The organism is Rickettsia australis str. Phillips (assembly GCF_000273745.1).
In the GTDB taxonomy this organism is placed as follows: domain Bacteria; phylum Pseudomonadota; class Alphaproteobacteria; order Rickettsiales; family Rickettsiaceae; genus Rickettsia; species Rickettsia australis.
Map to the genome: position 1 here is coordinate 1 of NZ_AKVZ01000035.1, position 42,658 is coordinate 42,658.

Here is a 42,658-nt window from a genome sequence, read left to right on the forward strand (position 1 = left end):
CATTAAAAAGGCTTATTTGACAAATTTAACTATTACAAATATACTTGCTAAAATCTATATTATTGAAAATAGTATACTAAAATTACTAAATCTATACAATATAATTATGAATACAAAATTTCCTATCACCGCTAAAGGTTTTGAAAAATTAGAACACGAGCTTAAACATTTAAAACATGTAGAGCGTAAAAAAATTAGTGAAGATATAGCCGAAGCACGAGAACACGGCGATTTATCCGAGAATGCAGAATATGAAGCGGCACGTGAGAAACAAGCATTTATAGAAGGGCGTATTAAAGAGCTTGAAGATATGACAGCAAGAGCGGAAATTATTGATATTGGTAAATTATCAGGAGATAACATAAAATTCGGAGCTACAGTTACTTTGATTGACGACGATACTGAAGAAAAAGTAACATATATTATTGTAGGAGAATATGAAGCCGATATAACTAGAAAAAAAGTTTCAATCGCTTCTCCTATAGCAAAAGCTTTGATTGGAAAATCGGTAGGTGATTTTGTAGAAGTTACAACACCGAAAGGATCTAAATCATACGAAGTAGTTACCGTTGAATATAAAGAGCTGGAGTTGTAGTTTGACTTGTTTGTCATTGCAAGGAAAATTACAAAGTAATTGACGAAGCAATCTAGTTAAAAATTCTGATTTACAGAATTCTTTTAATTATTTTTCTGGATTGCCACGTTGCTTCGCTCCTCGCAATAACGGTTCTGATATCCACGCCACAACGCAACTATGACATTATAATTACTTCTTTTTAAACATCTCGAGCATTCTTTTTGTTACTATAAATCCGCCGAAGATATTTATAGAAGCAAGCAGCGTTGCACAATACCCAAGTAAACCGGAAAACCCAAAAGCAGAGCTACTTGCGGCCATCATAGAACTAAGAACTATAATACCTGAAATAGCGTTAGTAATAGACATAAGCGGAGTATGGAGTGCAGGCGTTACTTTCCACACAACATAATAGCCTACAAAAGAAGCTAATACAAAAATAGTTATAGCAAATACTAGCGGATCTATAGTACTTGTGTTTGTTTGCCAACTAGTATCTATTACCAAATCTTTTAATTTATTTGATAATTCTTGGGTATTATGGGCAATTTCAGCAGCCTGTTTAGCCATTATCGGTAATTGATTCATACTTTTCTCTTGGTTATTTTTTCATTGTCATTGCGAGGAGATGCACAGCATCGACGCGGCAATCCAGTTAAATAATTAAAAAAATTCTGTAAATCAGAATTTTTGACTGGATTGCTTCGTCGAATTACTACATAATTCTTCCCACAATGACGATAGACACATAATTACTTAACCTTCTCACTCACAATTTTGCCGTCTTTAGTAATCAGCATACCACGTACTAACCCATCATTCATATTAAATTTACCGTCTTGCAACGCATAGGTTAGAAAATTATACAAATTCTTAGCATATAATTTTGAGCTATCTGTAGCAATTTTAGTAGCAAGGTTTGATAAACCTATTATTGTAACTCCGTGCTTAGTAACGATCTTATCCAGTTCTGAACCTTCTACGTTCCCGCCTGTACTAGTCGATATATCAACAATCACTGAGCCATACTTCATAGACTCTAACATTTTTTTTGTAACAAGCAGAGGTGCTTTTTTTCCTGGAATTTGTGCAGTAGTAATAACTATATCATATCCTTTAATAATTTTTGCTAAAAACTCTTCTTGTTTAGCCTTATAATCTTCCGAACTCTCATTAGCATAACCTGATTTATCTTGTAAATCTTCTTGTAGTTCCGGTGAAATAAACTTAGCTCCTAAGCTTTCTACCTGCTCTTTGGTAGCAGCCCTCACATCATATCCTGCAACAATACTACCGAGTCTTTTTGCCGTTGCAATAGCTTGGAGTCCTGCAACACCGATACCAAGCACCAAAGTTTTGCACGGTGAAATCGTACCTGCTGCCGTCATCATCATAGGAAAAGCCCTTGTATAATGATAGCTTGCTTCAATTACGGCTCTATAACCAACTAAGTTACTTTGAGAAGATAAAGCATCCATATTTTGAGCTTTAGTAATTCTCGGCACAAATTCCATAGCAAAAGTCGTAAGATTTTTTTTAGCTGCCGCTTTTATATATTCATGATTTAAATAAGGCGATAATAATCCTACAATAATTGCTCCTTTTTTTGCGAATCCAAGCTCACTATATTTATCCGTAACGGATGAAGGTTGTACCTTTAATATAATATCGGCATCAGAAATAATTTCGAGTGGTACCGAAGATATTTTAGCACCTAGAGCAATATACTCTTCATCAAGAAAACCGGCATGAAGCCCTATATCTTTTTCTACCGTAACTGCATAACCTTTTTTGACTAGTAACCCCGCTACTTCAGGCGTTATAGCGGCACGCGACTCATGCTTGGCTTTTTCTTTTAAAGCAACGATTTTCATAAATATCATTTGTTTTAACAAAATAACTAAGGTATTTTAAACATAATTTAAAATATAAAACAATAAAAATGAAAAAAATATTCTTAGTTATTATTTGTGTTTTTATAAATTCAGTCGTAGCGTTTGGAGCAGATGATAAAACAACTATTTCGGAGCTAAAAACTTATTTACGTACTATAAAATCAATTGCGATAGATTTTACTCAAGAAGATTCGTACGGTAAAATAGTTAAAGGAAAATTGTTAATCCACAAACCTTATAATTTTAGATGTAATTATTATCCTCCTTTCCCTTTAGTTATAATAGGTACTAAAAATTTCGTATCGATGTATGATTATGATATGGAGCAGGTAAGCCGTATTAATAGAAGCGAAAATACATTTAATTTTTTATTAGAAGATAATGAGCATTTTGACAAGGATTTTGTTTTTGAATCAGTAATTAACGAAAGAAATATTTCTAAAATTACTATCTATCATACTCTAACGGAAAAACGTAGCGAAATTACTTTTAATAAAGCTACTAAACAAATTGAAGCATTAAAAATATTTGCAGATAATAATATAATCACTATTACTTTTGATAAAATAGCTAAAGTACAAAAATTTTCCGATGATTTGTTTAAATTAAAAAACCCTGGAATATTTGGTCCTCCTGAAAGATTAACAAAATCGGAAATAGAAAAAAAATATATTGTTTCTTGAAAATAAACAGGTTATGTTAATTATGCTAGTAGTGGGCATTGTGCCTGCTTAGTCGGTCAGGTCTGAAAGGAAGCAGCCAGAGTAGGATTCGGTGGGTCATTACTAGCATTATTCTAATTTCGATGTTCATTCCCGCGTGGTTCAGTAAAACCCACTGTGTTACCCCGTGGCTTGACCATGGGGTCCATAAAAACAATTCAAAATACTAATGCTTTTAGTATTTTTAACTAGATCCCGTGGTCAAGCCACGGGGATGACAGAGGTGTAATTGATTCTACGCCACAACGCCCGAAAGCGGGAATGACATAGAGAGCTACACAATAACACCGGTTTTTAGCTAGAATGCCATAAAAAGTCTTATAACAATCGTGCTAGATATAAATTCATCAAATCAATATATTCCTTTTGCAAGGAAATATCGTCCTAGTAACTTTGCCGAGCTTCAGGGGCAAGAGGTATTAGTCAAAGTTTTAAGCTATACTATTTTAAACGATAGGCTCGCCGGAGGCTATCTTTTAACAGGTATTAGAGGAGTCGGTAAAACTACTTCCGCCCGAATTATTGCTAAAGCCGTAAACTGTTCTGCTTTAATTACCGAAAATACGACTATTAAAACATGCGAAGAATGTACAAATTGTATCAGCTTTAATAATCATAATCACCCTGATATAATCGAAATTGACGCAGCAAGTAAAACTAGCGTAGATGATATACGTAGAATTATAGAATCCGCTGAATATAAACCTCTACAAGGTAAACATAAAATCTTCATCATTGATGAGGTGCATATGCTCTCTAAGGGAGCGTTTAATGCACTTCTTAAGACTTTAGAAGAACCGCCGCCTCATATAATATTTATCTTTGCAACGACGGAAGTACAAAAGATACCTGCAACTATTATCTCAAGATGTCAACGTTATGATTTAAGGCGGTTGAATTTTGAAGAGATTTTTAAGCTACTTGAATATATAACTAAGCAAGAAAACTTAAAAACCGATATAGAATCTTTAAGAATTATAGCTTATAAGTCTGAAGGATCTGCACGTGATGCAGTATCTATTTTAGATCAAGCAGCTAGTATGTCAGCGAAATCCGATAATATAATTAGCCCTCAAATAATTAATCAAATACTTGGGCTTGTTGATGCTTCCGTTATAATAGAATTTGTAGAATATATAATTCATAGAGAGACGGAAAAAGCTATAAATTTAATAAATAAACTTTACGGTTTTTCTGTTAATCTTGAGATTTTTATAGAATCGGTAGCAGATTTTATTGCTTATCTTAACAAAGTAAAAATGTTACCTAATTATAGTTTACCGATATATGAATCATTTAACGATAGGACTAAAAGCATATTAGATAAAATCAGCTTGCCGCATCTATCAATCTTATGGCAAATATATAATAAGGGAGTAGGGGAAATAAAAATTTCCTATAATCAACTAACAGAAACGGAAATGTTAGTTATAAAATCTATATATTCGACGTCGCTGCCGCTGCTTGACGATTCTGATGATAATAATCAAAATTTAAATCAGTCAATTAATCAGGAAATAAAAAAAATTTTGAAATTGTAGATTTTCTTGAATATCTATATAAAAATAATGAGATAGATATATATTATTTCTTGCTCAATCATACGGAACTTAAACATCTCAGTGATAATAGATTAGAGTTCTGCAGTCTTGAAGTTAAAAGTAAAGTAAAGAAACAAATAGAAGATTTGTTAGCTGCTTTTACTAAAGAAAAGTGTGAATTTATAGTAATAAAAGAACAGAACAAGCAAACCTTAAAGAGTCAGTTAATAGATAAGATTAAAGCAAGTAACGATTTTGGTTTAATTAAAAAACATTTCCCGAATGTGGAAATTTCAGATATATTACTTAAAAATTAAAGGATAGAATTATGGTAAATTTTAATCAGTTTTTAAAGCAAGCCCAATCAATGCAAAAGAAAATGCAAGAAGCACAAGAGCAAATGGCAAATGCGAGGTATACCGGTAAAGCAGGCGGCTGGCTTGTTGAAATTATTATCACCGGTAAAGGGGAAGTTGAAAAGATTTCAATTGATGAATCTTTATTAAAATCAGAAGAAAAAGAAATGCTTGAGGATTTAATTAAAGTTGCCTTTAACGATGCTAAACAAAAATGTGATGAAGATTCTCAAAATTCTTTATCAGGAGCTTTAAACGGTATGAGCTTACCGCCCGGTTTCAAAATGCCGTTTTAATACGACGTTTAAGCCATTCCAGTAAAAGCATTGTTGCATGGATTGGTAAAATGCACTGTGTTACCCCCGTAGCTTGACCACGGGATGACATCTCTCTTAAGTTGATATAAATGCGGCATGACAGGGATGAAATCAAGCCACGCAACAACACTTTTTAAGTTCTATAAACTTCTTTGGAAAGAAGTCTAATAATTCAGAATTAATAAATCCTTATCAATCCTGAAACCTTTAAAACGCTCGAGTAGCGACATACCAAGCAGTGAGATATCAAGTTCACCAAGACCTACATGTCCTTTGATATTCTTAAATTCCGTACCGATTACTACACTATTCAAGGTTATAGGTGCTGCTTTATTTTCACCCTTAGCTGTCAGATAAGTTCTGGTATATTTTAATTTAGTTAAGTCAAAGCCTAATTTTTGTGCATCTTCTTTAGTCAAAGCGATATCACTTGCGCCGGTATCTATCATAAATTTTATTTTAACGTTATTTACAAAAGCATTGATATAAAAATGCCCGTCTCCGCTGCGGGCTATAATCATTTCTCCAACTTCAGTAGACCATTTATATGATGGAATCAAAGCAGACATTACCCTATGATAAGCATAGTTCAGCTCAAACCTAAAAGCATAACCGGTTATTATAACTAAAAAAATTGCTGCCCACATTGCTAATTGCAAACAAAATCTGCGTATTTCATTTTGGCTAATAGTACTGTAAATTATACTAAATAATATTAATAACGACGCACAAAAACTCCCTATATTTTGTGGTTCTTTAAAAAATTTTGGATAATACTGATTGATATATTTGTATAACAAACCGGTTACAATTACGGTGCTACAAATTATAAAAATAAGTTTTATAAGTTTTTTATTCATATAATATAATTTTTTTAACCTATATAATCAAACCAAAGTCCCAGCCCATTTTTAAGTGGGAAACTACCTTTTTGGTTCACTAGAATAATAATTCCAAGTTCTTCTGAGGGTATAAAACCAATAAAAGAATTAATACCGTTAATATATCCTAAGTGAAAAATTAAATCCTTATTTGGGCATCCTCTTACTTTAAGAATACGCCATCCAAGAGCGTAATATGACTCAATCATTAGACAAAATCGGTTGCCATTTAAATCCAAAAACATCTTTGTTGGATTTTACTATTTTATACATACGATCTAAAGTACTTTTAGAAATAAGATTCGGTTTATAACCAAAACTAAGTTTGAATATTTCAATCATTCCACCTATCGATGCAAAAATACCGGCAGACGCGGGTACCGTCTTTGGATAGTATGGCGGGAACCACAGCAATGTTATTCCTCTTGTCCGTCTATTATTGCTTTAGAATGCGGATAAGCAAGTTGTATATTCGGCTCTAGCGGTAATATTTGTATATCTTGCGTTTTTAAGCGTTGTATGCAAATTATCTATTGCAGCATTTAAACTTGATTTTTACAATTTAAAGCTTCTTCAAGTATACTAAAACGATATTACTATATTTATAACATTACCCTGGTTTACAACTAGCTTGTTGTGTTTTTAACAATGTTAAAAGCTTTGAGCAACTCATCCCTTGCTCAATTTCAATATTTCATGAGAATTGATAACCTGCTGTATGGTTTAAAATATTATTAAGACTAATAGTATTTTTTCAGTATGGTAATTTGAATTTTTCATCAAAATCTAAACTTCCTTGATCTACCATTAATGCAGTTGCCGTTACTGAAACAACTTTTGAAACCGATGCTAAAGGCAATAAAGTTTTATCCGTAATAACTCCACTCTTACCTCTCTGATTTCCAAACGTTGTTTTATAAATAATCTCACCTTTGTATAAAATTGCAATTGCTCCTCCTTGTAATGCGTCTTTTTGCAATTCGAGCTTTTTAATAAAACTTTTTAGTTTTTGCGATAATTCTACTCGTATCTGTGCAAAGACTGTAGAACATAACAATAATGATATTATACTAAAAAAATAAGCTAAGCTTTTTATTCATATAGCGATATTATTTTCATTTACAGATATGACACTAAGAAATTAAATACGAGAAAATAATTTGTTATACACTTCATTCCGATTTCTTTTCCCAATAGCAAGTACAAGTACTATTATACGCTTATCATCTACTTCATACACTAGTCGGTAACCGACTGACCTCAACTTTATTTTATATAAGTTATTTCCACCGTTTACTGCATCTTTGGGTACGTTGGGTGATTTAAGTCTCTCTGATAACTTCTTTTTAAACTGTTCTTTTATTACTTATCCCATTCTTTTTTGGCAATAGGAATAAATTCTAGACTATAAGTCATTTATATCAACCTTGATCGCTGCCTTTTTATCTTTTAATCTAATTTTAGAAAGCTCTAATAAATAATTATCATCTAAAGCTTCAATGATTCTTGCGTATAATTTAGCTGAAATTAAATAAGCAGTCGGTTTATTATGATTTAATAGGGCTATAGGCTCACCGCTTGCCTTATCTAATAATGCAGTAGGGCTTTTTTTAAATTCTGAGATACTAACTGTTAGATTTGCATAAATATGTTCCATTATTAGACCTATAATTAATACTAAATGAAATATTCATTATAGGCTATAATTTTATCTTTATCAAGAAAATCACATCAAATCACCGATATTCTCTAAAAATAACCTAGCTCGATGTGATGCCGGTTTCTTAAAAAACTCCTCCGCAGGCTGATTTGCTAAAATCTGTCCTTGATCCATAAAAATAATACGATCTGCTATTAATTTTGCAAATTTCAAATGGTGCGTAACCACTACCATGCTCATTTGATCTTTTAATAAATTTATATTCTCTATAACATCTTTAATATTTTCAGGATCGAGTGCCGAAGTCGGTTCATCGAATAACAAAATTTCCGGCTTCATCATTAAAGACCTTGCTATCGCTATTCGTTGCTTTTGTCCTCCTGATAGGCTTGCCGGATATGAGTCAAATTTTTGTGTTAGTTTAAATTTTGCAAGTAATTCCTTTGCCATAGAAATTGCTTGTTCTTTCGGCAATTTTAAAACATTTACCGGTGTATAAATTAGGTTTTCTCCTACAGTTAAATGAGGAAAGAGATTAAAATTTTGAAAAACCATACCGACTTTTAAACGAAGCTTTCTTCTATCTTTTGGCAATAACTTCTTCTCGTCTACCAAAAAAGTACCGCTACTTGGTTCTGCTAAATTATTTAAAATTCTAAGCAGAGTAGTTTTACCGCTTCCTGAAGGGCCAATTATTACAGTAGTCTCCTTGGTAGTAAAACTTAAATTAATATTCTTAATTGCATAATTCTTGCCGTAACGCTTACAAACTTTTTCTAAAATAATCATAAACTAAACCGTAAATCTATAACCGTCATAAAGCGGTTTAACGTTATTTGGAAGCATTTTCGTAATATCATGATAATCTATCGTATGTCTCATATTAGTTAATAATATCTGCTCAGGTTTATATTTTTCACGCCATTCTAAAACTTTATCAAGCCCTGCATGATTCGGATTTGATTTATAATCCATACAATCTAATATCCATATTTTTATATCTTTTAAAAATTTTTCCGATTCAGGCGGAAAATCGATTACATCAGGCGAATAAACAAAATCACCTATACGCAAGCCCAAACTATCTATAGGACCGTGATGTTGTCTAAAAAATTGTATTTCGATAGTATTAATCTTAATTTTATCAAAAAAACTAACAGATTGCGTTGTGAACAGTCGTCCAAGCTTAAATAACTTATTATTAAATAGATAATCAAACTTTGTATAGAGATTTGCCGTACTATCGTGATCTGTATATATTTCAAATGGCTTACCTTGCATAAAAGTAAATACCCGTAAGTCATCTATACCGTTAACGTGATCGGAATGATAATGTGTTAATATAGCACAATCAAGCTTATTTATCTTTTCTCGTAATAGTTGATTTCTAATATCAAAACCGAAATCAACTAATATTTGACTATTTTCATCGTTAATATATATTGCTGATCTAGTCCTTTTATTGTACTTTGAAGGAGAGGTGCAAATACTGCAATCGCACCCGATCACCGGTACGCCTATAGATGCTCCACACCCAAGTATTATTACTTGTAACATAAATATTTAAAATGATGTTTGAAGTTTTTTATAATTTTTGTGGCTTAAATCAAGAAATATTCTTATTTTTGAATAAAATTACTAATATCGGCTCTATACCTTATTTTTTAAAAATAATTTCGTTTTGTTTTAATATCGCTAATTTCGCCTTAATATATATTTTATACTGTATATATTTTTATATTCAATTAAAGAAAATTAAACATGATAATGAACGACAAAATAAATTTTGGCACGGTTATAATAAATTAGTTGAAATCGGTATAATATACGGGGTATTCGGTTTAATTTTTACCGCTCTTAAATTTTTAGTTAATTTCCCTCGCCCTTATTGCAGTCTTCCTGCGGATAATTTCATGACCATAATAAATACTGCAAATGAAAGATGCTTTTCAAGCTTTCCAAGCAGCCACGCAGCTCTTAGCGTTTTAGTAATATATTTTATTTGGGATTATATTAAATTACCATTAAAAATCTTAATGATCTGTGTTATTATGCTCGTATCTTTATCTCGCATAAGCCTTGCCATGCATTACCCAAGTGATATAATTTACGGCATTGCTATTGCATTTATAACAATACTAATAGGTAAATTAATTTATCGCATCTTTGCAAATAATATAATAAGAAAGGTTGGTGTAATGCTTACTATTATCATTCCACGACTTGATCGCGGAATCCGGTAAAAAATATTAGTATTTTTTATTATTTTTATGGATACCGTGGTCAAACTACGGTATGACAAATTTGGAACAAATCTATGCTGCTATATCGAAAACACTTTATAAAAAATATCTTACCGCTGCTTATAGTCGTTACTTTTTCAGTGACTAGTATAGTATGGATAACGCAAATATTAAAACTTTTATACTTATTTGATAAAGGTATAAAAGTTATGGACTTCTTCAGTTTAATAGTTCTAGTACTTCCTACTTTATTATTTATTCTGTTACCGGTAATAACGGTTATTGCCATCATCTATATCTATAATAATTTAAAAGTCGAGCGACAATTAATTATATTACAAGCTTCGGGAGTTAATAATGTACAGCTAGCATTGCCTGCTTTATATGTCGCATTAATAGTTATGCTACTTGCTTATTATATATCTTCTACCATCCTGCCGTTATCTCATATAAACTTAAAATCACATTTAAACTTTATAAAGAATAATTATATCTCAAGTATGATTGAAGAGAAAACTTTTAATAAAGTAACGAAAGATATAACTGTTTTTATAGATAAAAAATCAGCAGGAAATATTATGAACGGCGTAATAATATTTGATAATCGCAACGCTGATAATCCATCAGTAGTATTTGCTGGTTCAGGTACTCTTAATATATATGATAATAACCCGATTTTTGAACTTAATAAAGGTCTAAGACAAGAATATGACGTAAACGGTAATTTAACTCAACTAACTTTTGATTCTTTAATGATAAAGCTACAAAATGATAATCCTTTAGCATCACAAAGAACTCAACATAATAAAGAAGCAAATGAATATTATATAAGCGAATTACTTGCCCCTACTCATGATTTAGTTATTACTAAAAAAATTAAATTAATTGCTGAAGCACATCAAAGAATAATTTGGCCTTTATATAATTTTGTATTACCTTTTTTAGCACTTGCAGTTTTTCTAAGATATCCTTATAGCAAAAAAACAACTTTTATGCCAGTATTATTTTCTGCCTTAACAGTATTGCTAGTTACTTCAATTCATTTTATATTGCAAAATTTTGCTTCAAAAAATCTAGATTTTATTTTTTGCTTGTTACTCCAATTTGGTTATTGCTTTAACGATCGGATTATATTTATTTGTACGTAAAAGAATATAAATCTATTCTACCTTATTCCATGTTCCACGAAGATTTTGAGTAAAATAATCGATTTTATTTTCCTGCTCGGTAAATTTATTTATTTTAACTGTTAATTCTTTTAAATCTTCTGGTAAATCGGTTATTATAATTATTCTTTTAAAAACTTCTACATAGTCCTTAATTTGTAAAATTTTTTCTATAGCTGTAGGTGAAATAATGATAAGCACACTAGCATTATTAGGATTTTGTAACTCATCGGTAATATAAATCGGCTGTTTTTCAGGATGCGGATCAAGTTTACTACCGTGAGGTATAAATTGCTTACGTGAATAAGTCCAAAGATTTTTATTGAGCATTTCTTGTTGATCTGCATCTGCAGTTAATATCACGCTTTTAAGATCAGAGTGATAGCATTTTTCTATCAGAAGCAATATCGATTTTAGAAGCAATTCACCGCTTGTTTGATAAATACTAAATTGCTGCATGGAATTTTATAATTAATTGTTTATTCAGTTCTATTAATATATAACAGTATTGTCTGCTCCTTAGACTAACACTTCATAATTTGCTATACTTGTTTTATTGACTATAAATCTCCCAAGATTTTCATTTAAATAATTTAGCGTTTCCCTAGTTATATTATTATGTATAATATTTTTAATATCCTCAATCACTTTTTCAGAAGCGAAATTTTGTATTTCACATAGTATGCTCTTTATTTTAACTTTATCTTCGTAACTAACAGCACTAGTAGGTTCGTTTTTAACTTAATAAACATTTTTTCCAGTAACTCATTAGTTCCTATATTTTCTTGTTTTAAACTTGAAACTTGTAGTCCATCTTTCTTTTTTACGTTTTTATCCAAAGGTTTTCTAATAGGCTTTAAAAAATTTTCACGTCGACTATCAGTGAAACTATTCGAAAAATTTGTAAATTTTTCTTCTTCCGTACTACTTTTTAAATCTGTTACTTTACTTTGGTCCAAAGGTTGCCTAACAAAAGGTTCTGAATATTTTTTGATTCGAGTTTTAGTAAAACCTTCCAAAAATTTTGCATATTCTTCTTTTTCCTTATCATCTTCCTTATTTGCCGATTGGTTTACTTTTACAGATAAGGTTGATGTAAAGATAGTTGCGGTAGCTATCGGTTCTTGGGAAGCAGTGGTTTGAGAAGAAACTTCTATTACTTCACTTTCTTCAGTATTGTTACTGAAAGGTGAACGCATAGCTGTACTCTTATTAAATTAAAAAATTATCTAAAATATTAAGAAGCTTATTTAATATACAAGTAACTTCAAGGTAATTAATAGACTATGAAATTAAATAATTACAAAATTAGAGAAATGGTACGGATGAAGGGACTTGAACCCCCACGCCTCGCGGCACAAGAACCTAAATCTTGCATGTCTACCAGTTTCATCACATCCGCATATGGTAATGCCGTTACCGTAAGTCATTGTTGCGTGGATCGGTTTTTGTGTCTGAGCTACGGAAATTGCATAGCAATTGTACGTCCGCAATCTCAGGAATTTGTTATTATTTTATGAGATTGCTGCACAGCCTACGGCTGCTCACAATGACGTTTTCTGATCCACACAACAATGACATCAAAGTATTTCCATCAAAAAATTATAATACACATCATATAATTTTTGTAAATCACTAATTTTTGTGTATTCGTTTATTTTATGTGCCGTTTCGGATAATAAACCGAATTCTACTAACGTACAATAATTTTTGACGAATCTTGCATCTGATGTACCGCCGCTTGTAGAGAATTTAGGTTTTATTTTAAGAGTATGCTCTACTACTTTAGCAAATTCTTTTATTTTAGCACTAGGGTTCTGAATAAAACTTCCAGCAGAACTACTATATTCTAACTTATAATCTACCTTATATTCTTTGCAATATCGTTTAATAATTTCTTCTACCTGTTTTGCTAAAGTTTCTGCACTATGTAAATTATTAAAACGTATATTGAAAGATGCTTCCGTACTTACCGGAATTACATTTGAGGTCTCATTACCAACATCAATATTCGTTACTTCAAGATTTGAATTTTGAAAAAATTCAGTACCTTCATCAAGTCTTATATTTGTTAACTCATTCAATATTTTTATTAAGCAAGGCAACGGATTATTTGCTTTATGAGGATAAGCTACATGCCCTGCTAAACCGTCTATATTTAATTTAAAGTTAACACTTCCTCTTCTGCCGATCTTAATTGTATCACCTATTTCTTTTTCACAAGTAGGTTCACCGACAATAGCAAAATCTACCTTATGTCCTTGGTCATAAATATATTGCAGCATTTCTTTAGTGCCATGCTTTGCTTTCCCCTCTTCATCACTAGTAAGTAAGAAACTAATAGAACCTTTAAAACCGGCATTATTTTTTATAAAATCTAAGCTAGCTGCTAGAAAGCACGCTATAGCTCCTTTCATATCCACCGCACCTCTGCCATATATCTTACCATCTTGCTGGCTAGCCTTAAATGGACTCGCATTATGCCAAAGCGCACGATTATCTACCGGCACTACATCTACATGACCAACAAAGCAAATATTAGGCTTATTTCTACCGAAAACAGCATAAAGGTTAGTAACTTGCTCGCTTTTAAAATCGCCGAATATTTTTATTTCGGTCTTAAAGCCGTGCTGTTTAAGCAAATCATCAATATACTCAATAGCCCCATCGCTTTCAGGAGTTACAGACTTAAAACCAATCAAATCTTTTAAGTAGTTAATGTACATCAATTATTGCCAAAGTAAATTTAATTTAGCTTCATTATTAGTATCAAATAAAAATAGCTCATCTACTCTTAGTTTTTCCATTTTTCTATTATCTAATATGTTATGCATATCTTCAAATTTAGAAAACCAATAATATTTCTGTTTATTTGGTTTATATGCATCGGTAAAATACAGTATCGACGTTTTTACTCTCACATAAGATAAGAAAGTACGTTGTGGCAGAAAAATAACAGCCTGTAATTTTGCTTTTGATAGTAAAAATTGACGGACGCTAGATGTGTCTTTCCTAAACAAAAATCCCTCAGGTACTACCAAGGCCATTCTACCGCCTTCTTTTAAATTTTGTAGACAATGCAAAACACAAGCAGCATCATCGTTATTTTTCGCAATGCCATTATAATAAAGAGGAGCTATATGATTTTCTGTTACAGTTTTGCCGTTTTTTATAGTTTTTTTAGTGATAGTTTGAGAAAATGGCATATTAGTAGCTACTATGTCAAACTTTAATTGTTGGCTTGTCTTGGAGCTAATATAATAAGGATTTCTTAGGGAATCTATTTGCTGGATTTCACTATGTCCATCATAACCTTGTAAAACAGTGTTCATCTTTGCGATTCTAGAAGTTTTAGTTAACTCTTGTCCATATAATGTATTAAACCTTAACCTTTCTAAATTTTCTTCAGTGTTAATTATATTATTTTCTTTTATATAATTAACAACTTCAGTTAAAATACCACCTGCACCACAAAAAGGATCATAAATAGTTTCTCCAAACTTGGGATCAATTAGGTTAATAATTGTTTTGATTATATTTCTCGGTGTAGGATATTCACCAAAATTATTTTCAATCAAAATGCTTTTTTCTAGGAAACACTCAAATGCATCACATTTTATATCCGTATCAATTGTAGATAAAATGAGAGGATCAATTGCATCAATAATATGACGAAGAGTATTATTACTTAGAGAAATAGGCGTAAAAACATCACCACCGTATTTATTCTTAATTTGTTCTATAACATAGCTATTAATGTAACCGATAATATTATCGTTTGATTGTGCTTTGATATTATTCCACCAAGATTTTTTGTTGTTTTCACTTAATAACTTTAAGAATAATATATTTGCAAATTCGCTAAATCTTTCTATTCCTGCTCGGAGTCCTTCACTTCTTAAAAGATTATTCAAGTTTTTAAATATCGATATTAATTCTTCATGTGATACTTTAACTTCTTTCGATATAGTCCAAGCTTCATTACTGTTTGCTTCTAAAAAAACTAATAATTCTTTTTGACACAGTAATTCCCTTACTTCATCACCGTTTAATATAAGCTCTTTATTATTAGCAACAAAATGAGCTTCACAGTAAACTCCGTTCATTGCAAACACTATAGGTACATCAAGCAATGTTGCATATTCCGTTGCTTGATCCAAAGCTCGCCTTAAATCTGCTCCTGTTTTTTTTGCTTCTATTATTGCAATAGGTTTATCATTATTACTTTCATATAAGATATAATCAGGTCTTTTTCCGTTTAATCTTGTCTGTTCTGTTTTTGATTTTGGTTTTTGGAAATAAACATTCTTTTTAGTATCATTATCTATATGCCATCTCTTATTTACAAGGTTATTACTGATAATCCATTCGGTTTGCTGTTCTACTAACATAAGAATTGCTTAGATATTTTTATTTTGTAATTAATAATTATATCTTCTTACGCTTATTATATAAGCTTATAAAAGTACAAAAACAACTTTTTATCTCACTAAAAAAATAAATTATCACTATGAATTTATATAGATTTTTGACTTTCTTAATGAATTTAAATAACTTATTATTATGAGCTTGTTATAACTAATATTAAAATCATGGGCATAAATAATCAATTAAGAGAATTAATTAAATCTGGTACTTTTGCCGGTATATTATTAATTATTGCTTTTACTTTAGCAATAATTGTCAGCAATAATATTTTCCTAGCAAAATATTATTCTTCTTTTATTTACAGTAAATTTTCTTTAACAATAGGGAATGTAAGTTTACAAACAACTTTTATAGAGTTGGTTAATGACGGTCTCATGACCTTCTTCTTTTTATTAATAGGTTTAGAAATGAAATTTCACCTAGTAGAAGGTGAATATAAAAATAAAAAAAACTAATATTACCTGCGACGGCAGCCCTTGGAGGTGTGGTAGTTCCTGCCTTAATATACATGTTTTTTAATTATGATAAACCGGGATTAATAAAAGGATGGGCTGTTCCTATAGCAACCGATACTGCTTTTGTCCTTGGTATTTTATCTTTTTTCAGTCGACATATATCTTTAGAATTACGAGCTTTTATTATAGGTTGCTCATTAATTGACGATGCTTTTGCGTTAATTATACTAGCCTGGTTTTATACTAAAACCATCAATACTCCGGCATTATTAATTTCCTCTGTAATTATATTCATCTTGTTTATATTGAATTATAGACAAGTTAAACAATTATTGTATTATATAATTGTAGGTTTATTATTATGGATTAGTATGGTGGAGTCAGGTATTCATGGTACTTTATGCGGAGCTATTATAGCACTTTTTATACCTGTTAATATAAAAGGAGAATTTAACACTTCTTTTAAAAAACTTAAAAACTTAACTAGTCCTTTTGTAAATTACTTTATTTTACCGCTTTTTGTATTTATGAATTCCGGTATCCTTTTAGAATATTTTGTATTTAAAGGCACATGTTCCAACTCAATACTTGCTTTAATTTATGGGATAATATTTGGTTTATTTGTAGGTAAGCAATTAGGTATTATGCTATTTTCATATCCATTTGTAAAATTTAAACTCTGTAATTTACCAAGTGATACCTCATGGTTAAAATTTTATTCTATATCTATACTCGGAGGAATTGGATTTACCCTAAGTTTATTTATAGGTAGTATTACGTTTGAGAGTAGTTGTCCTTCAAACTCTATGAGAGCTGCAGTAATAATAGGCTCTTTAATTTCTGCATTATTTGGCGTAGCCGTTCTAAAATATTGTACTAGCAAAGAGTAAAGAACCTAAGAAGCTCTACCTTGAGTAACAGACCCATTTTCTGACAGGCGTGCGGAGCGAAGTATATAACTAATAGGCAAGCCGACGAACAACAAAGACATTGTTGCGTGGACCGATAAAACCCACGGGGTCCATAAAAACAATAAAAATACTAATAATTTTAGTATTTTTAACTGGATCCCGTGGTCAAACCACTGGGATGACAGAGGTGAAACTGATCCTCACAACAATGATAACAACGAAGCACAAAGTGGGGATCAGTTTACTATACTCATTAAATAACGATGATAGGATTTTAATAACACATCATATTTTTGTTTGAAAAAAACAGGATATGGTGCTATATAGATAGTATTAGAAGAAGGAATTTCTTTTTCAAGCTTATTTAGCATAAAAGGCATATTATAATTATATTCTACTAAAACTACTGAAGTAAGATTGTAAGTTACAATAAAATCAACCGCTTTCTTAATATTATCTTCTTCAGGCGTTATTTTATTCGGAGCAAGTATTACCTGCTGTTCTATAACATTAAATTCCTTTAACAAATTTTTTAATTGCTCTGTAGATTCTATACCGATAATAAATAATATAGGTGCATAGCCTGCTTTAAGCAAAGCAATACCGGTTTCAATTTTATGTCCTCCTCCTGCAAATACTATTATTGCATTAGTGGTATTACTATTGAACTTATAAGAATTTATTAAATATAAAAAATAACCAAGACCACCAACCCAAAGAGCAAAAATTGCTAAAATTGTGAGTAAAAATTTTCTGATCATTTAAATATTTTATTAAATTCAGTTTGAATAATTTTATCAAATTCAGACATTTCAATATGAATTCCTAACTGATTTAAAGATGTTACTAAAGAATTTTCAAGTCCACAAGGAATAATCCCTCTAAACTTACTTAAATCTGTTGAAATATTTATAGATACACCGTGATATGTAATCCATTTTCTTACTCTAACACCTATTGCAGCAATTTTAGCAAATTCATCTTTTCTTACTTTTACCCAAATTCCTACTTTATCTTTAATAATATATGCTTTAATTCCAAAATAATTTAAGCTATTTACAATCCATGCTTCAAGCATTCTTATATATAGCTTTAAATCTTTGTGTCGATTTGGTGAAGCTAAATTAAGAATTGGATAAATAACACGCTGACCAGGTCCATGAAAAGTAAATTTACCGCCACGTCCTGTGTAAATTACCGGAATATCACCGTAATTTAATAATTCTTCTTGTTTATAATTAGTACCGGCTGTATATACTTCTGAATGTTCAACTAAATAAACAATTTCCGGCTCATTATCACTAATTACTTTATTAACGTAATCTTCCATTAATTTCAAAGTAACCCGATAATCCATAAGATTCGGTATAGTTATAAATTGTAGCATATTATAAATGTGTCATATTAATTACTTAACTCAGATTTATATTTCAATATTAATGCATCTAAAATTGCTATGGTTTCAGCATCCAAATCGCCGGAAAAATTACTAGGACGAAAATGCATTTGAAACGAAATTATAACATCTTTCATTTTAGAATCTAAAATTCCAGTAGCTTCAAGCTTATAGCCGTATGTAATAAATTTTTGCTGAGTTGCTGCAATATCGGTTATGTCGATTTGCGGCAATAGATCGTTAAACACTTGTTCATCATACCATGCTCCAATATCGTTATCATATAATAGTTTCCAAGGAAATAGTGGACCAGGGTCCTGTTTTCTACCTGGAGCAATATCAGAATGCCCAACCACTCTAGTAGGTTTAATATCATATTTAGCGATAATTTGTTTACACAAACTTATGACACTATTAATTTGCCTTTCTGCATAAGGTAGCCAAACTATATTATTGTTTTTTGTATTTATTTCAAATGCAGGATTTACGATTTCAATACCGATTGATGTATCATTAATACGCTCATGACCTTGCCAGTAACTTACTCCAGCATGCCATGCTCTATCATGCTCTTCTACTAATTGAAATATATGTTCAGGGTTTTCATTGTTTATTAAATAATGGCTACTTAACTTTTCACCGGTTAGAAAATCTAAAGACTGCTTAAAACCACACTGTGTATAATGTAGCACTAGGAATTTAATACGTTTATCAAACCCCACAGCTCTATAAGATGTTTTATCGATTACTATCATAGTTTAAAGGATGTTAAGCTTAGTTAAAACTGCTTTATTGCATGGCTCTTATGTCATTCCTAGCTAGAAGCAGGAATCCAGCATAAAGCAAGATAACCTAAGCTTTTAATTTCAAAAATTTGCTGTATTTATATTTTTTTCTAGATTCCTGCTTCTAGCTAGGAATGACATAAACCGATCCCTGGTATAACAAGAAAAATTTTGATGGTGCCGGATATCGGATTTGAACTGATGACCTACCGCTTACAAGGCGGTTGCTCTACCACTGAGCTAATCCGGCATATTAATATGATTATAGAGAAAAGATATGTGTAAAAATGCTCTGATGTCATTCCCGTGAAAGCAGGAATCCAAAAAAGCTATAAATATAGCAAATTTTGAAATTAAAAGCTTGATTTATCTCGCTTTACCCTAGATTCCTGCTTTCACGGGAATGACATCAAGCAGGTTTTCAATCCGCATAACATACAAGGCATCATGTAGCAATAAACTAAGCTTCTTTAACCTCCTTTTTACTTGGTCTAGCTTTGCGGTTTTTTGCTTTAACTTCCATTTCTTTTTTAACTTTCTCAGGAAGAGTAACACCAGCTTGCTCAATAAATTTTGCGACTCGTTCAGTTGGTTTAGCACCGGTGCCAAGCCAATATTCTATACGATCTTTTTTTAAAACCACACGCTCACTATTATCTGAAGCAAGCATTGGATTATAAGTTCCGACTTTTTCTAAAAAATCACCGTCACGAGGTGCTGTTGCGTTAGCTACTACTACACGGTAAAAAGGACGCTTTTTAGCACCGCCTCTAGCTAAACGAATTTTTACTGCCATATATTACTTACAATTACTTTATTTTTTCTTCTTTAAAAAAAACATGTTTTCTAACTACTTTATCATACTTACGAAAAGAAAGCTTCTCGGTTTGGGTTTTCGGATTACGTTTTTTTACCCAAAAAACACCTGTGCCGGCAGTACTTACTAGCCTTACCAAAACATTTTTATTTTTCTTTGCCATTAGCTGACACCTTAAATCAAGATATTATTTTATTATTACTTAAGGAAAGTAGAATAAAACAAAATTGAAAAATAGTCAAGTAAAATGAAATAATTTAACCTGCATTACCTAAAATTATGTCATTCCCGCTTTCGCGGGAATGACATAAAAACGTTACGCTCCCCCTAGCAATACCTATTCACTACCGTCCAAACAAGCGTTCGATATCCTTAAGCTTTAACTCAATATAAGTAGGTCTGCCGTGATTACATTGACCTGAAAACGGCGTATTTTCCATTTGACGCAGTAAAGCATTCATTTCATCTGTCGATAATTTTCGTCCTGCTCTAATAGAGTAATGACAGGCATAAGTTTCCGTCACATGCTCTATTAACTCCGTCAAAGCTATATTCTCACCGAAATCCGATAAATGATCAGCGAGATCCTGAATTAGCTTTTGTACGTTTACATCTCCAAGGATATTTGGAATTTCAGTCACTATAATAGATTTCTCCCCGAATTTTTCTAGAGTTAAACCAAGTTTATATAGTTTTTCTCTATTTTCATATAAACAATCTGCTTTTCTTTCATTTGGCAGTTCTACTATCTCAGGAATAAGCAAACGCTGTTTTATTAACTCTTCCGTTTTAAGGTAATCTTTTATTTTTTCATATCCTAAACGTTCATGTGCTGCGTGCTGGTCGGTAATTACTATACTATCTTCGGTTTGTGAAATAATGTAAGTAGTATGAAGTTGTGCTTTAGCTGCACCAAGTTTATATTGTTTATGGGCTTGCTGCTCATGTTCTATACGTCTTTCTACTTCTTGTTCTATTTTAGCGTGCGGTAATGTATCGATTAGTTTTTGACAAGCAGTATTTGGCGTAGATTTAAAACTAGGCGACATAGCATGTCTATAATCTGTCGGTTTACTATTCACGCTTACAGCTTTACTTACTGAAGGTTGTTTGTTAACTAAATGATTTTTAAATAACTGAAGAGCATCAGAGGCGATAGTAGTAGAAGTAACATGGCTTGTATTTGTTAAAGCATTTTTAATCGCTTCTATTAATAAGTTTCGTACATAATTCGGATCATGAAATCTAACCTCTGCTTTTGCCGGATGTACGTTAACGTCAACAAGATGCGGATCGATTTGTAAGAATATAGCACATAGCGGATAACGATCACGAGCTAAATAATCCTGATATGCTACCCTTAAAGCTACTTGTAGTAACTTATCTTTTACCGGTCTATTATTGATAAATAAAAACTGATCTTCACTTGAAGCTCTATTATATGTCGGGATACTAGTATAACCGCAAATAGAGAAATCAGGAGTTTTGAAATCTATATAAGCAGCATTTTTTATAAAATCATCACCTATTACATCAATTATACGCTGTTTTAGGTTAGTTTCTGCATCTTTATTTTGTCCTTTAAACTTTAACAGATTTCTGTCATCATGCGTTAAGCTAAAAAAAATTTCAGGATGTGCTAGAGCGATTTTTTTAACCACGTCTACTGTTGCTACAAGCTCAGTTTTGTCAGCCCTAAGAAATTTTAAACGTGCAGGTGTTGCGAAAAATAAATCACGTATCTCTATTTTAGTACCTTCATTATGAACAGAAATAGTAACTTGTTTTTCATTGCCACCGATTAACTTAATCTGAAATGCTTTGTCAGCCCCTTGTTTCTTAGAAGTAATTAGCATTTTGCTAATGGCAGCAATAGACGGCAGTGCTTCACCTCTAAAACCGAAAGTATGAATATTTAGGAAATCGCTTTCATCAAGCTTAGAAGTTGTGTGACGTTCAACGGCAATTTCTAATTCCTTATCAGTCATACCAATACCGTCATCGGAAATAATGATTAGATTTTTACCGGCACGTTCTAAAATAATATCTATTTTGGTACTACCAGCATCAACAGCATTTTCAACTAATTCCTTTACTACCGATGCGGGTCTTTCTATAACCTCACCGGCAGCAATTCGGTTGATAGTATTTTCTGAAAGAAATTTGATAGTCATTTTGTTACTAATTTAAATTTTTTACTACAATATGGGCAGATAACTTCCTTTTTTTTATTATCTATCTCTAAATAAACTTTTGGATGATCATATGGAGGTTCTTTGCCCTGGCAAGATACAGATACATCAACGCTATTAACAATTTCCATAGATTTATACATTATTTCTTTAAGTAAAATCTAATATAAGTTACTTTTAAATAAAAGACAAATATTACTTGATTAACTATGTCATACCGTGGTTTGTACCGGCTAAATCGTCATTGCGAGCAGCCGTAGGTTGCGTGGCAATCTTATGAAATAAATAACAAAACTCCTGAGATTGCTTCGTCAATTGCTACGCAATTTCCTCGCAATGATGGTTTAGCTTACAAGTCACAGAATGACACACGACAGGAGGTAAAATGAAAGACAAAGTAGCAGTTATTACCGGTTCTACTAGCGGTATCGGGCTTGAGATAGCAAAACATTTTGCAACACTTGAGTCTAAAATAGTTATTAATGGTTTTGCAAAAAAAGATGAAGTAGCCACAATTTTAGCGGAATTGAAAGAACTTGGTACAAGTAGGGTATTTTATCAAGGAATAAATTTGGTAAAACCTGAAGAAATACGTTCTATGTTTAAGAAAATAATAAAAGAATTCGGTAAAATAGACATATTAGTAAATAATGCAGGTATTCAGCATGTTGCTCCTATCGATGAATTTCCTGAAGATAAATGAGAGCAAATTTTGCGTATAGATTTAATAGCATCTTTCTATACTACAAAATATGCAATACCGATTATGAAAAAAAACGGCTTCGGACGAATTGTTAACATTGCTTCCGCTCATGCATATGTCGCATCACCTTTTAAGTCGGCATATGTAGCAGCAAAGCATGGTATCCTTGGGCTTACCAAAACCGTTGCTTTAGAAGTAGCTGAGAATAATATTATAGTTAATAATATCTATCCCGGTTATGTCAACACACCGCTCGTGCAGAATCAAATAGCAGATACTGCTAAAGCTAGACATATCAGTGAAGAATCAGCGTTAAGGGATGTAATCCTTAAATCTCAAGCTACGAAAAAATTTGTAGAAGCTGATGAAATAGCAAACTTAGTAATATTCTTATGTGATGAAAAAGCATCATCAATAACAGGTAGTGGACGACTGGACGGCACAGTAGTTTTTAATTCTTAATATTTGTTAGTTATTGAGAAATAACTAACAATAAAAACTTCTTACAAAAATTTAATTTACTCCTTTACACTTGAAATAAATCAAAATTTATTCAAGGAGGAATTTATGCCAAAAAAAACATCTACATTATTCAAACTGAAGAAATTACATAGAGTAAAAAATACCAAATTAATTCATTTTAAAGATGAATTGGGTAGACCCATAGATGGACAGTTAGTTATAGGATAAGTTAAAGAGGTAAAAGAAAAAGACTTTTCTAGACCCATAGAAGTTGAGGTAAAACGTAATTTGGGTAAGTTTAAAAAAGCTCTAGCTTATCTTGAAATTATTAAAAATACTAAAAAAGTTATTAAAGAAGAAAAATATACGGAAAAAGTAGTAAGCAAAGAAGAGAAAATTATAGGTACCTATGAATTAGGCAATTTTACTAATGATAATAATTCCATAGAAAATTTTTTAAACAACTTAGATTTCCATGAAGAAAAACTTTACGCATATGATCTTAATGGTACAAAAATTGGAGAGGTAGGTGATTTTGGAAAAGTAGTATTAGATGAGAATATTAAGCTTGATGAAACTATTCTTCAAAAAAATGGTAAATTCTTAGATTTGAAGGCAAAGCTTTACAAAATCAAAATCAGTTTATACAAAAAAGTAGCGGAGTTTACCATTTAAGCACTTCTACAGACATAAAATATTTTGATAAAGATGAAGATATTAATACTTCAATAGGTGTTACGAATCTTAACACGAAGCCCGTAAAAAGTGCTCTTAAAGGTAACAGAGGAGCTGCAAAAATAGGAGAAAAATTACAAAAACAACAAGAAGAACAGAAATTTACGGGAATTAAAAACCCAAAGGTGCTAAACTTACAAAAGTAGGAATTCCGGTAGTTCACACTAGATGATAACTAAATTATAAGTGCTTGACCATTATAACGTATATATTATATGACCAAATTAATATGCACGTTATAATAGTCATAATAAATATATGAAAAGGATTTTATGATGTTTATGGAGAACAAGCTCACATGCAGCTCAAAACTTGGAGTATATAAAAAAGGTGGTGATAGTATGATGGAAAGATATTTTCCATATCGTATGCACTCTTACACTAGCTGAAGTAATAGAAAATTTTATATAGTCTAACCAAAAAAATATCTGAAGAACAATTTGAATCCTTATTTAAATTTGGTGGTTTTCCTGATCCTTATCCTAAGAATTTTTCTACATTTTGGCATATATGGAAGAAAAGTAAAAATACTCAGCTTTTTAAAGAAGATATTAGAGAGTTAACACAAATACAAGGATTATCTGAAATGGAAGTCTTAGGAAGCTTTTTGATTTCCTATATAGGAGGATAAGCATCTTATAGCTCTCTTGCAAATAAAATTAAAGTATCGATTCCAACCATTACAAGATGGCTTGAGTCATTTGAGTCGTTTTTTATAGTTATCGTATTCATCCATGGTCAAATAATATTCCTAGAAGTTTAATAAAAGAGCCAAAAATATATCTATTGGACTGGTCGCTTATAGAAGATATAGGAGCAAGATATGAAAATTTTATTGCAAATCATTTATTAAAATTCTGTCATTTTTGGAGTGATTTAGGCTTTGGTGAATATGAATTATATTTTATTAGAGATAAACAAAAGAAAGAAGTAGATTTTTTAGTAAAAAAATAACAAACCATGTATGTTAGTTGAAGCTAAAACTTCTTCAAATCAAGAATTAAACTCAAATTTAAAATATTTTCAAGAACTTTTAAATTGCCATTTTGCCTTTCAAGTAGTACTTAACATGGAATATAAGGAAATTGATTGCTTCAGTTATAATTATCCTGTAATAGTTCCTGCCAAAACTTTCTTATCCCAATTAGTGTAAACTTTACACTTTATAAATGATGTAACTTGTCTATAATAACTAATTAGTAATTAAGTTATTTAAAGCTCGATGAATAGGTCTAAGTTCATTTTTTTATCTGCTATTTCAGGTAATGTACTCGAATATTATGATTTTACGGTATATTCAGTTTTTTCGCTGATTATTGGACAAGTTTTTTTTCCAGGTGAATCAGAATTCATTAAAACTCTTCTAAGCCTTGGAGTATTTGCGGTCGGCTTTCTGACAAGACCGATAGGAGGTATATTATTCGGTTATATCGGCGATAGATATGGTAGACGTATCGCTTTAATAATCTCGATGCTAGGTATGACTATTCCGACCTTTATTATGGGTCTCATACCCTCATATGCAAGTATTGGAATTTATGCCCCTATAACTTTAATTATAATGCGGCTTATTCAAGGTTTATGTATTAGTGGTGAAGGAACTGGAGCTGCTATTTTTATCCTTGAACATCGTCAAAACTTAAGAGCCGGTTTTACGGCAGGGTTAGTACATGGTTCAAATATTGCCGGTACGTTAATTGCAACATTTATCGGTATTATAATTGAACGTTATTTTTCTCATATAGATTTTGCTTGGCGTTTTGCTTTTCTGCTTGGTGGATTTATGGGTCTTGCCGGATTTTACTTGCGATTGCGTGTATCGGAAACACCGATTTTTAAAATGCTTGAGAAAAAGAAACAAGTTATTAAAGCACCTTTTTCTAATGTAATTAGAACTGCTTGGAGATCGATGTTTTTAACTATGTGTATAGGTGCTATCGCTAGTAGTGTTATGTATTTAGTAAAAACTTACATAAATGTTTTCTATTATAATGTAATGCATCTTAGTAATACTATTGCTTTATCATATCTAGCGTATAGTTCATTTATTGCGATGATAGCGATGCCGCTTGCCGGCGGTACTGCCGATATTATCGGAAAATTTAAAATGGCAATGCTTGTTGGTGTTGCTATCTTGATATTGATTTTACCGACCATGTTACTCATGTCAGCAGAAGAGATGTGGCAACAAATCATAGCCCTTACAATGCTTGGTATGCTCGCAGGAAGTATAGCAGGTACGGCTTATATATTCGTTATATCCTTGTTTACGGCAGAACAAAGATTTACTGGTGTTGCTTTCAGCTACAATTTTGCAATAGCGATATTCGGCGGAACTTCACCTATTATTTCCCGTTGGCTTGTAGAGCATACAGGCTTATTTTATGCTCCGGCTTTTTATATTATGATCATTGCTGCCGTATTTTTAGTGATTATGTATATGATGAGGAAAGTAATTAAATCGTTGCTTAATAATTATGAAAATAGAAAATAAAGAAATAACAAGTAATTGGTTTACTAATTTACGTGATTTATTGTGCAAAGAATTTGAAAAAATCGAAGAAGAATATGCACAGACAAAATGTTTAAAACCGGCTAAGTTTGTACGTACAAGCTGGCAACGTAACGGCGGTGGCGGCGGTATTATGTCTCTCATGAAAGGAGAAGTATTTGAAAAAATTGGAGTTAATATATCTACTGTATTCGGTGAATTTTCTCCCGAATTCCGCAGCGAAATTCCAGGAGCAGAGCTAGACGGGAAATTCTCTGCAACAGGTATCTCATTAGTCGCACATCTTAAATCACCACTAATTCCAGCTATGCATTTTAATACTCGTTATATAGAAACTTCTAAAAGTTGGTTTGGCGGCGGTGGCGATTTAACACCTTTTTATCCGGAAGAAAACGAAACTGCAAAGTTTCATGCAGCTTTTAAAGAAGCGTGCGATAAGTATGATTCTAGTTATTATCCTAAATTCAAAAAGCAATGTGACGAATATTTTTATCTAAAGCATCGAAAAGAGCCTAGAGGAGTAGGCGGAATATTCTATGATTACTTAAATAGCGGTAATTTTGAGCAAGATTTTGCTTTTACGCAGGATGTAGGTAGGGCTTTATTATCGGTATACCCTGAAATCGTTAGAAGTAAGTTATTTTTACCTTGGACAGCTGAGCAGAAAGAATACCAACTTATAAGGCGAGGTAGATATGTAGAATTTAATTTGCTATATGACCGCGGTACTAAATTTGGCTTAATGACCGATGGAAATGTTGAAGCAATATTAATGTCGCTACCACCTGAATTAAAGTTTAATTGACTTTTTGGAAGTTATATATAGAGCCATAACCGAAATAGCAAAATGCTATTTCGGTATGTCGAAACCTCTGTTAAAAGTGAGAGTATTTTTCACAAAACTGATGTAATCCTTGGCTTCTAGCATTGTTACGTGGATCAATTTCACCTCTGTCATCCCCCGTGGCTTGACCACGGGATCCAGTTAAAATACTAAAATTATTATTATTTTTTATTATTTTTATGGACCTAGTTAGCAAGCCACGGGGTGACACAGTGGGTTTTACCGATCCATGCAACAATGCCTTGTGATCAGCCTTAGGCTGTGTGGCAATCTAGAAAATAATTAAAAACATTCTGTAAATCAGAATTTTTTTACTTTGTAAGTTTAGGCAGTAAATAATTTTTTGTTGAGATTACTTTTTTACAGGTTTAATTTTTCCAAGGCGTTTTTAGCTATATTTCCTCCTATTTTACTTACAATTTTATTTTCTTCCATTCCTGTTGCATTATTAGTTTCTGCTACCTGACGAGTGATAATTCAGCAAAAGCAGCAAAAATTAATTCTGTTTTGTTCATGTGATCACGTAAATTTTGATTTTTTAAGCCCTTTATATTTTTGTGTTCTTTAATGCTTATACCTGTCCATTCTTGATGAATAATATTAGTTAATATAACAAATTCACTCTCTTTTGTTACTTCATGATTTTTCCAGTAGTCAGTTAATTTATTTCGTGTTTCCTGCCCCATCACACGTTGCTGAATCCACTTCTCAATACACCCGTATCTTTTCCAATTATCTCTTGCTCTATCAATGGACTTTTCTGGACCAGAGATTTCTTGCATTCTTTCATAACCGACTTTAGCAAGCCATTGTTTAAATGGTTCTGCTTTTAGAGACAGAATAGATTGTTATAATATGAAGTAATGATTCTGTATTTGTACAGTCTGTTTGATAATGTTTACCATCAATACCAATACTTAAAAGTTTCAGCTGTACAATTTTTTCGTACAACTCAGTAAATCCTTCAATTTTTAATAATTGCTTTTTTAAATCTGACCAATATCGCCGTGGATAGCACTATCAGTCAATGCTCATACTATGTCAACTACTGAAAACCACCATTCATTATTATGAAAAATTCTCATAATGGTTTTATCTTTGAAAATTACTAACTTATTAAGTTCATCGCTATTATTCATAATATCCCATATTATTTTTTTATGAATTATAGATATTCTAAATAAATTTTAGAACTTATATTAAAAATATAAAATCTTTTAGATAAGAAATTATTAGTTTAAAATAAGTTATAGATTGACTTTTAAAGGAAGTTAGATATAAACTTTAACTGAGATAACAAAATGCTATTTCGGGGCGTAAGAACCTCTTAATCAACGTGGTATCTGTGTCGACCATAAAATGACTCTATCCTCTGCTTTATGTTTATTTCTCTTCGGTGGTTAAAACTTGAGCAATTTAAGTTTGTGTCCATATGTTCAACCAAAATACCAAAACCATATCTGAACTTGTAGCAGAGTTTACTTCAAAAGAAAATTTAGAAATTCTAAAAATTGAGATAACAGATCTGTTAAAAAGACCATTGAAAAAGAGAGATATCGACGCAATAGAGAAACGCTTAGCAGAACTAGAAGCAATATTTGGTATTGCCTAAAGTATAGATGAGCAGGCACTGCTTTCATTTATATCATTCCTACTATTTAATACTTAAAGTTGTATTTATAGATACCGCGGTCAAGCCACGGTGATAAAACAGAATAAATATTAATCAAATGGTTTCACTATAACCATTATTACTGCAATAACCATACAAATAGCTGGAATTTCATTAACTATAAGGTAAAATTTTTCTGAATGGATATTCTTGCCGTTTGCAAAATCTTTCCGCCATCTTGCAAGTAAACCGTGAAATATTACTAAAATTAACACTGCAAACATTTTAACGTGAAACCAAGTATCAAGAGCAACAAACCCATAAATATGAGCATTTATTAAACCGAATATAAATGTGCTAATCATTGCCGGATTCATAATAAATCTGAGTAATTTTAGCTCCATTACTTGTAAAGTACTATCTAGTTCACTACCTATTTTAGCTTTGGTATGATAAACATATATTCTAGGTAAATAAAGAAGTCCTGCCATCCAACATATAGCAGATATCAGATGGACTGACTTAAACCACAGATAGTAACTTGCCATTCTTTTCCTTATTAATTTGTTAATTTACATAAACATTGAGTAAATTCGTTTGGACATATTCTTGTACTAGAACTACTCGTAACCAAGTTAGTATCAACCTTATTAATAAATCGTAGCAATATATTTGTCAAACTATTAATAAAAATTTTATTTGTTCCAAGTGTCGGAATTCGAGTATATTGAATTTCATATTTATCTGCGATTAATTTATATTCAATATCAAGTTCTACTAGTGTTTCAACATGCTCGGATACAAAGGATATAGGTACGATAATTATATCTTTTTTTAACTTTCCTGCTAGCTTTATTTCATTTTCCGTATTCGGTTTTAACCACTCTATAGGTCCTACTCTACTTTGATAAGTTATCTTATAATCTAGATCTTTTATATTTAATTCTTTGACTATTGTCTTTACCGTTTCTTTTATCTGAAAACTATAAGGGTCACCTGCTTTTATTATTTTTTTGGGTAACCCGTGAGCAGAAAATAATATACGAAAATTTTTATCGTTGAGTTTTGCCTTAATCAATGAAACATGGGCTTTTATAAAATGTTCTTCTAGAGGATAACAACAAATTGTTTTAATTGGAATATCAATATCAAGGTTTTGTAAAAAATTTTTAACCGATGATCCTGTCGTAGTACTTGAAAATTGAGGATATAGAGGCAATAATATTATTTCACTCGGATTATATCTTTTTATTTGACCTATTACTTCTTTAGCAAATGGTGCTGAATATCTCATATTTATAAAAATAGCGAAATCTTCTTTTATAAGTTGCTTTAACTTTTCGGTTAGTGCTAATTTCTGTTCCTCTGTTTCCTTAAGTAAAGAAGATTTACCACCGATTAAAGAATAAATTTTTTGAGATTTTCTCTCTCTAGTGATAGAAATTATTTTTGCAATAATATATCGTAATGGATTCGGTAGATTAATTATAGCTTTGTCATAGAATAGATTAAACAGAAAAGGCTTTACTGATTTAAGGTCTTTTGGACCTCCTAAATTAAAAAGTACTATTGCTATTTTTCTTCTTTTATTCACAAGACCTAATACACTCTGTTAAAAATTCTACATTTTCCGGAGGTGTTTTAGGCAAAATACCATGTCCTAAATTAAAGATAAAATTCTTTCCTTTCATTGCCTGAAGAATTTTATAAGCTTTTTCTTTGATAATTTCTTTATTAGTTAATAATACAACAGGATCTAAATTACCTTGTACTATTACTTTATCACTCCACTCTTTCATTTTTTCAAGAGGAACCATTTGATCTACAGCTAAAATATCTATGGGTACTTCTTTTATAAATTTTTCGTACAATAATCCCGCTCCTTTAGGAAAAGCAATCATAGGAGTTTTTGGAAAAACTTCTTTTACTTTCAGTATAATCTTTTTTGTCGGCTCTATTACAAATTCAGTAAACTCCTCTTCTGCAAGTACTCCTGACCATGAATCAAAAAGCTTTAAGACATCTGCTCCCGATTTTGCTTGATTTATAAGATGATCAGCTGTTTTTTCCGTAATAAAATTTAATAATTCTTTAGCAAGTATTTTATTTTCATATATAAATTTTTTGCTCGTTTTAAAATCCTGTTTTCCTTTTCCTTCTAGCATGTAACTCATGACTGTCCAAGGACTACCTGCAAATCCTATTAAAGAAGTGGTGGAAGTTAAGCCTTCTTTTACTTTTTTTATTATTTCATAAACTTTCTCTAATTTATTATTCGGATTGCTTTGTAGATATTTAAAATCTTCTTGTGATTTAAACTGCTTTAATATAGGTCCTATATTTTCTTTAAAATCTACTTCCCATCCAAAAGCATGAGGTAAAACTAATATATCAGAAAAAATAATAGCTGCATCGAATCCATAACGTTTTATCGGTTGTAATGTTACTTCCGTTGCTTTGTTAACATCATAACAAAGATCTAGAAAATTTTTTGTTGTTTCTCTTACTTTTTTATATTCTGACAGATATCTGCCTGCTTGACGCATAAACCAAATAGGTATTTTATTATTATTTCCTTTTAACGGATTTGAAATTTGATTCATACTATTACTAAAAATATTAAAATAAAATATATTTATTATTGTTGTTTATGTAAACAGAATTATGTAGATTAAATGTTTTAAACAGAGTTATCAACAAGATTTTCATTAAAATTTTCTTAAAAATATAGGTATTTTTAATTATTATTCACATAAGTTTATAATGAATTTATACAAGTGGATAATTAAGTGTAAAATTCATTTATAGCTTAGAAAAGACTATTTTTTCAAAGAAAAATAATATTTATTCACAATTTTATCCACAAACTATTTATTTAAAAAAAATACACTAGATTTACTTGATTTAATAAGGATTTGAGGAAATTTTTTAATAGACTTTAATAGGAAAAATAATAAGTTATTAAAAAATTTATCCACAATTACATGTGTAAAGTATGACAAAGCTAATTATTCACTTGGTTTCAGACTCTTCCGTGCAAACTGCAAAATATGCAGCAAATTCTGCTCTTGCACAATTTACTTCCGTAAAACCAAAATTATATCATTGGCCAATGATTAGAAATTTGGAATTGCTAAATGAAGTATTAAGTAAAATAGAATCTAAACACGGGATAGTATTATACACGATTGCTGATCAAGAACTTCGAAAAGCTTTAACAAAATTTTGCTATGAATTAAAAATTCCATGTATTTCCGTAATAGGTAAAATTATTAAAGAAATGTCTGTTTTTTCAGGTATTGAAATAGAAAAAGAACAGAATTACAATTATAAATTCGATAAAACTTATTTTGATACGCTCAATGCTATAGATTACGCCATAAGACATGATGACGGACAAATGCTTAATGAGTTATCGGAGGCCGATATAATATTAATAGGTCCTTCTAGAACTTCTAAGACACCGACTTCCGTATTTTTAGCGTATAACGGTCTAAAAGCTGCCAATATTCCTTATGTTTATAATTGTCCATTTCCTGATTTTATAGAAAAAGACATAGATCAATTAGTAGTAGGGCTCGTCATTAATCCAAATAGATTAATAGAGATAAGAGAAGCTAGGTTAAATTTATTGCAAATTAACGAAAATAAAAGCTATACAGATTTTAATATAGTACAAAAAGAGTGTCTAGAAGTCAGAAAATTTTGTGATCAAAGAAACTGGCCGGTGATTGACGTGTCAACTAGATCAATAGAGGAAACAGCAGCTTTAATAATGCGGATATATTATAATAGAAAAAATAAATATAATAAATAAAAAGATTTTCATTATTTACAAGTAGAGGTGAGTAATTTATAATTTCTTGTATTACTTCGTCATTGTGAGGAAAAATTGAAAATTTTGACGAAGCAAAATGTGCTCTAGGTCATACCGTGGCTTGACCACGGTATCCAAAAAAATAATTTATAGTATTAATTATTTTAAGATGTTTATTGGATCCCGCGATCAAGTCGCGGGATGACAACAGAGAAGCATCATCACGCAACACATAGAGGATAAAATGGCAAATAACGTAACGGATAGCTCTTTTAAAAAGGAAGTATTAGAATCGGATTTACCGGTACTGGTTGATTTTTGGGCAGAATGGTGTGGACCATGCAAAATGTTAACACCGATAATAGATGAAATCAGTAAAGAATTAAAAGGCAAAGTAAAAGTACTTAAAATGAATATTGATGAAAATCCTAACATTTCTTCAGAATACGGTATTCGTAGTATTCCAACGATAATGTTATTTAAAAACGGTGAACAAAAAGATACTAAAATAGGTTTGCAGCAAAAAAACTCTCTTTTAGATTGGATTAATAAATCTATTTAATAGTTATGTCACTTAGCCATTCAAAAGTATTTATAGAAATAACAAATGGTCATGTAGAAGGTATAAATACTCATAAAAGAGCTCAAGGTTTAAAGCATTTTTTCTTAAAAAAAGGTGTTTCTCTTTCTCCAAATATACCTATATTAAACGATATTAACTTTTCTTGCCAAGAAGGAGAAAAAATAGCTTTTATAGGAAGTAACGGTTCCGGAAAAAGCTCTCTTTTGAAGCTAATCGCCGGAATATATCCGTTAAAATCCGGTACGGTTAAAGTTCATGGAGATATTGCTGCAATTATAGATATGGGAGTCGGTTTTGAGCTGGAACAAACCGGTCGTGAAAATATAAAAATGTTGATGCTATATAATAATATGTTAGATAAATATAGCAGGAAAATTGAAAAGGAGATTATAGATTTTTCGGAACTAGGTAATAAAATCGATTTACCGATAAAAAATTATAGTTCAGGAATGTTATCACGACTTGCTTTTTCTGTATCAATATTTCAAAATCCCCAAATTCTATTACTTGATGAAGTTTTTGCGGCAGGAGATAGCCGTTTTATAGAAAAATCTATTAATTTAATGAAAAGTAAATTTAAAAATACCCCTATTTCAATAATAGTAAGTCATCAAGAAGAAATTATAAAAGATAATTGCAAAAGATGTATTTTATTAAAAGACGGCAATATTATAGGTGATGGTACACCATCGGAAATGTTTAAAATCTATAACCAACAACAAGGGAATTTATAAATGATAAGGTATTTTTTTTCTAAAAAATACTGGCGGGCAATAGCATTACTAGTTAAAGCTTCTATAATTAGGCAAAATAAGGATTCTTTTTTAGGTTCTTTATGGGCTTTAATTCAGCCTTTTATTCACATAATGGTAATTTCGTATTTTTTCGGTTTTTTATTAAGACAACCGAGAGAATTTATGGTAATGAACTTAGTCGGCGGTATTCCTTTATGGAGTTTTATAGTAAGCAGCCTAACGATTTGTTCAAGTTCTTTAGTTACACGTGATCAAATAATAAAAAAAGTTAGAATTTCTAAGACTTTTTTTCCTGTTGCGGATAGTTTAGGGCAATTATATACTTTAATTTGTTCATTTTCGGCAATGTATTTTGCTTTTATTTTATTATTTCCAGAAAAATTTTCTTGGCAAATAATATTTATGCCGATATTAATTTTGCCATTAATAATATGTGTGATTAGCAGTTCTATCGCAGTAGCATTTTTAACGCCGTATATTCGAGATATACCACAAATGTTGAGTGTTATTCTTGGAGTTATTTATTGGAGTATACCGATAGTTTATCCTTATTCACTAATTCCGGAATCTAAAAAAATATATTTTGAATTTAATCCGTTCTTTTTAGTTATAAGACCCGTACAAGCGTTGGTGATTGACGGAACGTTACCGGATATGATGTTAATAGTTAAGTCCGTTATAGTCGCATTCATTACTGTTTGTTTCAGTTATTTAATTTATAGACAATTTTCTAAAAGAGTTATTTATTATTTATGAAACTTGGTTTTAATCTAGATTTTAATGAATTAGATTTAACCGGACTTAAAAAATTAGATCAAATATTTTTAGATTATCTCTTTAAAGCCGATAAATCTCTGCATAAAGATTTAATGTTATTTAGATCAACTCCTCTCTCCATTATTCCACAAGATTATTCCGAATTTTTGCTAAAAATTTCTCCTCAGTTAGATGATTTTTTAGCAGAGTTATTTTGTATTTCAAAAGAAATAACGATATCAAGACTGAAACATAAAGATTTTGATATTATTTATGAATGTAAAAGAAAATTTGTTCAGCGTGTTGCCATAAAAAAATATCCACCAGAAAAAATAAAAGATATTGATTTTGAAGATGTGTATTTAAAGCTAACCTATTTAATAGGTACGAATTTCACTTCTAGAGAATTTGCGAAGCAAATTATTATATGGCAACAGGATGAAGAGAATTTTGCAGAAGAATTAGACATAGCAACTAGGTATGCAGCGTGCAGGGTTTATGATCACTGTCATTCCTCTTCATTGTGCCATTCCCACGAAAGCGGGAATCTAGAAAAATTAAGTCTGGATCCACGTTTTCACGGGGATGACATAAGGAACGATGACATCCTATTCAACCTCCCTCAAAAACTAGATAAAGAAAATCTAATAGATGATAAAAAAATATTAAAATATCAAAAAAATGAGAGAGTAGATTTTGACTATACAGATTCTTTTTTAAATCTAGATGAAGCCTTAAACGATTCTCATTATTGTATTTATTGTCATAAACAGGGTAAGGATTCCTGCTCCAAAGGGATAAGTGTTATCCCGCCACTTGATCGCGGGATCCAAGAAAAAATTAAAAAAGACTGGATCCCGTGGACAAGCCACGGGATGATAACCGGTGGCTGCCCGTTAAAACAAAAAATTTCCGAAATGAATTATGTTAAAGCACAGGGTTTTAATCTAAGTGCTCTTGCAATCATTGTTATTGATAATCCTATGGTAGCGGCAACGGGTCATAGGATTTGTAATGATTGCTCTAAAGCTTGTATTTATCAAAAGCAAGATCCGGTAAACATCCCATTAATAGAAACAAATATTTTAGAAGAAACGCTTAAATTACCTTATGGTTTAGAGATATATCTACTTCTTACTCGTTGGAATCCGCTTAATATTTATGCACCTCTACCACAAGAATCTACTAATTATAATATTTTAGTTACCGGTCTTGGTCCTGCAGGTTTTAGCCTTAGCTATTATTTATTACGATCAGGTCACAATGTCACGGCTATTGACGGTCTTAAAATTGCACCTTTATCTTTTGACATTTATAAGCCTATAAAATTTTGGCATGAATATAAAAATTTGTTATCGGAAAGAATACCGAGAGGATTTGGGGGGGTAGTAGAATATGGGATTACCGTTCGATGGGATAAAAACAATCTTGATATATTGCGGTTAATATTAGAGAGAAATAACAATTTCAAATATTATGACGGAGTAGCTTTAGATTTTAATATAACGAAAAAACAAGTTCTAGATTTAGGTTTTGACCATATAGCTTTTTGCGTTGGAGCAGGTCAGCCGAAAGTTTTAGAGATAGAAAATTTTGAAGCTAAAGGTGTAAAAATGGCTTCTGATCTCTTAATGACTTTGCAAAGCGGAGGAGCATTTTTGAAAAATTCTAATACTAATATGCTAATTAGGATGCCGATTGCGATAATAGGCGGTGGTCTTACTTCCTTAGATGCAGCAACAGAAAGTTTATATTACTATAAAAAGCAAGTAGAAGAATTTGCTAAAGATTATATAGAAAAAGATTTAGATGAAGAAGATAAAGAAATAGCTGAAGAATTTATTGCTCATGCAAGATTATTTAAAGAAGTTAAGAATAATGAAGAATTAAGAAAGGTTTTTAATAAGCTTGGAGGAGCTACTGTTTATTATCGTGGAAAACTACAAGATTCGCCGGCGTATAAATTAAATCACGAGGAGTTAATATATACATTAGCACTTGGTGTTGATTTTAAAGAAAATATGCAACCTTTAAGGATTAATGTTGATAAATACGGTCATGTGGAAGGGGTAGAATTCAGTGTCATACCGTGGCTTGACCATAGGATCCATCAAGAAGCACATTGTAATAATTATTTTCTAGATCCCATGGTCAAGCCACGGTATGACACTGTGGTACTTAAAGCCAAAACCGTGATTATGGCAATCGGTATAGAAAATAACACTCAATTCGATGAAAATAAATATAGTTATTTCGGTGATTGTAATCCTAAATATTCTGGTAGTGTAGTGAAAGCTCTTGCCAGTAGCAAAGAAGGGTATGACGCTATTAACAAAAGGCTTATAAATAATAATCCTAGCTTTAAAGGTAGTTACAAAGACTTTATAACGCAGCTTGATTATTTGCTGACTTCTAGGGTTAATAAAATAAATATTCTAGATGATAAAGCTTTTGAGTTGATAATTCACTCGCCGCTTGCTGCTAAAAATTTTAAGTTCGGACAGTTTTTTCGCTTACAAAATTATTCTGAAGATGCTTCTAAGTTAATAGAGCCGGTAGCCTTAAGCCCTATAGATATTGATGTAGAAAAAGGTTTAATTAGATTTGTAATTTATGAAGTCGGTAAGTCTACTAGCTTATGTAAAACATTATCCGAAAATGAGAAAGTAGTATTAATGGGACCGACAGGTTTGCCGCTAGAAATACCTCAAAATAAAAAAATAATTATTGTTGATTCCGAAGCCGGCAATATAGGTTTATTAAAAGTTCTAAAAGAAAATAATAATGAAGTTATATTTGTTACCTATCCTGATATAAAAAATCGTAAGTTAACTTCTGTAGATATAGTAATAATTAATGATTCACCTGAAATAGCTGAAGAGTTACGAGAGTTAAAAATATTCGATGAGAATACGGAGCTAATAGTTAGCGTTAATTCATCGATGCAATGTATGATGAAAGGGATTTGCGGACAATGTATTCAAAAAGTCAAAGGAGAGCAGAAATATATTTTTGCATGTAGCCGGCATAATCAAAATGCAGAAATAGTGGATTTTAAGAGCTTAAAAACTCGTTTACGCCAAAATTCTTTACAAGAAAAAATGTTTCGTCATTGCGAGGAAAAACTGTAAGTTTTGACGAAGCAATCTCAGGATATTTGATGAGATTGCTACGCAACCACGGCTGCGGTCTTGTTGCATGGCTCGCAAAACCAACTCTATGTCATTCCTGCGAAAGCAGGAATGACATAGAGTTGGTTTTGCACTACTTATAAATTTACTTCTCAAAACGACAAAATGCTCTACTACTATCTTGATTAAGAAAATCGATAATTTGCATTACTATAGAATTATTTTTATATTTCTCGGCAACTTGTTTTATACGCTCAGCAAAATTACCTTCACCTGAGAAGATTTCTTTGATAGCTTTTAAAGCACTTAAAGACTCTGCTTTATCAAATCCTTTTCTATTCATACCGATTAGGTTTAAACCCTCAAGCACCGCACGTTTGCTACTTACAAGCCCAAACGGTATTACATCTGCTCCGACCGGTGATAGCCCGCCAATCATCGAATATTTGCCGATTTTAGCATATTGATGAACTGCCGATAATCCACCGATTATTGCATAATCACCTACCTCAATATGACCTGCTAGGCTTACGTAATTAGCAAATACTACGTTATTACCGATTTTACAATCATGACCGATATGAACACCGACCATGAACAAATTATTATTTTCTATTTTTGTTATCATTCCGCCGCCTTGGCTTCCTGCTTGTACCGTAACATATTCTCTAATAGTATTATTAGAGCCGATTATCGTGCTTGATCGCTCATTAGCATATTTTAAGATTTGCGGAGGTTGACCGATTGATGCAAAAGGATAGATTACGGTATTTTTGCCTATTTCGGTAATCCCTTCAATCACTACATGGGATTTTAGCTCGATATTATCATGAAGTACAACTTTAGGACCTATAATACAATACGGTCCGATTTTTACGTTTTTACCGAGCTTTGCACCTTCTGCAATTATAGCTGTAGTATGGATGTTATTTGCCACTACTTTTTCCTATGATTTATCTTTAATCATTGCAGTAAATTTACTTTCTGCAGCCATTTCACCTTCAACCGTAACCGTACTTGAAAATTTCCATACGTTAGCTCTTTGCTGATCAATAACAGCGTGGATATGCATAGTATCCCCGGGTTGAACGATTCTACGAAATTTTGCATTTTCAATAGCCATTAAAAACACTTCTTTATTTTTAGTAGAATCTAAAGATTTAGCAACTAATATAGCAGCAAGTTGTGCCATAGCCTCAACCATTAGAACGCCCGGCATAACAGGTTTTGTCGGAAAATGCCCTGTAAATTGCGGTTCGTTAACAGTAACGTTTTTAATACCTAATATTGATGTATTAAGGTCAATTTCAAGTACCCTATCTACTAATAAAAATGGATAGCGATGAGGTATTAAATCCATGATTTCGGTAATATCTATGATCATTTATTTAGGTCTCTTCTTTAATGTAAATTTTCTGTCATTGCGAGCGGGCATTATTACGTGGAACGGTTTTTCCTTCATTGCAAGAAAAATTACACAGTAATTCGACAAAGCAATGCAGTTAAAAAATTCTGTAAATCAGAATTTTTTTAATTATTTTCTAGATTGCTGCGTCGGCTACGCATCCTCGCAATGATGACTCAGTATTTTTTCAATAGCAAACTACTTTTTTAATTTGCTATTAGAGGTCTTTACTAATTGTTTCATAATAATAGATTGTCTATGCCATTCCATAATAGGAACTGCAGGGCTACCACCAACAATTTTACCTGCTTCTATATTTTGTGCAACACCGCCTTGTGCCGCTACCTGTACCCCGTTGCCTATATTTAGATGTCCAGCGATTCCTACTTGTCCTCCAAGAGCACAATATTTACCGATCGTGCTACTTCCTGCTATACCTGCCTGTGCCACGATAATAGAGCCTTTACCTATTTTTACGCCATGCCCGATTTGGACTAAATTATCTATGCGGCATAAATCTTCTATAATAGTATCTTGAAGCGAACCTCTATCAATAGTAGTATTGCTACCAATTTCAACATTATTGCCGATTTTAACTATTCCTATATGAAATATTTTATGATGTACGCCTTTTTTGGTAGAAAACCCAAACCCGTCTTGTCCAATTTTTGCCCCTGCGAGTATGAATGCATCGTCGCCTATAATTGCATAATTTATTGAAACATGTTGTTCTATTCTAGCATTTCTGCCGATATTTACGCCTCTACCTATAAAACTTCCGGCCTCTATAATACTATTATCACCTATAATAACATCGTCTTCAATAACTACATTATGACCTATATAACAATTTTTTCCGATAGTTGCCGAATCTGCAACAATAGCGGATTTCATTATTTTAGCAGGGTATGATTTAATAGGAGCATAGAAAAAATCTATTAATTTGCCATAAGCAAAATATGAATTCTCAGCATGTATTAAAACAGTATTTGGATTTGCTTCTCCCGTAAAATTTTTCGGCACTATACAAGCAGCAGCTTTAGTAGTTTTTAAAAATTCGGAGTATTTATGATTACTTAAAAAGCTAATGTCGTTTGAAGATGCTTCTTGTAGAATTTTAATATCATGAATAGCTATATCTTCATGAACCTTAGGAGGTTCTATAATATCGTGTAAAAAATCTATAATTGCCATTAGTTTTCGTGGTCCTAGATTTTTATAAAAATTACTACTTACCATATTAAACTTTAAGCAAATTAATCATTAGCGACAGTATATAAGTGATAGTTTTATTATGCAACAAAATTTACAGGTAGCATAAAAGGTATTGCTAAGTAAAGAATGGTATCGTTATTGTGAGGAGCCGTTGTTGCGTGGACCGGTAAAAACCCACTGTGTCACCCCGTAGCTTGAACACGGAGTCCATAAAAACAATAAAAATACTAATAATTTTAGCATTTTTAACTGGATCCCGTGGTCAAGTCACGGGATGATAGAGGTAAAATTGATCCACGCAACTATTAATAGTGTAGTTTATAAAAGTCACAAATATTAATTTACGTTTTATTAAGAAGAATTAAATTAATATATTCTATTTTAGTACAAATCTTATCAATTTTTACAAAATATTAATAATCTAATTTCTCTTAATAAAGCCTAAATTATATTAACTAAATCAAGGTATTGAAAATGTTAGAAATAAATAACTTAGCCTTTGCAGGTGGTGGAGTAAAAGTCATAGCATATGCAGGGGCTCTAAAGGCATTAATAAAAGACAAGGGATTTGACCACGATATTACTTTTAAACAGCTACATGATAGTCAAAAAACAAGTATAGATTTATATGTAGTAATACTAATCTCAGTACTCAATTTCCAGAAATTCTATCTTATGAAAATGCTCCTGATAAGAAAGTCGTAAAATTCGTACATGCTTATAGTGTTTTTCCTATATATTTTCAGTCCGTACAAACAACTGTTCAAGGAGTAGTTTCAACATATGTGGATGGTGGAGTTACGAATAATTACCCGGTTGAGGTGTTTGATGATAAAACTGCGGCACGAAGCCTTCCTCAAACAGATAATAAAAATTATAAAACTCTTGGGTTTAAACCAATCAATAAGGAAATATTAAAAGCTTATCAGAATGGCACAGAACCTAAACCGTTTGTGTGGGGATACTACTACTGTTTGGATCAACTATATGCATTAGCTGAAGTTCTCACAAGCTCTGACTTGATAAGTTGTTTTCAGAATCATGATAGAACAGTTTTTATTGATGATCATAATATATCAGCTTTAAGTTTTGATATCACAGCTGAACAAAAAGAAGTATTAATAAATTCAGGTTATTTTACAACTTGTGACTATATGACGAGAATGGAGAATATAATGCTTGTAGGACTAGCAGTAAACGATTCTAATGATAGCCTTGTATTATAATAATAATGCGAGTTGATAACCCACTATTCGCTTTAATCTTTTGTTGCATGGATCAGTTTATGTCATTCCCGCATGGCATTGTTGCGTGGATATCTAATCGTCATTGCAAGAAGAATTACGTAGTAATTCGACGAAGCAATCCAGTAAAAAATTCTGATTTACAGAATTTTTTTAATTATTTTTCTGGATTGCCACGTCGCTTCGTTCCTCGCAATGACGATTTGGCATTCATGGGAGCAATACCAATTTTTGAAATCAATAATCATATTGACTTGTTTAAAGTTTTGCTTAGAATCATCTTGGAACAGCTAAGGTTGTTCTGGAGTGTAGAAACCTCCATCAACAAGCGGTAAAACCACCGTTAAATTGGTTTATTCCTCGATATTTTACGGTCGGGGAGGTAGTAGTCATGTTCAGGGCTTAGACTTTAAGCCTAAAAACTACTCAGCTGTTCTTGTTGACGGTGTTTCTAACTCCCTGATCACCAATTTCTTGGTGATCAAACTTGAATCATTTAAGTTTAATCAGGAGCACTAAGCCATTACGAACACTAAAACAGT

At 31.5% G+C, this 42,658-nt stretch carries 46 protein-coding genes, 2 tRNA genes, 1 other RNA gene and 8 pseudogenes; 25 read left to right on the plus strand and 32 right to left on the minus strand.

What is annotated here, in order from left to right; all coding sequences use genetic code 11:
* Positions 1–106: 106 nt before the first annotated feature.
* Positions 107–595: a transcription elongation factor GreA gene (greA, locus tag A452_RS0106580; protein WP_014412177.1), complete on the plus strand. Its 489-nt coding sequence runs from the start codon at positions 107–109 to the stop codon at positions 593–595.
* Positions 596–766: 171 nt separating this feature from the next.
* Here greA and A452_RS0106585 read toward each other — a convergent pair whose 3' ends face one another.
* Positions 767–1,165: an NAD(P) transhydrogenase subunit alpha part 2 gene (locus tag A452_RS0106585; RefSeq protein WP_014412176.1), complete on the minus strand. Its 399-nt coding sequence runs from the start codon at positions 1,163–1,165 to the stop codon at positions 767–769.
* A gap of 164 nt (positions 1,166–1,329) precedes the next feature.
* Positions 1,330–2,451: an NAD(P) transhydrogenase subunit alpha gene (locus tag A452_RS0106590; protein WP_014412175.1), complete on the minus strand. Its 1,122-nt coding sequence runs from the start codon at positions 2,449–2,451 to the stop codon at positions 1,330–1,332.
* A 68-nt stretch (positions 2,452–2,519) separates the two neighbouring features.
* On the opposite strand from A452_RS0106590, the gene A452_RS0106595 reads away from it, so the two are divergent.
* The 4 genes and pseudogenes from A452_RS0106595 to A452_RS0106605 all read left to right on the plus strand — a co-directional run bounded on the left by A452_RS0106595 (position 2,520) and on the right by A452_RS0106605 (position 5,387).
* Positions 2,520–3,155 (plus strand): outer-membrane lipoprotein carrier protein LolA, encoded by a 636-nt coding sequence (locus A452_RS0106595; RefSeq protein ID WP_014412174.1) that lies wholly within the window; start codon positions 2,520–2,522, stop codon positions 3,153–3,155.
* A 20-nt stretch (positions 3,156–3,175) separates the two neighbouring features.
* Positions 3,176–3,269: signal recognition particle sRNA small type (gene ffs / locus A452_RS10110), an RNA gene on the plus strand.
* 254 nt (positions 3,270–3,523) lie between these two features.
* Positions 3,524–5,052, plus strand: a pseudogene (gene dnaX, locus A452_RS08725) (DNA polymerase III subunit gamma/tau).
* A gap of 11 nt (positions 5,053–5,063) precedes the next feature.
* Positions 5,064–5,387 (plus strand): YbaB/EbfC family nucleoid-associated protein, encoded by a 324-nt coding sequence (locus tag A452_RS0106605; RefSeq protein WP_014412172.1) that lies wholly within the window; start codon positions 5,064–5,066, stop codon positions 5,385–5,387.
* 185 nt (positions 5,388–5,572) lie between these two features.
* Here A452_RS0106605 and A452_RS0106610 read toward each other — a convergent pair whose 3' ends face one another.
* The 8 genes from A452_RS0106610 to A452_RS0106640 form a co-directional block, all read right to left on the minus strand.
* Positions 5,573–6,268, minus strand: a complete 696-nt coding sequence (locus A452_RS0106610; protein WP_014412171.1) for a TIGR02281 family clan AA aspartic protease — start codon at positions 6,266–6,268, stop codon at positions 5,573–5,575.
* A 14-nt stretch (positions 6,269–6,282) separates the two neighbouring features.
* A complete protein-coding gene (locus tag A452_RS0106615; RefSeq protein WP_014412170.1) occupies positions 6,283–6,498 on the minus strand; it encodes a serine hydrolase in 216 nt (71 codons plus the stop codon).
* Positions 6,491–6,703, minus strand: coding sequence for a hypothetical protein (locus A452_RS0106620; protein WP_014412169.1), 213 nt, complete (start codon positions 6,701–6,703; stop codon positions 6,491–6,493). The genes A452_RS0106615 and A452_RS0106620 overlap by 8 nt, the downstream gene beginning before the upstream one ends.
* A 340-nt stretch (positions 6,704–7,043) precedes the next feature.
* A complete protein-coding gene (locus tag A452_RS0106625) occupies positions 7,044–7,268 on the minus strand; it encodes a serine hydrolase (protein WP_193427892.1) in 225 nt (74 codons plus the stop codon).
* A gap of 162 nt (positions 7,269–7,430) precedes the next feature.
* Positions 7,431–7,652: a type II toxin-antitoxin system RelE family toxin gene (locus A452_RS10115; protein ID WP_231290032.1), complete on the minus strand. Its 222-nt coding sequence runs from the start codon at positions 7,650–7,652 to the stop codon at positions 7,431–7,433.
* Between the two features lie 42 nt (positions 7,653–7,694).
* Complete coding sequence (locus A452_RS0106630; protein ID WP_014412166.1) at positions 7,695–7,946, minus strand: type II toxin-antitoxin system Phd/YefM family antitoxin; 252 nt, start codon at positions 7,944–7,946, stop codon at positions 7,695–7,697.
* A gap of 69 nt (positions 7,947–8,015) precedes the next feature.
* Entirely contained in the window at positions 8,016–8,738 is a 723-nt protein-coding gene (locus A452_RS0106635) for an amino acid ABC transporter ATP-binding protein (protein ID WP_014412165.1), read from the minus strand.
* Between the two features lie 3 nt (positions 8,739–8,741).
* Positions 8,742–9,506, minus strand: a complete 765-nt coding sequence (locus tag A452_RS0106640) for an MBL fold metallo-hydrolase (protein ID WP_014412164.1) — start codon at positions 9,504–9,506, stop codon at positions 8,742–8,744.
* Positions 9,507–9,520: 14 nt separating this feature from the next.
* Here A452_RS0106640 and A452_RS0106645 point away from each other — a divergent pair, with 14 nt between their 5' ends.
* Together A452_RS0106645 and A452_RS08730 are read left to right on the plus strand one after the other, a co-directional pair.
* Positions 9,521–10,192, plus strand: coding sequence for a phosphatase PAP2 family protein (locus tag A452_RS0106645; protein WP_025999598.1), 672 nt, complete (start codon positions 9,521–9,523; stop codon positions 10,190–10,192).
* Positions 10,193–10,266: 74 nt separating this feature from the next.
* A pseudogene (locus A452_RS08730) lies at positions 10,267–11,350 on the plus strand (LptF/LptG family permease).
* Positions 11,351–11,352: 2 nt separating this feature from the next.
* On the opposite strand, the gene A452_RS0106655 reads toward A452_RS08730, so the two are convergent.
* From A452_RS0106655 to A452_RS10120, 5 genes are all read right to left on the minus strand, one after another.
* The gene (locus tag A452_RS0106655; protein ID WP_014412161.1) at positions 11,353–11,817 is read right to left on the minus strand and encodes a DNA polymerase III subunit chi; all 465 of its coding nucleotides are present in this window, start codon (positions 11,815–11,817) and stop codon (positions 11,353–11,355) included.
* Positions 11,818–12,047: 230 nt separating this feature from the next.
* Entirely contained in the window at positions 12,048–12,557 is a 510-nt protein-coding gene (locus A452_RS0106660; RefSeq protein WP_014412160.1) for a hypothetical protein, read from the minus strand.
* Between the two features lie 118 nt (positions 12,558–12,675).
* Positions 12,676–12,760: transfer RNA gene (locus tag A452_RS0106665), tRNA-Leu, on the minus strand.
* Positions 12,761–12,938: 178 nt separating this feature from the next.
* Positions 12,939–14,084, minus strand: coding sequence for a succinyl-diaminopimelate desuccinylase (gene dapE / locus A452_RS0106670; protein WP_014412159.1), 1,146 nt, complete (start codon positions 14,082–14,084; stop codon positions 12,939–12,941).
* 3 nt (positions 14,085–14,087) lie between these two features.
* The gene (locus A452_RS10120; RefSeq protein ID WP_014412158.1) at positions 14,088–15,749 is read right to left on the minus strand and encodes an HsdM family class I SAM-dependent methyltransferase; all 1,662 of its coding nucleotides are present in this window, start codon (positions 15,747–15,749) and stop codon (positions 14,088–14,090) included.
* A gap of 201 nt (positions 15,750–15,950) precedes the next feature.
* On the opposite strand from A452_RS10120, the pseudogene nhaA reads away from it, so the two are divergent.
* Positions 15,951–17,131: pseudogene (gene nhaA, locus A452_RS0106685) on the plus strand (Na+/H+ antiporter NhaA).
* A gap of 257 nt (positions 17,132–17,388) precedes the next feature.
* On the opposite strand, the gene A452_RS0106690 reads toward nhaA, so the two are convergent.
* The 8 genes from A452_RS0106690 to A452_RS10130 all read right to left on the minus strand — a co-directional run bounded on the left by A452_RS0106690 (position 17,389) and on the right by A452_RS10130 (position 22,485).
* Positions 17,389–17,913, minus strand: coding sequence for a YdcF family protein (locus A452_RS0106690; RefSeq protein WP_014412156.1), 525 nt, complete (start codon positions 17,911–17,913; stop codon positions 17,389–17,391).
* Positions 17,910–18,539 carry a lipoyl(octanoyl) transferase LipB gene (gene lipB / locus A452_RS0106695; protein WP_014412155.1) on the minus strand — a complete coding sequence of 210 codons (630 nt, stop codon included), beginning with the start codon at positions 18,537–18,539 and terminating at the stop codon, positions 17,910–17,912. The genes A452_RS0106690 and lipB overlap by 4 nt, the downstream gene beginning before the upstream one ends.
* Before the next feature lie 17 nt (positions 18,540–18,556).
* Positions 18,557–19,303 (minus strand): N-acetylmuramoyl-L-alanine amidase, encoded by a 747-nt coding sequence (locus A452_RS0106700; RefSeq protein ID WP_014412154.1) that lies wholly within the window; start codon positions 19,301–19,303, stop codon positions 18,557–18,559.
* Between the two features lie 205 nt (positions 19,304–19,508).
* A tRNA-Thr gene (locus A452_RS0106705) sits at positions 19,509–19,583 on the minus strand.
* Positions 19,584–19,793: 210 nt separating this feature from the next.
* Positions 19,794–20,129 carry a 30S ribosomal protein S16 gene (gene rpsP, locus A452_RS0106710; protein ID WP_014412153.1) on the minus strand — a complete coding sequence of 112 codons (336 nt, stop codon included), beginning with the start codon at positions 20,127–20,129 and terminating at the stop codon, positions 19,794–19,796.
* A 13-nt stretch (positions 20,130–20,142) separates the two neighbouring features.
* Positions 20,143–20,313 (minus strand): 50S ribosomal protein L33, encoded by a 171-nt coding sequence (gene rpmG, locus A452_RS0106715; RefSeq protein WP_014412152.1) that lies wholly within the window; start codon positions 20,311–20,313, stop codon positions 20,143–20,145.
* A 181-nt stretch (positions 20,314–20,494) separates the two neighbouring features.
* Positions 20,495–22,324 carry a DNA mismatch repair endonuclease MutL gene (gene mutL, locus A452_RS0106720; RefSeq protein WP_014412151.1) on the minus strand — a complete coding sequence of 610 codons (1,830 nt, stop codon included), beginning with the start codon at positions 22,322–22,324 and terminating at the stop codon, positions 20,495–20,497.
* Positions 22,321–22,485 (minus strand): zinc-finger domain-containing protein, encoded by a 165-nt coding sequence (locus A452_RS10130; RefSeq protein ID WP_014412150.1) that lies wholly within the window; start codon positions 22,483–22,485, stop codon positions 22,321–22,323. The genes mutL and A452_RS10130 overlap by 4 nt, the downstream gene beginning before the upstream one ends.
* A 242-nt stretch (positions 22,486–22,727) precedes the next feature.
* On the opposite strand from A452_RS10130, the pseudogene A452_RS12280 reads away from it, so the two are divergent.
* The 7 genes and pseudogenes from A452_RS12280 (at position 22,728) to hemF (ending at position 27,559) form a co-directional block, all read left to right on the plus strand.
* Positions 22,728–23,507, plus strand: a pseudogene (locus A452_RS12280) (3-hydroxybutyrate dehydrogenase).
* Between the two features lie 105 nt (positions 23,508–23,612).
* Positions 23,613–23,735, plus strand: coding sequence for a hypothetical protein (locus tag A452_RS12655; protein WP_014412149.1), 123 nt, complete (start codon positions 23,613–23,615; stop codon positions 23,733–23,735).
* Between the two features lie 60 nt (positions 23,736–23,795).
* On the plus strand, positions 23,796–24,182 hold the full coding sequence (locus A452_RS12285; protein ID WP_014412148.1) for a hypothetical protein: 387 nt from the start codon (positions 23,796–23,798) through the stop codon (positions 24,180–24,182).
* Between the two features lie 822 nt (positions 24,183–25,004).
* On the plus strand, positions 25,005–25,196 hold the full coding sequence (locus A452_RS10140; RefSeq protein ID WP_410524396.1) for a hypothetical protein: 192 nt from the start codon (positions 25,005–25,007) through the stop codon (positions 25,194–25,196).
* A 10-nt stretch (positions 25,197–25,206) separates the two neighbouring features.
* Positions 25,207–25,395, plus strand: a complete 189-nt coding sequence (locus A452_RS09090) for a hypothetical protein (protein WP_025999601.1) — start codon at positions 25,207–25,209, stop codon at positions 25,393–25,395.
* Between the two features lie 69 nt (positions 25,396–25,464).
* A complete protein-coding gene (locus tag A452_RS0106760) occupies positions 25,465–26,736 on the plus strand; it encodes an MFS transporter (RefSeq protein ID WP_014412147.1) in 1,272 nt (423 codons plus the stop codon).
* On the plus strand, positions 26,720–27,559 hold the full coding sequence (gene hemF, locus A452_RS0106765) for an oxygen-dependent coproporphyrinogen oxidase (protein WP_014412146.1): 840 nt from the start codon (positions 26,720–26,722) through the stop codon (positions 27,557–27,559). The genes A452_RS0106760 and hemF overlap by 17 nt, the downstream gene beginning before the upstream one ends.
* 497 nt (positions 27,560–28,056) lie before the next feature.
* Here the strand turns inward: hemF and A452_RS12290 are convergent, their stop codons facing one another.
* On the minus strand, positions 28,057–28,380 hold the full coding sequence (locus A452_RS12290) for a hypothetical protein (RefSeq protein WP_017208687.1): 324 nt from the start codon (positions 28,378–28,380) through the stop codon (positions 28,057–28,059).
* Between the two features lie 650 nt (positions 28,381–29,030).
* Between A452_RS12290 and A452_RS0106780 the strand changes: the two genes are divergently transcribed.
* Positions 29,031–29,210, plus strand: coding sequence for a hypothetical protein (locus A452_RS0106780; protein WP_014412145.1), 180 nt, complete (start codon positions 29,031–29,033; stop codon positions 29,208–29,210).
* 110 nt (positions 29,211–29,320) lie between these two features.
* On the opposite strand, the gene hemJ is transcribed toward A452_RS0106780, so the two are convergent.
* The 3 genes from hemJ to hemE are packed head-to-tail and all read right to left on the minus strand — an operon-like array spanning position 29,321 to position 31,813.
* Positions 29,321–29,758, minus strand: a complete 438-nt coding sequence (hemJ, locus tag A452_RS0106785) for a protoporphyrinogen oxidase HemJ (protein WP_014412144.1) — start codon at positions 29,756–29,758, stop codon at positions 29,321–29,323.
* A gap of 11 nt (positions 29,759–29,769) precedes the next feature.
* Positions 29,770–30,804, minus strand: a complete 1,035-nt coding sequence (gene hemH, locus A452_RS0106790; RefSeq protein ID WP_014412143.1) for a ferrochelatase — start codon at positions 30,802–30,804, stop codon at positions 29,770–29,772.
* Positions 30,797–31,813 carry a uroporphyrinogen decarboxylase gene (gene hemE, locus A452_RS0106795; protein WP_014412142.1) on the minus strand — a complete coding sequence of 339 codons (1,017 nt, stop codon included), beginning with the start codon at positions 31,811–31,813 and terminating at the stop codon, positions 30,797–30,799. Before hemE ends, hemH begins: the two co-directional genes overlap by 8 nt.
* Before the next feature lie 392 nt (positions 31,814–32,205).
* Between hemE and A452_RS0106800 the strand changes: the two genes are divergently transcribed.
* On the plus strand, positions 32,206–33,027 hold the full coding sequence (locus A452_RS0106800) for a pyruvate, water dikinase regulatory protein (protein WP_014412141.1): 822 nt from the start codon (positions 32,206–32,208) through the stop codon (positions 33,025–33,027).
* 107 nt (positions 33,028–33,134) lie between these two features.
* On the opposite strand, the pseudogene A452_RS13080 reads toward A452_RS0106800, so the two are convergent.
* A pseudogene (locus A452_RS13080) lies at positions 33,135–33,233 on the minus strand (proline/betaine transporter); the annotation flags it as partial.
* Positions 33,234–33,259: 26 nt separating this feature from the next.
* Between A452_RS13080 and trxA the strand changes: the two are divergent.
* Genes trxA through A452_RS0106820 form a run of 4 tightly spaced genes read left to right on the plus strand, consistent with a single transcriptional unit; the run spans position 33,260 to position 38,252 of the window.
* Positions 33,260–33,589: a thioredoxin gene (gene trxA / locus A452_RS0106805; RefSeq protein WP_410524397.1), complete on the plus strand. Its 330-nt coding sequence runs from the start codon at positions 33,260–33,262 to the stop codon at positions 33,587–33,589.
* 5 nt (positions 33,590–33,594) lie between these two features.
* Complete coding sequence (locus A452_RS0106810; RefSeq protein WP_014412139.1) at positions 33,595–34,344, plus strand: ABC transporter ATP-binding protein; 750 nt, start codon at positions 33,595–33,597, stop codon at positions 34,342–34,344.
* Entirely contained in the window at positions 34,345–35,121 is a 777-nt protein-coding gene (locus A452_RS0106815; RefSeq protein ID WP_014412138.1) for an ABC transporter permease, read from the plus strand.
* A complete protein-coding gene (locus A452_RS0106820) occupies positions 35,118–38,252 on the plus strand; it encodes an FAD-dependent oxidoreductase (RefSeq protein WP_014412137.1) in 3,135 nt (1,044 codons plus the stop codon). The genes A452_RS0106815 and A452_RS0106820 overlap by 4 nt, the downstream gene beginning before the upstream one ends.
* A gap of 145 nt (positions 38,253–38,397) precedes the next feature.
* Here the strand turns inward: A452_RS0106820 and lpxA are convergent, their stop codons facing one another.
* From lpxA to lpxD, 3 genes are all read right to left on the minus strand, one after another.
* Entirely contained in the window at positions 38,398–39,189 is a 792-nt protein-coding gene (gene lpxA, locus A452_RS0106825; protein WP_014412136.1) for an acyl-ACP--UDP-N-acetylglucosamine O-acyltransferase, read from the minus strand.
* Between the two features lie 9 nt (positions 39,190–39,198).
* A complete protein-coding gene (fabZ, locus tag A452_RS0106830) occupies positions 39,199–39,636 on the minus strand; it encodes a 3-hydroxyacyl-ACP dehydratase FabZ (RefSeq protein WP_014412135.1) in 438 nt (145 codons plus the stop codon).
* 219 nt (positions 39,637–39,855) lie between these two features.
* The gene (gene lpxD, locus A452_RS0106835; protein WP_014412134.1) at positions 39,856–40,896 is read right to left on the minus strand and encodes a UDP-3-O-(3-hydroxymyristoyl)glucosamine N-acyltransferase; all 1,041 of its coding nucleotides are present in this window, start codon (positions 40,894–40,896) and stop codon (positions 39,856–39,858) included.
* Between the two features lie 118 nt (positions 40,897–41,014).
* Here lpxD and A452_RS13085 point away from each other — a divergent pair.
* From A452_RS13085 to A452_RS08760, 4 genes and pseudogenes are all read left to right on the plus strand, one after another.
* Positions 41,015–41,179 (plus strand): annotated as a pseudogene (locus tag A452_RS13085) (tRNA lysidine(34) synthetase TilS); the annotation flags it as partial.
* A gap of 167 nt (positions 41,180–41,346) precedes the next feature.
* Positions 41,347–41,577 (plus strand): alpha/beta hydrolase superfamily esterase, encoded by a 231-nt coding sequence (locus A452_RS0106840; RefSeq protein WP_014412133.1) that lies wholly within the window; start codon positions 41,347–41,349, stop codon positions 41,575–41,577.
* Positions 41,538–41,639, plus strand: a pseudogene (locus tag A452_RS12890) (patatin-like phospholipase family protein); the annotation flags it as partial. The gene A452_RS0106840 and the pseudogene A452_RS12890, both read left to right, overlap by 40 nt.
* 18 nt (positions 41,640–41,657) lie before the next feature.
* A complete protein-coding gene (locus tag A452_RS08760; protein ID WP_014412132.1) occupies positions 41,658–42,098 on the plus strand; it encodes a hypothetical protein in 441 nt (146 codons plus the stop codon).
* Between the two features lie 99 nt (positions 42,099–42,197).
* Here the strand turns inward: A452_RS08760 and A452_RS13090 are convergent.
* Positions 42,198–42,319: pseudogene (locus A452_RS13090) on the minus strand (lytic transglycosylase domain-containing protein); the annotation flags it as partial.
* Between the last annotated feature and the right edge of the window lie 339 nt (positions 42,320–42,658).

What these genes read in the sequence shown, in the direction of transcription:
- A452_RS0106630 (WP_014412166.1), bottom strand. Translation starts at nt 7,946, where the DNA reads ATGGAACATATTTATGCAAATCTAACAGTTAGTATCTCAGAATTTAAA.
- A452_RS0106810 (WP_014412139.1), top strand. Translation starts at nt 33,595, where the DNA reads ATGTCACTTAGCCATTCAAAAGTATTTATAGAAATAACAAATGGTCAT.
- lpxD (WP_014412134.1), bottom strand. Translation starts at nt 40,896, where the DNA reads ATGGTAAGTAGTAATTTTTATAAAAATCTAGGACCACGAAAACTAATG.
- A452_RS12655 (WP_014412149.1), top strand. Translation starts at nt 23,613, where the DNA reads ATGCCAAAAAAAACATCTACATTATTCAAACTGAAGAAATTACATAGA.
- A452_RS09090 (WP_025999601.1), top strand. Translation starts at nt 25,207, where the DNA reads ATGTTAGTTGAAGCTAAAACTTCTTCAAATCAAGAATTAAACTCAAAT.
- A452_RS0106595 (WP_014412174.1), top strand. Translation starts at nt 2,520, where the DNA reads ATGAAAAAAATATTCTTAGTTATTATTTGTGTTTTTATAAATTCAGTC.
- A452_RS0106800 (WP_014412141.1), top strand. Translation starts at nt 32,206, where the DNA reads ATGACAAAGCTAATTATTCACTTGGTTTCAGACTCTTCCGTGCAAACT.
- A452_RS0106820 (WP_014412137.1), top strand. Translation starts at nt 35,118, where the DNA reads ATGAAACTTGGTTTTAATCTAGATTTTAATGAATTAGATTTAACCGGA.
- A452_RS0106635 (WP_014412165.1), bottom strand. Translation starts at nt 8,738, where the DNA reads ATGATTATTTTAGAAAAAGTTTGTAAGCGTTACGGCAAGAATTATGCA.
- A452_RS0106815 (WP_014412138.1), top strand. Translation starts at nt 34,345, where the DNA reads ATGATAAGGTATTTTTTTTCTAAAAAATACTGGCGGGCAATAGCATTA.
- A452_RS0106585 (WP_014412176.1), bottom strand. Translation starts at nt 1,165, where the DNA reads ATGAATCAATTACCGATAATGGCTAAACAGGCTGCTGAAATTGCCCAT.
- dapE (WP_014412159.1), bottom strand. Translation starts at nt 14,084, where the DNA reads ATGTACATTAACTACTTAAAAGATTTGATTGGTTTTAAGTCTGTAACT.
- A452_RS10120 (WP_014412158.1), bottom strand. Translation starts at nt 15,749, where the DNA reads ATGTTAGTAGAACAGCAAACCGAATGGATTATCAGTAATAACCTTGTA.
- rpmG (WP_014412152.1), bottom strand. Translation starts at nt 20,313, where the DNA reads ATGGCAAAGAAAAATAAAAATGTTTTGGTAAGGCTAGTAAGTACTGCC.
- A452_RS0106780 (WP_014412145.1), top strand. Translation starts at nt 29,031, where the DNA reads ATGTTCAACCAAAATACCAAAACCATATCTGAACTTGTAGCAGAGTTT.
- A452_RS10130 (WP_014412150.1), bottom strand. Translation starts at nt 22,485, where the DNA reads ATGTATAAATCTATGGAAATTGTTAATAGCGTTGATGTATCTGTATCT.
- A452_RS0106655 (WP_014412161.1), bottom strand. Translation starts at nt 11,817, where the DNA reads ATGCAGCAATTTAGTATTTATCAAACAAGCGGTGAATTGCTTCTAAAA.
- A452_RS0106605 (WP_014412172.1), top strand. Translation starts at nt 5,064, where the DNA reads ATGGTAAATTTTAATCAGTTTTTAAAGCAAGCCCAATCAATGCAAAAG.
- A452_RS0106760 (WP_014412147.1), top strand. Translation starts at nt 25,465, where the DNA reads ATGAATAGGTCTAAGTTCATTTTTTTATCTGCTATTTCAGGTAATGTA.
- hemE (WP_014412142.1), bottom strand. Translation starts at nt 31,813, where the DNA reads ATGAATCAAATTTCAAATCCGTTAAAAGGAAATAATAATAAAATACCT.
- hemJ (WP_014412144.1), bottom strand. Translation starts at nt 29,758, where the DNA reads ATGGCAAGTTACTATCTGTGGTTTAAGTCAGTCCATCTGATATCTGCT.
- A452_RS12290 (WP_017208687.1), bottom strand. Translation starts at nt 28,380, where the DNA reads ATGCAAGAAATCTCTGGTCCAGAAAAGTCCATTGATAGAGCAAGAGAT.
- A452_RS0106590 (WP_014412175.1), bottom strand. Translation starts at nt 2,451, where the DNA reads ATGAAAATCGTTGCTTTAAAAGAAAAAGCCAAGCATGAGTCGCGTGCC.
- A452_RS0106640 (WP_014412164.1), bottom strand. Translation starts at nt 9,506, where the DNA reads ATGTTACAAGTAATAATACTTGGGTGTGGAGCATCTATAGGCGTACCG.
- A452_RS0106840 (WP_014412133.1), top strand. Translation starts at nt 41,347, where the DNA reads ATGTTAGAAATAAATAACTTAGCCTTTGCAGGTGGTGGAGTAAAAGTC.
- A452_RS0106615 (WP_014412170.1), bottom strand. Translation starts at nt 6,498, where the DNA reads ATGATTGAGTCATATTACGCTCTTGGATGGCGTATTCTTAAAGTAAGA.
- A452_RS0106690 (WP_014412156.1), bottom strand. Translation starts at nt 17,913, where the DNA reads ATGATCAGAAAATTTTTACTCACAATTTTAGCAATTTTTGCTCTTTGG.
- hemF (WP_014412146.1), top strand. Translation starts at nt 26,720, where the DNA reads ATGAAAATAGAAAATAAAGAAATAACAAGTAATTGGTTTACTAATTTA.
- greA (WP_014412177.1), top strand. Translation starts at nt 107, where the DNA reads ATGAATACAAAATTTCCTATCACCGCTAAAGGTTTTGAAAAATTAGAA.
- A452_RS0106660 (WP_014412160.1), bottom strand. Translation starts at nt 12,557, where the DNA reads ATGCGTTCACCTTTCAGTAACAATACTGAAGAAAGTGAAGTAATAGAA.
- mutL (WP_014412151.1), bottom strand. Translation starts at nt 22,324, where the DNA reads ATGACTATCAAATTTCTTTCAGAAAATACTATCAACCGAATTGCTGCC.
- rpsP (WP_014412153.1), bottom strand. Translation starts at nt 20,129, where the DNA reads ATGGCAGTAAAAATTCGTTTAGCTAGAGGCGGTGCTAAAAAGCGTCCT.
- A452_RS0106645 (WP_025999598.1), top strand. Translation starts at nt 9,521, where the DNA reads ATGTTTGAAGTTTTTTATAATTTTTGTGGCTTAAATCAAGAAATATTC.
- A452_RS0106610 (WP_014412171.1), bottom strand. Translation starts at nt 6,268, where the DNA reads ATGAATAAAAAACTTATAAAACTTATTTTTATAATTTGTAGCACCGTA.
- fabZ (WP_014412135.1), bottom strand. Translation starts at nt 39,636, where the DNA reads ATGATCATAGATATTACCGAAATCATGGATTTAATACCTCATCGCTAT.
- lipB (WP_014412155.1), bottom strand. Translation starts at nt 18,539, where the DNA reads ATGCTACAATTTATAACTATACCGAATCTTATGGATTATCGGGTTACT.
- A452_RS0106700 (WP_014412154.1), bottom strand. Translation starts at nt 19,303, where the DNA reads ATGATAGTAATCGATAAAACATCTTATAGAGCTGTGGGGTTTGATAAA.